The following is a 56,245-nucleotide window of genomic DNA, read 5'->3' as shown; positions in this document are numbered from 1 at the left end:
ATCAGCGCGCCGCCGTCGAACGCGCCGAGCACGATGCGCTCGCCGCTCGCGGCCGCGGCAAGCGAGTCCTGCCAGAACGCCCGCGCGTCATCGAGCGGCAGCGGGTGCATGAAGCTGACCGAGCCGCCGCTCGCGACGGTCTCCACCAGCAGCGTGGCGAGCGCGTCGCGAATCTCGGGCGTGTCGACGAGCGGCTCGATCACGAAGGACGACATGGATCAGCTCCGGGCCAGTGCAACGACGTAGCTGCATGCCGCGTTGCTTTCGTTGGCAAAGGTGGTGTCCGCTGGCGGCCCGAAGCCGAGGCAATCGCCGGCTCCGAGCGCGTGGCGCGTGCCGCCCTCGATGATGACGAGGCTGCCGCTCTGCACCCAGACCAGCTGGCGGATATGGGCGTAGGAGGAGGCGGGCAGGGTGACGGACTGCTTTGCAGGCAGCTCGATCCGCACCAGTTCGACCGGATGATCGGGACGGCTGTAGACCTGCCGGCGCAGATAGCCGCTCTCGGGATCGCGCCAGATCGGTTGCGCGGCAGCGCGCGACAGCCGCTCGCCGGTACCCTCGGCGCGCAGCATCAGGCCGGCCAGCGTGAGATCGAAGGCGCTGGCGAGGCGCACCAGCACGACCGCGGTCGGACTGACCTCGGCGCGCTCGATCTTGCTGATCGTGGCCTTTGAGACGCCGGAGCGTTCGGCGAGGTCGGCCAGCGACCAGCCGCGGCTGTCGCGTTCGAGCCTGATCCGCTGCGCCAGGCGCTGGCTCAGATCGTCTACCAAAGTATCCATTTGTCTATTATTATGGAAAATGGCCGCGCCAATCAAGCGCTGGATCGGCATGGTCGCAGTCGCTTGTGATCGAGGGCACTGCGACTATCTCGGGGGTGACAATGCCCGGTGCAATCGTGTAACAGGGCGCGACTTCACGAAAACCCGCAAAGCCGATAGCGCCGTTTGTCTGGCCGCTTGGCGGCTTGTGACGGAAGGCTTGCGATGCAGACTGTCGTTATCATCGTCCACCTCATGATCGTCGCCGTCCTGATCGGCGCAGTGCTGCTGCAGAAATCCGAAGGCGGCGGCCTCGGCATGGGAGGCGGCGCCGGCTTCATGTCAAGCCGCGGTACGGCCAATCTGCTGACGCGGACCACGGCGATCCTGGCAGTCGGCTTCTTCCTGACCAGTCTGTTCCTGTCCTGGTATGCGGGCTACGACCGCAAGCCGAGCTCGATCATCGGCGCCGGCGCGCCGGCCCAGCAGCAGCCGGCCGGTGGCGCCCCGGTATCAGCGCCGACCTCGGGCGGCATCCTCGATTCGCTGAAGAAGGCCGATCAGCAGCAGGGGCAGCAGGCTCCGGCGGCGCCGGCCGGCCCGCAGGCGCCACAGTCGCAATAAAGCAGGGTGGCCATGCAGGATGCTGTGCTGGTATCCTGCATCAGAAATACCCATCAATAGTCTGAAATCGCAGTCAATTTAACGGTCACCCACAGCCCGGCCGGTAGTTTGCCGGGGAGAGCCGATTCGTTTTGCGAATCGCAGGAAGCGGATTAAAGGTAAAGTCCCATGGCGCGGTACATATTCATCACCGGCGGCGTGGTCTCCTCGCTCGGCAAGGGTCTGGCTTCAGCGGCACTCGGTGCCCTGCTGCAGGCTCGCGGGTACAAGGTCCGTCTCCGCAAACTCGACCCCTATCTTAACCTCGATCCCGGAACGATGTCGCCGTATCAGCACGGCGAAGTGTTCGTGACCGACGACGGCGCCGAGACCGATCTCGATCTCGGCCACTACGAGCGCTTCACCGGACGGCCAGCCACCAAGGCCGACAACATCACGACCGGGCGCATCTATCAGGACATCATCTCCAAGGAACGCCGCGGCGACTATCTCGGCGCCACCATCCAGGTGGTCCCGCACGTGACCAACGCGATCAAGGAATTCGTGCTTGATGGCAACGACGGCTACGACTTCGTGCTGGTCGAGATCGGCGGCACCGTCGGCGACATCGAGGGCCTGCCGTTCTTCGAGGCGATCCGCCAGCTCAAGAACGAGCTGCCGCGCGACCACGCCGTCTATATTCACCTGACGCTTTTGCCGTACATTCCAAGTGCCGGCGAACTCAAGACAAAACCGACGCAGCATTCGGTGAAGGAGCTGCGCTCGATCGGCATCCAGCCGGACATCCTGCTGTGCCGCACCGACCGCGAGATTCCGAAGGAAGAGCGGCGCAAGCTCGGCCTGTTCTGCAACGTGCGCGAAAGCGCCGTGATCGAGGCGCGCGACGTCGACAACATCTACGCGGTGCCCGAGGCCTATCACGCCGCCGGCCTCGACGACGAGGTGCTGGCCGCGTTCGGCATCACTGCAAAGATCCCGCCGGCGCTGCAAAGCTGGAACGTGATCAACGAGCGCGTCCGCAATCCGGAAGGCGCGGTGACGATCGCGATCGTCGGCAAATATACCGGCATGAAGGACGCCTACAAATCGCTGATCGAGGCGCTCTCGCATGGCGGCATCGCCAACAAGGTGAAGGTCAATCTCGACTGGATCGAGAGCGAGGTGTTCGAGAACGAGGATCCGGCACCGTTCCTCGAGCACGTCAACGGCATCCTGGTGCCCGGCGGCTTCGGCCAGCGCGGCGCCGAGGGCAAGATCAAGGCGGCGCAGTTCGCGCGCGAGCGCGACGTGCCGTATTTCGGCATCTGCTTCGGCATGCAGATGGCCGTGATCGAGGCGGCGCGCAATCTGGTCGGCATCGAGGACGCCAACTCGACCGAGTTCGGCCCGACCAACGAGCCGCTGGTCGGCCTGATGACCGAATGGCTGCGCGGCAACGAGCTCGAGCGGCGTTCGCAGAGCGGCGACCTCGGCGGCACCATGCGGCTGGGGGCCTATCCCGCAGCGCTCAACCGCGGCAGCCGCGTCTCTCAGGTCTATGGCGGCGCGACCGAGATATCCGAGCGGCACCGCCATCGCTACGAGGTCAACACCGCCTACAAGGACCGGCTCGAGCAGCACGGTCTGCGCTTCTCCGGCATGTCGCCCGACGGCGTGCTGCCTGAAATCGTCGAGTACGAGGACCACCCCTGGTTCATCGGCGTCCAGTTCCATCCCGAGCTGAAGTCACGGCCGTTCGAGCCGCACCCGCTGTTTGCGTCCTTCATCGAGGCTGCGGCGAAGCAGAGCCGGCTGGTCTGAGCCGGCCGTCGACAAGGTCGGTCGGTTGGCGACGGTTTTCCTGATGCCGCTCACGCCGGCGTCGCGTACTCTTCCCTGGCGCGGCGCTCGCCGGTGATGCGCGCGACGGATGAATCGTCTGCCGGTGCCACCTCACGCGTGAGCAGCTTGTATTGCGGACGCCGCGTCAGCTTGTAAACGGCGGCCGGCGGCACATTGAGCAGCGCGCGATCGACCAGCGTGGCGCGCAGGCCCAAGCGGTCGAGGATCGGCCGCGGCACCGGGCAGCGCATGCCGTAGGTGAACTGATAGAATGCGCCGCCGGGACGCATGTAGCTGAACGCGCCGCTGACGATCGAGATCACCTTGCGCGGCGACATGTTGAGCAGCGGCAGGCCGCTGACGACAGCGCCGACCGGCGCGCCGACATAGAGCCGCTCTGAACCCAGCTGCGCCGCGTCCATCCACAGCACGCGCGCGCCCGGAAAGCGGAGCTGCAACAGCCGCATGAAGTCCGAGCCGTATTCGATCAGCGTGAGATCCTGCTGGCGCACGCCGCGCTTGAGCAACTGATACGTAAACGCGCCGGTGCCCGGGCCGAGTTCGAGGATCGGGCCGGTCGCCGCCGTGATGTCGCGCGTGATCAGCTCGGCGAGCGCTGTGCCCGAGGGCGCGATCGCGCCGACGCGGCCAGGCGCCGCCAGCCAGGCTGTGAAGAATGAGAGGAAGTCGTGTGCCATTTGCTTTCCCGGCAAGATGAGTTCGCGCCTCGATTCGATTTCAAGGCGTGAGACGTTCTGCAGGGTCAGCATTGCGACAGCATTGCGCAATGACACGTTCGCGCTATTCGGCGAACGGCGCCGTCGGCAGTGTTAGGCGGAAGCATGCACCGCCCTTCGGCCCGTCGAGCACGGAGACGTGACCGCCGTGCAGTCTTGCGATCTCGCGCACCATGTTGAGGCCGAGTCCGGCGCCGCGGTCGAGCGGCGCCAGCCGGTAGAACGGATCGAAGATCCGCGCGCGCTCATCCTGCGGAATGCCGTCGCCTTCATCCGTGACGTCGATCGTCGCCGTGCTGCCGACATGGATCGTGATGGTGCCGCGCCGGCCGCCATGTTGGATCGCGTTCTGCACGAGGTTGGTTAGCGCGCGCTCCAGCGCGGCACGGTCGCCCATCGTTTCGACCTGTTCGGCCGCGGTGTCGAGCGACAGCTCATAGCCGGCGGCGATCGCGAGCGGCGCGAGGTCGGCCGCGACGTTGCGCGCGACCGCGACGAGATCGACGCGGACCCGGGGATTGCGGCACTGATCGAAACGCTGGATGTCGAGCAACTGCTCGGCCAGCGTCGCAAGCCGGGCGGTATCCTCCAGCAGGCGCGTCTTCTCCGGGCTCGCCGGCAGCGCTTCCAGTCTGGTGTTGAGGATCGCGATCGGCGTGCGCAACTCGTGGGCGGCGTCGGCGACGAAGCGCTGGTGGCGCGCATAGCCGTGGTCGAGCCGCTTCAACGCGTCGTTGATGGCGGCAACCAGCGGCGCGACCTCGAGCGGCAGGTGGTCCGCCGACAATCGGCTGCCGCGCCGTCTGAAATCGATCCGGCGCGCTTCCTCCGCCGCGGTGTCCAGCCCGGCGAAGGCGCGCTTGACCACCATCGGCGTCGCCACGAAGGTTGCCGCAGCCATCAGGAGAAGGCCGGGCAGGGCGATGGCGAGAAAGGCCACTGAGGTGGCGAGCACGGTGCGGGCGCGCGACATAGGTCCCTGCGTCGCGGTCATGATCTGCACGAGGCCGACATCGGCGTGGACGCGCTTCATGCGCGCCGGCGCCTTGCGCGGATCGTCCTCGAACATCTGCCAGCCGAGCCGCGCCTGGCTGATCTCGCTGAGCGCATCGCCGAGCCGGGCGAATTCGCCGGGCACCGGACCTTCCGACAGCGAATGGCCCTGCGGATCGCGCACCACGAACCAGAGATCGGGCGTGTTGGCACGCAACTCGTTCAGCTCTGCCGTCGGGCGCAGTACGAGGCCGCCTTGCACATCACGCGCCAGCGAACGCTGCACGATGGCGATGACGTGGTCTTCATCGCGGGGCACCACCAGCACGCCGGAGGCGCAGAGGGCGCCGATCAGCAGAACGATGAGCGTCACCAGCAGCACCGCCTGCAGCGCGACCAGCCGCCAGCTCAAATACGAGCGCAGGCAATAATTGTCGGCGGCTTCGCTCATGAGGTCTGCTTCAGGAGATAGCCGACGCCGCGGATGCTGTGGATCTCGATCCCGGCGTCGCTGTCGGCGAGCTTGCGCCTGAGACGCGAGACATGGGTGTCGAGCGCGTTCGACTGGATCTCGTCGTCGAAATTGTAGACGGCTTCCTCCAGCGCGCCCCGCAGCACGGTGCGCCCGGTCCGCCGCAGCAGCGCCTCCAGAACGAGCAGCTCGCGCCGCGGCAGATCGAGCGGGCGGCCATCGATGCTGACCTCGCGATGGCTGCAGTCGAAGGCGACGCGTCCGGCGCGGATGACCTCGAACTGCACGCTGGCGGGGCGGCGCAGCACGGCACGCAGCCGTGCCAGCAATTCCTCCACCGCGAACGGCTTTGCCAGGTAGTCGTCGGCGCCGCTGTCGAGGCCGCAAATGCGGTCGGCGAGGTCGCCGCGTGCCGTCAGCACGATGATCGGCACGCCGTCTGCCCGTGCCCGCAGTTTCGGGATCAGCGTGAGGCCGTCGCCGTCAGGCAGCTGGCGGTCGAGCAGGACGGCGCTGTGCACGTCGGCGGAAATTGCTTCCTCGGCGTCGGCAAGGGTCGGCACATGGTCCACCACCATGTCGTAGGCCTTCAGCGCCTGCGACAGCGCCGCGGCCATTTCGGCTTCGTCTTCCACCAGCAATATCCGCATGTCTTCGCTATTCAGGTCTCGAACCGCCGGTTCTAGGGCCGCCAACATTGCAGCAACATTGCGGGACTGCTGCGGGCAGGACGGGCAGGGGTGCCATGCTGTCACCCCTCAAGACAGCCGGGAACCCGCTCGCTATAACCCCGGCGCCAACAATAGGGGAGAGCGCACCAATGATCTACGAGACCCGCGTCTATCGTTGCCTGCCGGGCCGGCTGCCGGCGCTGCTCAAGCGCTTCGAGACCATCACGCTGAAGCTGTGGGAGAAGCACGGTATCAAGCAGGCCGGCTTCTTCACGACGCTGGTCGGCGAATCCAACCAGGAGCTGACCTACCTTTTGGCCTGGGAATCGCTTGCCGAGCGCGAGAAGAAGTGGACCGCGTTCCAGACCGATCCGGAATGGATCGCGGCGCGCGCCAAGACCGAGGAGGACGGCCAGATCGTGCTCAACATCGTCAACCAGCTCCTGGTGCCGACGTCGTTCTCGTCGGTGAAGTGAGGCGCCGCGATCAGCCTTAGCTCTATCCCCGTCATTGCGAAGCGGAGCAATCCATGCTTCCGCGTATGCCGCGTCATGGATTGCTTCGCTTCGCAATGACGGGGGAGGCATTTGCGCCCACCCTCTTGGGAAGCGAAAATGCCGCAGCCGCGCTACTGCGCGCAGCCCGAGGTCTGGTCGCCCTGGCGCACCATCGGCTTGCCGTTGATGAAGACGCCGTTCGCGCCCGAAGCGGTCTTGCCGCCGCAATGGGTACGGTCGCCGACCACGACCGCCGGCTTGCCATTGATCAGGACGTTGGGCACGCCCTCGACCAGCGGGCCGCCATTGCTGGTGGTGTCGCCGCTGCGCGCAGCCGGCTTGCCGTTGATGGTGACGCCGGTGGCGCCGCTGGTGACGACGCCGGGCTGGCTGGCTGTCTGGGCGAGCGCCGGCCCCGCAAGTATGGACAGCGCGACGGCGGCAGCGATCACGAGCGATAGGCGCATTGTCCCTCACGGTATTGGTTCCCGGGCAGCTTATGGCGGCGGCTGGGGCAGGAATGTGATAGCACGGCGCACCCACGGCGTCAGCGCAACCCCCTCCATCGCGGGGGCGGCTTGATCCCTCAAGCTGCAGATTGCATGGTCGGGCCGCGAAAGGATGCAGCATTTTGACCAGTCACACTTCCGCGCAGGCCGCCGCGCCCGTCGTCGCCGTTGGATCGGTGCAGTTCGGCAACGCCCTGCCGCTCCAGATCATTGCCGGTCCCTGCCAGCTCGAGAGCCGCGCGCACGCGCTCGAAGTCGCCTCTGCGCTGAAGGAGATCGCCGCGCGGCTGAAGATCGGTCTGGTCTACAAGACCTCGTTCGACAAGGCCAACCGCACCAGCGCCACCGCCGCGCGCGGCATCGGCCTTGCGCAGGCGCTGCCGATCTTTGCCGAGATTGGCTCGTCGCTCGGGCTGCCTGTCTTGACCGACGTGCATGAACCTGCCCAGTGCGCCGAAGTGGCGCAGGCGGTCGACGTGCTGCAGATTCCGGCCTTCCTGTGCCGGCAGACAGACCTGCTGCTGGCTGCGGCAGCGACCGGCAAGGTCGTCAACGTCAAGAAGGGCCAGTTCCTGGCGCCGTGGGATATGGCCAATGTGGTCAGCAAGATCACCAGCGCCGGCAACGCCAATGTGCTGGTCACCGAGCGCGGCGCTTCGTTCGGCTACAACACGCTGGTCTCCGACATGCGCGCGCTGCCGATCCTGGCGCGCACCACCGGCGCGCCGGTGATCTTCGACGCCACCCATTCGGTGCAGCAGCCGGGCGGCAAGGGCGCCTCGTCCGGCGGCGAGCGCGAGTTCGTGCCGGTACTCGCACGCGCCGCCGTCGCGGTCGGGGTTGCCGGCGTGTTCATCGAGACCCATCCCGATCCCGATCACGCGCCTTCCGACGGCCCGAACATGGTGCCGCTCCGCGATTTCGAATCCCTGGTGAAGCGGCTGATGGACTTCGATTCGCTCACCAAGACCATGGTCTGACGCGGCGGATCGGGACGTGACCGCAACCAGCGGCATGCCGCCGGCCCTCAATGTGATCACGCTGGCGACCTTCGCGGCGAGCCTCTCGGTGCGCGCGCTCGATCCGGTGCTGCCGCATGTCGCCGAGGATTTTTCCGTCAGCATCGCGACCGCGGCGAGCTTTGCCGCGGTGTTCGCCTTCACCTTCGCCGCGGTGCAGCCGGCGATCGGCGCCGCCGCCGACCTGTTCGGCAAGGCGCGGCTGATGACGATCTGCCTCGCGTTGCTCGGCCTCGCCAACATCCTCGGCGCGTTTTCGACGTCGTTCCCGATGCTGTTCGTGACCCGCATCCTCGCCGGCATCGGCTCGGGTGGCGTCTTCCCGGTGGCGCTGTCGCTGACCTCCGATCTCGTGGGTCCCGAGAAGCGGCAGCTTGCGATCGGGCGGACGCTGGCGGGATCGATGACCGGTAACCTGCTCGGTGCGACGGCCTCCGGCCTGATCGGCGACCTGCTCGGCTGGCGCGGCGTGCTCGCGGTGCTCGGCGCTCTCGTCATCATCGTCGCGCTGGCAGTGGCCGCAGGCTTCCGCGGCGCCGAGTTGAACCGTCCGCCACGCTCCAGCCTGAAGGCGCTGCGTCACGGCTACCGCACCATCTTCACCAATCCCAATGCACGGATCTGCTACTCGGCTGTCTTCGTCGAAGGCTGCTGCGTGCTCGGGCTGTTTCCCTTCATCGCCGCGTTCCTGTTCGAGCTCGGCGAAACATCGCTGTCGATCGCCGGCATCGTCATCGCCGGCTTTGCGATCGGCGGACTTATCTACACGCTGACGGTGTCGCGCCTGCTGCCGCGGCTTGGCGTCAGGGGCATGATGGTGGTCGGCGCGACGTTGGTCGCAACCCAGCTCGTCGGCGTCGCCTTCGGGCCGCTCTGGAAGCTGCAGATGGCTGGCCTCTTGGTGATGGGCCTCGGCTTCTACATGATCCACGGCTGCCTGCAGGTGTTCGCCAGCGAGCTGTCGGTCGAAGCGCGCGCCACCGCGCTGTCGCTGCATTCGTTCTTCTTCTTCATGGGCCAGACCGTCGGCCCGATCGCCTATGGCTTCGGCCTGCAGCACGCCGGCAAGACGCCGACCTTGATCTCGGCCGCCGCCGTGATGGTCGTGCTCGGCTTCATCTGCGCACGATTTCTGCGGCAGGGTCCGCCGGCTGACGCCGCGGCGCGGCGGGACGTCATGCCGTGAGCGGACAGCCCGCCTTTCGGGTTAGCGCCGGATTCTCGCCGGCGCGCCAGGAAACCTGGCCGGACCGAGTAACCGCGGATTAACTCTACCTGTTTACTCTACGGTCAGTAGTCGGCTGGTCCGAAATCTTGTCGTGCCCGTCGGGTTGGAGTTTGGAATGGCGGGTCAGCACACAGACGGCAGCAAGGCGATCAGCGCCATCATGCGCGACGCCGGTGGTCAGGTTTCGGACAGTGTCGATTTCAAGGATGTGACGGGCATCCTGTTCAGGCGTAAGCACTGGATTCTCGGAGTGGCCGCGGCATTTTGCGCGATAGCGACAATGTATGTCGCGATCGCCCGGCCTACCTATACTGCAACCGCCGAGGTCTACGTCGATCCTCGCGACCGCCCGACTCCCAAGGAGGAGCCGTCGGTGCAGAACTCCGTGCCCGGCGACGGCCTGCTCCTCGTTGAAAGCCAGTTGAAGATCATCACATCCAGCGAAGTGTTGTCACGTGTCGTCGACGAGATGAAGTTGGCGAGCGATCCGGATTTTAACGGCCGCAGCGGCGTCACCGCGACCATCATGGGTCTGCTCGGGTTGTCGCAGAACAAGCCTGCCGAGCTCGTCGCCTTGCGCAATTTGCGTTTGAACACCGCGGTCAAGCGCAATGACCGTTCATTCGTCATCGACATCATGGTTTCGGCCCGCACGCCGGAGCAGGCGGCCAAGCTCGCCAATGCCGTGGCCAATGCCTTTCTGGAAGGCCAGGCCAGCGCGAACTCGAATTTCAACCGGCGCATCTCCGACGCGATCACATCGCAACTGGACCGGATGCGTGCCGCCGTCAACCAGTCGGAACAGGCCGTTGCAGCCTACAAGGCCGCCAACAATCTGGTGGGCGCGCGAAACCGATTGGTGACCGAGCAGGAGCTTGACGAGGCCAATACCCAACTGACCAACGCGAAGACCCGGCTGAACGAGATACTGGCGCGCGTCAAGGTGATCGAATCGATCGAAGCCGGCGGCGCGCAGCTGGACTCCCTGCCGGAAGCGGTCCAGTCCGCGACGATCGCGCAGCTTCGCGCCCGCGCAGCGGATGTATCCCGCGAAGAAGCGCAACTGGCGCTGATCAACGGACCCAATCATCCCGCGCTCCGCGCCGCGCGCGCCCAGCTCCAGGACGTTCAGGTCGCGATCAAGAACGAGGTCAAGCTGATCGCCGCTGCGGTCCGAAACGCGGCCGCTGGCGAACGGACAAATGTCCAGACCCTCCAGGCGCGCTTCGATTCCTTGAAGAAGCTCTCGGAGAACAACGAAAAGGTCATGGTGCCGCTGCGCGAGCTGGAGCGCAAGGCGGACTCCGATCGCGCCCTCTACGAGACGTTCCTGGCAAAGGCCAAGACCGCGGGCGTGCAGGAGGTGATCGACACCACCAATATCAGGTTGATCTCGCAAGCCTCGCCGCCGGATCGCAAGAGCTGGCCTCCGACCACGATCATCTTGGCCGCGGCCTTGTTCGGTGGGCTTAGTCTGGGCATCGTCCTGGCTTTGGCGCGTGAAAGTCTCGAAAATGGGGGCAGGGGCGCGCCGAAACCGAACACGCGGCGGGTCAGCGTCTCGCCGCCGGTGCAGCCGGAAGCCGTCCCTCCCGTGAGAGCGGAGCGCCCGGTACGATTGCGCGATTTTTCGGCGGAACTGCTCAGCGCGCCCACTGGGCATTCGGTGTTGCTGGTCCGTGCCTCGTCCGACGACGCCTCGCTTGACCTGACCGCACTGGAGCTGGCGCGTTCGCTCGAGGAGGCGGGGCAGAAAGTGCTTGTCATCGATGCCGATCTGGCGCGTTTTCCCGTGACGTCGCGATTGCGGTTCGGCCAGCGTCCTGGGCTTCGTGACGTGCTCGCCGGCAAATCGACCATTGGGGACGCGGCCTGCGCGTTGGGAAGAACGAACATTCGAATCGTTCCGGTCGGCCTGACGAAATTGGCTTCGGCGGACCATCAGATGCGCTATTTGCTTTCGACTGCTCTGAAGGAGGCACGCGAGTTCGAGCGCGTCATCATCGACGGCGGCGAACTGGGCGGCACACCGTCTGAATTCGGGCTCTACGCCATGGCTGATGAGGTGATCTTCCTGGAGTCGGCGAGAGGCGCCAAGACGGACGATGCGCGGGTTCTGGCCGAGTTGCTGAAGCACAACCGGATCAAGGCCAGATCCGTCGTTGTGGAGGCTGATCCCGAAACCGTGGCGGCATGATTGGCCAACCGCATCGCCGAGGACCGAGGCCTTGATGAAGCGCTCGCGCTCGGGTCCGAGGTTGCAAAGCGCCAGGTTGTTGACATCTTCATCATGGTCTCTGCGCTGTTCCGGTGGCGAGATGTCCCGGCGATTGCGTGACCTGACAAGGATCACTTCATGGCCGTCCTGGCATTGGACCCGCATATCGCTCCGCCCGCCATCGTGCTCCAGGTCGCCGATCGCGAGCGGCCCGCGGCGGGCGGCGGCCGGCTGCTGCCGTCGGGTTTTCTGAGCACGTCGGGCAGCCAGATCGTCGACGCCGGCGGCCGCAGCGTCCGTATCGCATCGATCGGCTGGAATGGTACGGACAGCCCGCCGGGCGCCGTGCTCGCGGGCCTCTGGCAGGTCAGCTACCGGACCGTGCTGGATGCGATCGTGGCCGGTGGATTCAACACGGTCAGAATCCCCTGGACCGACGCCGGCCTGGATGTGCCGCTCAACGGCTACAATGATCGGCTCGGCTGGATTCACACCAGCCTGAACTGGGATCTGGTTGCCGATCCGGCGCCGGACGCGAACGGGCGTTATCGATACGTCACCACATTGCAACTGTTCGAGAAGGTCGTCAGCTACGCCGGGCAGATCGGCCTGAAGGTGATTTTCGACCATCACACCAACGAAGGGACCGAGCAGAAGAACGGCCTGTGGTTTGATCTCGGACCGGGAAGCGCGGGGAGGGACGGCGGCGTCAAAGGTCGAGTCACCGCGGAAACGTTCAAGCAGAACTGGGTGCGGATCGCGCGGACGTTTGCCGGAAATCCCACGGTGATCGGTTTCGATCTCCACAACGAGCCGAACGGCGAGAAGGGGCTCATCACCTGGGGCGGCGGCGGACCGACCGACATCAAGGCGATGTGCGAAACCGTGGGCGCGGCGATCCAGTCGGTCAACAGGGACGCGCTGATCATCTGTCCCGGGCCGTTCTTTTACGCGCCGCCGCCGGCAGCCTCGGGCATGGATCCGGGATTCGCCACGCCGTCGGGAAATCTCACCGCCGCGGGCACCAATCCGGTGAAGCTGCCGATCGCAAACAAGCTGGTCTACACCGTTCATGAGTACCCGGACGAAGTGTCCGACATCGCGCGATTTGATCTCGCGCAAAGCGGAGCGGCCTATGTCGATCGGATGAACCGTGGCTGGGGCTATCTGGTCCGCGACAACATCGCGCCGGTCTGGATCGGCGAGATGGGCTCCTCGCTGCGGACGCAGGCCGATCGCGATTGGGCCGCGACACTGATCGGCTACATGTCGGGTGACTATGGCAACCAGGGCGGCCCGACGTTCGGCCCCGGTCAGCAACCGATCAGCGGCAGCTGGTGGTTGATCGGCCCGTCAAACGATCCGCCCTATGGCATCCAGACCGAGTGGGGGATCGGAAACTTTCGTTCCGAGCAGCGGGACATCACCGACCGTATGCTGATGCGATAGACAGCAGCACCGCAAACCCCGTCCGGACGATTCAAGCCGCAATTGTGGTCCTGCGTCATGTTCGCTCTAGCCCCGCCCGCGATAGGGCGCGACGCCCTGGTCGGGGACCCAGATGCTCTTCGGCAGGCGGCCGGTCTGGAAGAACACGTCGATGGGGATGCCGCCGCGCGGATACCAGTAGCCACCGATGCGCAGCCATTTCGGCTTGATCTCGCTTGCGATGCGCTTGCCGATCATCACGGTGCAGTCCTCGTGGAACGCGCCATGGTTGCGGAAGCTCGCGGCGAACAGTTTCAGCGACTTGGATTCGAGCAGGAAGCGGCCCGGCACATAGTCGATCACCAGATGGGCGAAATCCGGTTGTCCCGTCACCGGGCAGATCGAGGTGAACTCCGGCACCGTGAATCGCACCAGATAATCGGTACCAGCCTGCGGATTGGGCACGCGGTCGAGCTGCGCCTTTTCCGGCGTGTCGGGCCACTCCACCGCGCGGCCGAGTTGCAGGCCGGCTGACATCTTCGATTTGCTGGACTTTTTCGCCATTTATCGGTCTCCGTGCGCTGTCTTTACTCAATGACGACGGATCAGTCACCCGGCCTTTTCCACCCCGATGCGTTGCGGTAGAAGCAGCGCCATCCGACCCCTCACTGCCATAAGAGGTTCTCATGACTGCCATCATCGACATCATCGGCCGCGAAATCCTTGATAGCCGGGGCAATCCCACGGTCGAGGTCGATGTCGTGCTTGAGGATGGGTCGATCGGCCGCGCGGCGGTGCCGTCGGGCGCCTCGACCGGCGCGCATGAGGCGGTGGAACTGCGTGACGGCGACAAGGCCCGCTATCTCGGCAAGGGCGTGCAGAAGGCGGTTTCGGCCGTCAATGGCGAGATCTTCGAGGCGCTCAGCGATCACAGCGTCGAGGACCAGGTCGCGATCGACCAGATCATGATCGATCTCGACGGCACGCCGAACAAGAGCCGGCTCGGGGCCAACGCCATCCTCGGCGTCTCGTTGGCCTGCGCAAAGGCGGCGGCCGAATCCTTCGACATGCCGCTTTATCGTTATGTCGGCGGCACCTCGGCGCGGACGCTGCCGGTGCCGATGATGAACATCATCAATGGCGGCGTGCATGCCGACAATCCGATCGACTTCCAGGAGTTCATGATCCTGCCGGTCGGTGCGAACAGCTTCGCCGAGGCGCTGCGCTGCGGTTCGGAAATCTTCCACACGCTGCGCGGCGAACTGAAGAAGGCCGGCCACAACACCAATGTCGGCGACGAGGGCGGCTTCGCGCCGAACTTGCCGTCGGCCGATGCCGCGCTCGACTTCGTCATGAACGCGATCGGCAAGGCCGGTTACAAGGCGGGCGGCGACGTTCTGCTCGGCCTCGACTGCGCCTCGACCGAATTCTTCAAGGAAGGCTCCTACGTCTATGGCGGCGAGAACAAAACCCGCTCGCGCTCGGAGCAGGTGAAGTATCTCGCCGATCTGGTCGGCCGCTATCCGATCGTCACCATCGAGGACGGCATGTCCGAGGACGACATGGACGGCTGGAAGGAGCTGACGGACGCGATCGGCAAGAAGTGTCAACTGGTCGGCGACGATCTGTTCGTCACCAACGTGACGCGGCTCGCTGACGGCATCAAGAACGGCCGTGGCAACTCGATCCTGGTCAAGGTCAACCAGATCGGCACGCTGACCGAGACGCTGTCCGCGATCGAGATGGCCTACAAGGCCGGCTACACCGCCGTGATGTCGCACCGCTCGGGCGAGACCGAGGACTCCACGATCGCCGACCTCGCGGTCGCGACCAATTGCGGGCAGATCAAGACCGGCTCGCTGGCGCGCTCCGACCGTACCGCCAAGTACAACCAGCTGCTGCGCATCGAGCAGCAGCTCGGCACCCAGGCCAAGTATGCGGGCAGGGCGGCCTTGAAGGCGCTGGCCTAGCGCCCCAACTGATCGGAACCAAGACTATAAAACAACCAAGGCTATAAAACAGGGAGGTCGGGATGAGCGACGGCAAGAGCGGGCTGCAACTGCGTTCGCTGCTCAAGAAGAATGGCGAGCTGGAGATATCGCTGGTCAACGTCCCGACCCCCGAGCCCGGACCCGACGAGGTCGTGGTCCGGGTCGAGGCGACGCCGATCAACCCGTCCGACCTCGGTTTGCTGATCGGTCCCGCCGACATGTCGGCGGCCAAGGTCTCCGGCACCAGGGAGTTGCCCGTGGTGACCGCGCGCGTGCCGGAGGCAGCGCTCGGCGGGCTGGCCGCGCGGCTCGACGAGTCGATGCCGGTCGGCAATGAGGGCGCCGGCGTCGTGATCCGGACCGGTTCGTCCGACGCCGCCAAGGCGCTGATGGGCCGCACCGTGGCGATGATCGGCGGCGCGATGTATGCGCAGTATCGCACGCTGCGGGTCGGTGAATGCCTGCCGCTGCCCGATGGTACCACGCCGGCCGAGGGCGCATCCTGCTTTGTCAATCCGCTGACCGCGCTCGGCATGACCGAGACGATGCGGCGCGAGGGTCACAAGGCGCTGGTGCACACCGCGGCGGCCTCCAACCTCGGCCAGATGCTCAACAAGATCTGCCTCAAGGACGGCATCGGCCTCGTCAACATCGTGCGCAACAAGGAGCAGGCCGACATCCTGCACAAGATCGGCGCCAAGCACGTCGTCGATTCCACCGCACCGAGCTTCATGGACGACCTGACCAACGCGCTGGTCGAGACCGGCGCGACGATCGCGTTCGATGCGATCGGCGGCGGCAAGCTCGCCGGCCAGATCCTGGTTGCGATGGAGACTGCCATCAACAGAAGTGCAAAAGCCTACAGTCGCTACGGCTCGAACGTGCACAAGCAGGTCTATGTCTACGGCAGCCTCGATACCCGCGAGATCACGCTGCCGCGCGGCTTCGGCATGGCCTGGGGTGTGGGCGGCTGGCTGCTGTTCCCGTTCCTGATGAAGATCGGTCCGGAGGCCGGCAACAAGCTGCGCCAGCGCGTGGTGGCGGAATTGAAGACGACGTTCGCCAGCCACTACACCAAGGTGGTGTCGCTGCAAGAAGCGCTGCAGCTCAGCAACATCGCCGTCTACAACAAGCGCGCCACTGGCGAGAAATTCCTGATCAACCCGAACAAGCCAATGTAGCCGCGCGAGCGTGCTCAAATGTCCGTAGCAAGGGAGATTCCGTAGCCCGGATGAGCGCAGCGCAATCCGGGGCGTCCCAGCCGCGGACATAGCGGCCCCGGACTTCGCTGCGCTTCATCCGGGCTACGAAGCCTGGTCGCGGTCGAAGGCCAGCGCTCGCAAACGCCGCTGGCGCTCGAGGGCGTGGCCGATCAGCACGTCCATCAGCTCGGACTGCGGCAGGCCGCTGGCCTCCCACAGCCGCGGATACATACTGATATTGGTGAAGCCGGGCAGCGTGTTCGCCTCGTTCACATAGGCCTGCTCGCCGTGCAGGAAGAAGTCGATCCGCGCCATGCCTTCGCAACCGAGCACACCGAACGTCTCGATCGCGAGCGCCCTGATGCGATCGGCCAGCGCCTCCGGCACGTTGGCCGGCACCTGAAGCAGCGCGCCATCGGCATCGAGATATTTCGCGTCGTAGGAGTAGAAGCCGTGCTTGTCGGAGGGGACGATCTCGCCGAGCTGCGATGCGCGGATCTGGCCGGCGGCATCCTCGAGTACGGAGCACTCGACTTCGCGGATCGGCGCGAGCCCGCGCTCGACCAGGATCTTGCTGTCGAAACGAAATGCGAGCTTGCAGCAGGCCTCGAACTCAGCCGCATTGCGCGCCCGGGAAACGCCGACCGATGATCCCATGTTAGCCGGCTTGACGAACACCTCATGCGCGCCGACTGCAGCGGCTGCCTCGTCATAGGCAATGGGAGTTGCCGCCGACATCGCGACGTAGGGCACGATCGGCAGGCCCGCGTCGCGCATCAGCCGCTTGGCGACGTCCTTGTCCATCGCGGCGGCCGATCCCATCACGCGCGAGCCGACATAGGCGACATCAGACAGTTCGAGCGCGCCCTGAACTGTGCCGTCCTCGCCATTAGGGCCATGCAGCACCGGGAACACGACATCGAAGGCTGGCAATTCGCGCGGCGCGTCCGCCGCGCCGCCGAACGCCAGCGCGCGGCCGTGGCCGCCGGGCAGCAGAGCGAGTTGCGGACCATCGTCCGGGATAACAAGCGCGGTGCCACCGGCGCCGGCGTCGTTGCCCACATCGGCGACGATCCAGCGGCCGTCGCGGGCGATGCCGATCGGGGTTGCGTCATAGCGCTCGGGATCGAGCGAGCGCAGCACGTTGGCTGCCGATGCGCGCGAGACGTCATGCTCGGCCGAACGGCCGCCGAACAGAATAGCAATCCTCTTCTTGAGCTCTGCCATCGCCTTTATGCTCGGAGGGGCTGGATCACACGACGGCAACATATTCAAACGAACATGTCTAGAACCCTGGAGACGGTGCGGTCGGGGCTGGTCGATCGCCAACCAGCCAAATTCCATGAACGCTGCGTTTCCGGAATTGAATGATCCATGCACTTGCATCTTTTTTGCCGCGCCGGTAGGTCAAGGCTGCCGGTTCCGGTTCACACGCCAAACGCCCGAAGGAAATCGCTATGGCCTATAACATCGTCACGATCGTCGGCAGCATTCGCAAGCAGAGCTTCTCGCTCAGGGTTGCCAATGCGCTGGCCAAGCTCGCGCCTGCCTCGCTCAAGCTCGACGTCACCACGCTCGAGGGCATTTCCTTCTTCAACCAGGACCTCGAGGCGGCACCGCCGTCGGACTGGCTGGCCTTGCGTGACAAGATCCAGAAGTCGAATGGCGTGCTGTTCGTGACCCCCGAGTACAACCGTTCGATCCCGGGCGTGCTGAAGAACGCGATCGACGTCGCCTCGCGGCCCTACGGCAAGAGCTCGTTCCTCGGCAAGCCGGTCGGCATCGTCTCCAATTCGCCGGGCCCGCTCGGCGGTGTCAGCGCGGCCAAGCATCTGCAGAACATCCTGCCGGGCATCTGCGGTCCGATCCTCGGTCAGCCGGAGACCTATCTCAACGGCATCGGCGATGCCTTCGACCAGAGCGGCGAGCTGGCCAAGGAGTCGCTCAAGGGCGTGCTGCAGCAATATCTCGACGCATTCGCCGCGTTCATCGAGAAGCAGAACCGATAACCCAATCCTTAGCGGTCCATTAACCGCCATGGCCGCATGGTCGCGGCCATGGTCTCCCGCACGCGACTCAAATCGATCCTGACCGGTCTCGCCCTCTACACGATGGCGGCACTGATGGTTGGCTATTTCGGGGTCAATGCCTACACCGGCAAATACGGTCTCAACGCCCGGCAGGAGCTCGATCAGGAGATCATCGCGCTGACTTCCGAGCTGGCGCGGTTGAAAAAGGAGCGGGCCGAAAGCGAGCAGCGGGTATCGCTGCTGCGGACCGACCGCGTCGATCCCGACATGCTGGAGGAGCGTGCGCGCTACCAGCTCGACTACGCCAATCCGCGGGATTTGGTTCGGATCATCAAGCCGAATTGACGCGTTCTCAAATTTCAAAAACATCCACGTGCTATCACAAAAGTGTCGCGCCGCGTTGCAGTGCGGCATGGCAAAATTCCATCCAGCGAACGCACTCCTTCCAAGGCGATTTGAGTTGGGTTAGAGAGGGTTTTCCAACTTCTCTCACCCGGAATTGCCATGGCCGCACCCAAGAAAACCGTCGCGAAAGAATCTGGGCAGGAGAAGGCCGGATCTCCGCCCGAGCTCAGCAACGAGCAGGAACTCAAGGCCTTGCGCGACATGCTGCTGATCCGCCGCTTCGAGGAGAAGGCCGGCCAGCTCTACGGCATGGGTGCGATCGGCGGCTTCTGCCATCTCTATATCGGCCAGGAGGCGGTGGTCGTCGGCATGCAGATGGCCCTCAAGCTCGGCGATCAGGTCATAACCGGGTACCGGGACCATGGTCACATGCTGGCCTGCGGCATGGAAGCCAAGGGCGTGATGGCCGAACTGACCGGGCGCCGCGGCGGCTATTCCAAGGGCAAGGGTGGCTCCATGCACATGTTCAGCCTGGAGAAGCACTTCTATGGCGGTCACGGCATCGTCGGCGCGCAGGTCTCGCTCGGCACCGGGCTCGCCTTCGCCAACCGCTATCGCGGTAACGATTCCGTCAGCGTGACCTATTTCGGCGATGGCGCGGCGAACCAGGGCCAGGTCTACGAAAGCTTCAACATGGCCGAGCTGTGGAAGCTGCCGGTGATCTATGTCATCGAGAACAATCGCTATGCAATGGGCACCTCGGTCTCGCGCGCCTCGGCGCAGCAGGATTTTTCCAAGCGCGGCGCCTCCTTCAACATCCCGGGCAAGCAGGTCGACGGCATGGACGTGCGCGCCGTGAAGGCCGCGGCCGACGAAGCCGTGGCGTGGTGCCGCGGCGGCAACGGCCCGATCATCCTGGAGATGCAGACCTACCGCTATCGCGGCCACTCGATGTCCGATCCCGCCAAGTACCGCACGCGGGAGGAGGTCGAGAAGGTCCGCCACGACCAGGATCCGATCGAGCAGGTGCGCAACCGTCTGCTCGCCGCCGGCTCGAGCGAGCAGGACCTCAAGGCGATCGACGCCGAGGTACGCGAGATCGTCAACGAGTCCGCCGATTTCGCCCAGCACGATCCGGAGCCCGATCCGTCGGAGCTCTACACCGACGTCTACCGCTGACCCACCCGCGCAGAAGAACCTTCAAGACTGATTTCCGGGAGCTGTTATGCCCATTCAAGTGCTGATGCCTGCGCTGTCGCCCACCATGGAAAAGGGCAACCTCGCCAAGTGGCTGAAAAAAGAAGGCGAGACCATCAAGTCCGGTGACGTCATCGCCGAGATCGAGACCGACAAGGCGACGATGGAGGTCGAGGCCACCGACGAGGGCACGCTCGGCAAGATCCTGATCCCGGAAGGCACCGCCGACGTCGCGGTCAACACGCCGATCGCCACCATCCTCGCCGACGGCGAGAGCGCCGCCGATCTCGCCAAGGCGCCGGCCGCTCCGGCGCCGCCGAAGGCCGAAGCCGCGCCGGCTGAAGCCAAGGCAGAGGCGCCAGCGCCGAAACCCGCGGCGGCGCCGGCCGCGCCTGCCGCCGTTGCACCACTCGATCCGGAAGTGCCCGAAGGCACCGAGATGGTGACGCAGACCATCCGCGAAGCGCTGCGCGATGCGATGGCCGAGGAGATGCGGCGCGATCAGGACGTCTTCATCATGGGCGAGGAGGTCGCCGAATATCAGGGCGCCTACAAGGTGACCCAGGGCCTGTTGCAGGAGTTCGGCGCGCGCCGCGTGATCGACACGCCGATCACCGAGCACGGCTTTGCGGGCGTCGGCATCGGCGCGGCGATGGCCGGCCTGAAGCCGATCGTCGAGTTCATGACCTGGAATTTCGCCATGCAGGCGATGGACCAGATCATCAACTCCGCCGGCAAGACGCTGTACATGTCCGGCGGCCAGATGGGTTGCTCGATCGTGTTCCGCGGTCCGAACGGCGCCGCCGCGCGCGTTGCCGCGCAGCACAGCCAGGATTACGCCGCCTGGTACTCGCAGATCCCGGGCCTCAAGGTGATCGCGCCGTATTCGGCCGCCGACTACAAGGGCCTACTGAAGGCCGCGATCCGCGATCCCAATCCGGTGATCTTCCTCGAGAACGAGGTGCTGTACGGCCACACCGGTGAGGTGCCGAAGCTTGCCGACTTCATCGTCCCGATCGGCAAGGCCAAGATCGCGCGCCCCGGCAAGGACGTCACCATCGTCTCCTGGGCGATGGGCATGTCCTATGCGCTGAAGGCTGCCGAGGAGCTCGCGAAGGAGGGCATCGAAGCCGAGGTTGTCGATCTGCGCACCATCCGCCCGATGGACACCGAGACCATCATCAACTCCGTGAAGAAGACCGGCCGTGCGGTCACGGTCGAGGAGGGCTGGCAGCAGAGCGGCGTCGGCGCCGAGGTCGCGGCGCGGATCATGGAGCAGGCCTTCGACTATCTCGATGCGCCGGTCGCGCGCGTCTCCGGCAAGGACGTGCCGATGCCCTATGCCGCCAATCTGGAAAAGCTCGCTCTGCCCTCCGTCGCCGAGGTGGTCGCGGCCGCCAAGGCCGTGTCCTACCGGTAACGCCGATGACCGGTCCCAAGGAGCAGCCGCTGCCGCCTGACGTGATGGACCGCGAGGACGCCGTCGAGGTGCTGCGCGCCTTCGTCGTCGACGGCGGCCTGTCGATCGCATTCCAGCGCGCCTTCGAGGAGCCGGACATGTGGGGGCTGATGCTCGTCGACATCGCCCGTCACGCCGCGCGCGCCTATGCGCGCGAGAGCGAATATACCGAGGACGAGGCGCTGGCGCGCATCGTCGAGATGTTCGAAGCCGAAATCGCCCGGCCGACCGACACGGGCAAAACCATGCCGCGGTCGCAACAAGGTCACTGACATGCCGATCAACATTCTCATGCCCGCGCTGTCGCCCACGATGGAGAAGGGCAACCTTGCCAAGTGGCTCAAAAAGGAGGGCGACCAGGTCAAGTCCGGCGACGTGATCGCGGAGATCGAGACCGACAAGGCGACGATGGAGGTCGAGGCGGTCGACGAGGGTACGATCGCGAAGATTCTGGTGCCCGAGGGCACGCAGGACGTGCCGGTCAACGACGTCATCGCGGTGCTCGCCGGCGACGGCGAGGACGTCAAGGCGGCGGCCAGCGCTGGCGGCGGAGCCGCACCCAAGCCGGCCGAGGCGCCAAAGTCCGCCGAAGCGCCGAAGCCTGCCGCCGCAGCGGCGGCGCCTGCGCCGGAAGCGAAGGCAGCAGCGGCTCCTGCACCGGCGCCGCAGCCTGCTGCAGCGCCCGCCGCCGCACGGGCCAATGGCCACGGCCGCATCTTCTCTTCGCCGCTGGCGCGACGCTTGGCGAAGGAAGCCAACATCGATCTCGGCCGCATCACCGGCACTGGTCCGCACGGCCGCGTCATCGCGCGCGACGTCGAGGACGCCAAGTCCGGCAAGGGCCTGAAGGCGCCGGCGGCTGCGCCCGCTGCTGGGCCGAGCATTGCGCCGTCGATGTCCGACAAGCAGATCCTGGCATTGTTCGAGCCGGGCTCCTACGACGTCGTGCCGCATGACGGCATGCGGCGGACCATCGCGCAGCGCCTGACGGCGTCGGTGCAGAACGTGCCGCACTTCTATCTCACCATCGACTGCGACATCGGCAAGCTGCTCGCCGCGCGCGAGGAGATCAACGCCGCCGCGCCGAAGGACAAGGAGAAGAAGCCGCTCTACAAGATCTCGGTGAACGACTTCGTCATCAAGGCGATGGCGGTGGCGCTGCAGAAGATCCCGAACTGCAACGTGAGCTGGACCGAGAGCGGCATGCTCAAGCACAAGCATTCCGACGTCGGCGTCGCGGTGGCGATGCCGGGCGGCCTGATCACCCCGATCATCCGCAAGGCCGAAACTAAGACGCTGTCGACCATCTCCAACGAGATGAAGGATTTTGCGACCCGCGCCCGCAGCCGCAAGCTGAAGCCGGAGGAATACCAGGGTGGCACCACGGCGGTGTCCAACCTCGGCATGTACGGCATCAACCATTTCACGGCCGTGATCAATCCACCGCATGCGACGATCCTTGCGGTCGGCACCTCGGAGGAGCGCCCCGTCGTGCGCGGCGGCAAGATCGAGATCGCCCACATGATGAGCGTGACGCTGTCCTGCGATCATCGCGCCATCGACGGCGCGCTCGGCGCCGAGCTGATCGGGGCCTTCAAGCAACTGATCGAAAACCCCGTGATGATGATGGTCTGACGGGCGTCCGCCATGTACGCGATCTACGGTCCGTACGTCCTGCTCGCAGCCATCGCCATTGCGTCGATCATTGCGGTCAATCGTGACCTCGTCTCGACGATCCAGTTCAGGATCATGATCATCGGCGCGGCCGTGCTCGCACTGGTCTGGACGGTGATCCTGGGGATGGTCTGGCCGGAACATGGATAATGGCCGACAGACGGATCACGCGCTGGCCCTGGATCTCGCTGCTGCTGTCGGCCGCGGCCGTGCTCAATCCGGTTGGACTGGATATCCTGCGCTCCGCCTTCTTCTCCGGCGAGCAGCTGTCGCGGAGCATCGGCCAGGCCGTCGTGCTGATCGCCGCGATCATCATGGGCCTGGTCGTCGCCGTCGAATGGCTGGCCAGGTTGTTGATCACAAGAAGCCGCGCCCGCGGCGTCACAAGTTGAGTTGAATGGGAGCCGACATGGCCGACACATCCTTCGACGTCATCATCATCGGCTCCGGACCCGGCGGATACGTCACGGCGATCCGCGCCGCGCAACTCGGCTTCAAGACCGCGATCGTCGAGAAATCCTATCTCGGCGGCATTTGCCTGAACTGGGGCTGCATCCCAACCAAGGCGCTGCTGCGCTCGGCCGAGATTTATCACTACATGCAGCACGCCAAGGATTACGGACTGTCGGCCGACAACGTCTCGTTCGATCCGAAGGCCGTGGTGCAGCGCTCGCGCGGGGTCTCCAAGCGGCTCAACGACGGCGTCGGCTTTCTGATGAAGAAGAACAAGGTCACGGTAATCTGGGGCGACGCCACCATCGACGCGCCCGGCAAGATCACGGTGAAGAAGTCCGCGGTGGAGGCGCCAAAGGGCGCCAGCGGCGAGGGCACCTATCAGGCAAAATACATCATCGTCGCGACCGGCGCGCGGCCGCGTGTGCTGCCCGGGCTGGAGCCCGACAAGAAGCTGGTCTGGACCTATTTCGAGGCGATGGTGCCGGAGCGGATGCCGAAGTCGCTGCTGGTGGTCGGCTCCGGCGCGATCGGCATCGAGTTCGCCTCGTTCTTCCACACCATGGGCGCCGACGTCACCGTGGTCGAGGTGCTGCCGCAGATCCTCCCCGTCGAGGATGCCGAGATCGCGGGCCTGGCGCGCAAGCGGTTCGAGAAGATGGGCATCAAGATCATGACCTCGACCAAGGTCACGAAACTGGAGAAGAAGGCCGACAGCGTGGTCGCGACCATCGATGACGGCAAGTCGCCGCAGACCAAGGAGTTCGAGCGCGTCATCTCCGCGGTCGGCGTGGTCGGCAACATCGAGAATCTCGGGCTGGAGAAGTTAGGGGTGAAGACCGACCGCGGCTGCATCGTGATCGACGGCTACGGCAAGACCAACGTGCCCGGCATCTACGCGATCGGCGACGTCGCGGGTCCGCCGATGCTGGCGCACAAGGCCGAGCACGAGGGCGTGGTCTGTATCGAGGCGATCAAGGGCCTGCATCCGCATCCGATGGACAAGCTGATGATCCCGGGCTGCACCTATTGCCATCCGCAGGTCGCTTCGGTTGGCCTCACCGAAGCCAAGGCGAAGGAGGGCGGCCGCGAGATCCGCGTCGGCCGCTTCCCCTTCGTCGGCAATGGCAAGGCGATTGCGCTCGGCGAGGATCAGGGCCTGGTCAAGGTCGTGTTCGACAAGAAGACCGGGCAGCTGCTCGGCGCGCACATGATCGGCGCCGAGGTCACCGAGCTGATCCAGGGCTATGTCGTCGCGATGAATCTGGAGACCACGGAAGAGGAACTGATGCACACCGTGTTCCCGCATCCGACATTGTCCGAAATGATGAAGGAAGCGGTGCTCGACGCCTACGGCCGGGTGCTGAATATCTAAGTCCCGTCATCCTGAGGTGCGAGCCTTGCGGCGCACTTGCGCCGCTGGGCGAGCCTCGAAGGATGCACGGCCCAGATCTAGCAGCCGGGCTCGTCGCCCTTCGAGGGCCGCTGAAGGAGCGGCCACCTCAGGGTGACGGGTCTTGGAATGGTGAACCGAAAACAAGAAAGAGCGCACCTCGTGAAAGACAACGACAACCTCACCATCGAACGCCCGACCTTCGTCACCCATCTCGAATGCGCGATGGAGGGCGATCATTATCCGGCGGATCAGGTCCACAACCTTTCCAAGACCGGCAAGCCGCTGCTGGTGCGCTACGACCTCGCCGGCGTGAAGAAGGCGCTGACCAAGCAGGCGCTGGCCGAGCGGCCCGCCGACATGTGGCGCTACCGCGAGCTGCTGCCGGTGCGCAAATGCAAGGACATCGTCTCGCTCGGCGAGGTCACGACGCCGCTGATCCGGCTGTCGAAGCTCAGCACGAAACTCGGCGGTGGCGAAATCATTGTGAAGGACGAGGGGCGGCTGCCGACCGGCTCGTTCAAGGCGCGCGGCCTCGTCATGGCGGTGTCGATGGGCAAGGCGCTCGGCATCAAGCACATGGCGATGCCGACCAACGGCAATGCCGGGGCTGCGCTCGCCGCCTACGCGACGTCGTGCGGCATCAAGACCACGATCTTCTGCCCGGCCGACACGCCGGAGGTGAACGTCAGCGAGATCGAGCTGCAGGGCGCCACCGTCTATCGCGTCAACGGCTATATCGACGATTGCGGCAAGATCGTCGGCGAGGGCAAGACGAAGGTCGGCTGGTTCGACACCTCGACCCTGAAGGAGCCGTACCGGATCGAAGGCAAGAAGACGATGGGCATCGAGCTCGCCGAGCAGCTCGGCTGGGACGTGCCCGACGTGATCTTCTATCCGACCGGCGGCGGTACCGGCTTGATCGGCATGTGGAAGGCGTTCGACGAGCTGGAGAAGATCGGCTTCATCGGCTCGAAGCGCCCGCGCATGGTCGCGGTGCAGGCCTCAGGCTGCGCCCCGATGGTCCGCGCCTATGAGGCCGGCACCGAGCATGCGACACGCTGGGAGGATGCCCACACCATCGCCTCGGGCATCCGCGTGCCGCAGGCGATCGGTGATTTCCTCATCCTGCGCGCGGTGCGCGAGAGCAGGGGCTTTGCCATCGCCGTCGACGACGACAAGATCTCGGCCGCGCTCAACGAGGTGGCGCGCGAGGAGGGGCTACTACTGTGCCCGGAAGGCGCCGCGACCTACGCCGCCTACAAGGACAGCCTCGCCGACGGCCGCGTCGCGAAGACCGACCGCGTGATGCTGTTCAATTGCGCCAGCGGCCTGAAATACCCGCTGCCGCCGGTGACGCGTACGCTGGACCGGCATAAGCCAATCGATTTCTCGCAATTCTGAGGGCGATATTTGAAGTTCGTCATTGCGAGCGAAGCGAAGCAATCCATTTCACCGCGTATGCTGAAGCATGGATTGCTTTGTCGCTTTGCTCCTCGCAATGACGATTGAAGCTTGTTGAGGAGGTCATGATGCGGAAGCTGGTACTTGCCGTTTTGGCGATGTTGACGTTCACCGGGGCTGCTTTCGCACAAAACTATCCCACGCATCCAATCACCATCATCGTGCCGTTCTCCGCCGGTGGGCCGTCGGATGCGATGGCGCGTATCCTCGGCGAGCGCATGAAGCAATCGCTCGGCGAGGTGCTGCTGATCGAGAACGTCACGGGCGCAGGCGGCTCGATCGGCGTCGGCCGCGCGGTGCGCTCGGCGCCGGACGGGTACACGATTTCCTTCGGCCATCTCGGCACCCACGTCGCGAACGGCGCGATCTACAAGCTCGGCTACGATCTCGTCGAGGATCTCGAGCCGGTGGTGCTGCTGCCGAGCAATCCGATGATCATCGTCAGCAAGAACGCGGTGCCGGCGAAATCGCTGAAGGAGCTCTTGGAGTGGCTGAAGTCGCGGCCGTCGCCGCCGACTGCGGGCACCGCCGGCGCCGGCAGCGGCAGCCACATCGCCGGGCTCTACTTTGAAAATGTCTCGGGCATCAAGCTGCAGTACGTGCCGTATCGCGGCACAGGGCCGGCGCTGAACGATCTGGTCGCGGGGCAGATCGACATCATCGTCGACCAGACTTCGAACTCGATCAACCAGGTCCGCGCCGGCAACATCCGCGCCTATGCCGTCACCGACTCCAAGCGGGTCGAGAACGCCAAGGACGTGCCGACCGTGGACGAGGCGGGCCTGCCAGGCTTCCACATGACGCTGTGGTCCGGCCTCTGGGTGCCCAAGGGCACGCCGAAGGAGATCATCGCGAAGATCAACACGGCGGCGGTCGAGGCGCTGAACGATCCGGCCGTGCAGAAGCAGCTCGAAAATCTCGGCTTGCAGATGCCGCCCAAGGACCAGCTGACGCCGCAGGCGCTCGGCGCCTTGCAGAAGGCGGAAATTGCAAAATGGTGGCCGATGATCAAGGCAGCCAATGTGAAGGTGGATTGAAGGCGCGGTCTTTCCACTCGTCGTCCTGGCGAAAGCCAGGGCCCATAACCACAACCGTTGATTTGACGAAGGTTGGGCTCCGTCGGGCTCCAGTCTTTTCATTTGTGGTAATGGGTCCTGGCTTCCGCCAGGACGACACCGGTTAGTGAGACGGAGTGCTCGGCGCCGCGTTGGTCTCCTGCGTCACTGCGCGGTCGTTCTTCTTCTCAGCCATCGCCGTGCCCGCATCCTCGAAGCGCGCGCGGTACACCGCGAGATTCTCGATCACGCGCTGCACGTAGTTGCGCGTCTCCGAGATCGGAATCCGTTCCACCCAGTCGACCGCATCGACATTGGGATCGCGCGGGTCGCCATAGGCCTTGACCCAGTCGCGCACGCGGCCGCGGCCGGCATTGTAGCCGGCGAAGGTCATCGCATGGTTGCCGCGATATTCCGACAGCAGCGCGCTGAGCTCGGCGGCGCCCATCTGGGTGTTGTAGACGGGATCAGACACCATCCGGCTCCAGTCGTAGCTGATGCCGAAGCGCTTTGCGGTGTCGCGGCCGGCTTCCGGCGTGACCTGCATCAGGCCGACGGCGTTGGCGTGCGACTTGTCGCGCTGGTCAAAGGCGCTTTCGGTGCGCGCCACCGAATAGGTCATGCCGAGCCCGATATCGGGCGCGACCGGCGTGTGCTTGGGCAGTCCAATCGTCGGGAATGCGTAGTGGTCGAGCGCGAAGCCACGCCCCAGCGCGATCTTGCCGATCTGCAGCATCGCGCGGGCATCGTTGCGGCGGCGGGTAAGCTCGCCGAGCGCCTCGAGCATCCCGACCTCGGAGCTTTCCTCGGCGAGGTCGGCGGCGAAATACAGCACCACGTCGGGCTCGCCGATGGCATAGAGCATGTCGGCCGCACGCACCCGCTCGTCGGCCGCCATGCTGTCGGCGCTGGCGGCGGGGGAGGGTGCGCGCAGCACGAGGCCATTGCGGCCGAGTTTTGCCAGTGCGAGCTGGCCGTAATAGGCGGTCGGATAGCGCGCGGCGGCCTCATAGTCGGCGCGCATCGCGGCCCGGTTGCCGAGCGCCTCCGCGGCGCGGCCGCGCCAATAGGCGGCGCGTGCCAGCACGGTCGGGTTGGTCTGGCCCTCGTCGATCCGCGCAAAATGCGCCGCGGCGGTCTTGGCATCGTCGAGATAGCGCAGCGCGATCCAGCCGCTCATGAAGTGCAGGTCGGAGCGGTAATACGGATTGTCGGGCAGCGCCGCGGGGCGCACCACATCGTACGCGGTCTGGAACTTGCCCTGGTCGAGCAGCTTGCGGGCCAAGAGCCGCCGCTCGCGCCACCATTGGTCGGTGTCCTGCTGCGCCATGGTCTCCGGCGCCGCCGCGATCGTGACGCGAGCCGCGTCGTCGATCCGGTTCTGCGCCATCAGCCATTGCATCCGGCACAGCGTGTAGCCGAGATCGCCGCGGGCGTCGGTCGGCACGTCGTTGAGCGTGTCCTCCGCCTTGCTCGATTTCGCCCGCACGGCGGCGCAGGCCTTCACGATCGCAACGTCGTCGTCGCCGAGCCGCTGCGCGGCGCGCTTCGCGCCGGCGAGGTCCTTGGCGCCGATCCGCTTGTCCATGCGCGCGCGATGGTCGTCGCGTGTCAGCAGGTCCTTGAACGCGTCATAGGCGTCGCTTTCGGTGCGCTCGGACAGGTCTTCCGACCGCCAGGCCTCGCGCACCAGCCGCGTGGCGCCGTCACGGTCGCCCTCGGCGAGCAGCACGCGGGCAAGCGCGAACTTGCCCTTGGCGCTGATCGGCTGGTCCAAAGTGAAGCCGTGCACGGTGGCGGCGCTGCTGCGCTCCTGCCACATCCGCGCCTCGGCCCGGCGGCGCAGCAGCGTCATGCTCGGCCAGCCCGGATTGGCCGCGATGAAGGCGGCATAGCGGCTGAAGCCGGCCGCCGACTCGGAGTGGCGCAGCAGATACCATTCGACGAGCGTGCGCCCGACGGGATCGGTGATCTTGCTCTGGAGGTCGGTCGCCTCACTGGTCCTGCCCCGCCGCGCAGCGAGGATCGCGTCCCTGACCGCCGCGAGATCGCCCGACAGCTCGGAGCCGGCGGGCTTGGCCGGCGCAGCGTCAGCGGCTTTCGACGATGATGCTTTGGCCTCGGCGGATTTGCGCTCGGCGGCACCTCGCCTGGCATGGCGCCGCTTGCCTGACGTTGTCTCGCGCACCTTGGCTTTCCTGTCGGCGCTGTGCGCCTTCTTGTCCGCGGTCTGCGAGTTTTTGGTCTGATGTTGGCTATGCGGCTTGGCGGTCACCTTGACCGGCAGCAGCGCGAGCGCAGCGACGGTGGCGAAGCACGCCAGCGGACGGAGGCGATGGTTCATTCCCTGGTCCCCCCTGAGAAACCATGAGGCACAAACAGAGCACGCGCGGCAAAACCCAGCCGCCGATTATCAGACCCCTTGATTCACAACCCCTTAAGTCAAGCGCAACTCTACAGAGAAAGAGGGCAAAATATGGAGTATGACGTGTGGAACTCACCGAATCCGCGAGTTCCTTGTCTGGCGGCAACACATTGGCGTCGTTTCCCGTAGTTTCGCGGGTGTCCACCCAAGATATCGTCGTCGCCGGACGGGTCAGGTCCAGCCAAGCCATTCCCAACGCAAGAGAGAGACATGACCACTGAACCGAAGACCGTGCTCGACGGCGGCCGCTACTACGAGGGGCCGCGCTGGCACAACGGTCGGCTGTGGTTCGTCGACTGCATGGCGCGGACGCTGCTTAGCATCTCGCCGTCGGGTGAGCGCGAGGAACACGCGGCGGTCAGCGACGACACGCCGTGCGGCCTCGGCGTGCTGCCAAACGGCGACATCGTCGTGCTGACGATGTTCAGGAAGCGATTGCTGCGCTTCTCCGGCGGCAAGCTCTCGCTCTATGCAGATCTCTCGCACCTCGCCGCCGGCACGATCGACGACATGATCGTGGACGGGCAGGGACGCGCCTATATCGGCGATCTCGGCTTCGACCTGCCGCCGGAGGGCCGCGGCGCGGTCGGCCGGATCATCCTGGTGATGCCTGACGGCAACGCGCGCGTGGTCGCGGACGGCCTGCGCTTTCCCAATGGCATCGCCGTCTCCTCCGATCACCGCCGGCTCGTTGTCGCCGAGATGGACGGCGCATGTCTCGCCGATTACGACATCGCGGCGGATGGTGGCCTCAGCCTTGCGCGGGCGGCTCGGCCGCATCGATGACCCCGACGGCATCTGCCTCGATCGCGACGGCGCAGTCTGGGTCGCCTCCTTCACCGGCGACGCCTTCATCCGGATCGGCCGCGACGGCGCCGAGCTCGAGCGTATCAGCGTGTCCGGCCGCCGCGCGCTGGCCTGTGCGCTCGGCGGCGAGGACCGCAGCACGCTGTTCTGTCTGAGCGCCGAGACCTCCTATGAGGACCTGCGTAAGGGCAAGTCGGTCTCGCGGATCGACGTGGTCGAGGTGCAGACGCCGGGCGACGGGTATCCATGAACCTCCACAGGGCTGCATAAGGTCCTGTAATAGATGGTTGCACCCTTGCCACGATCGTTGCACCATCGCAACAGTTCCGGGACATTTAACCCTGTTGCAGGCGACTTGAACCTCGCGCCGCTTTTTGGCCACACCTCTCCATGAAATCATATTCATAAAGCTGAATGGCCAGCGCTTCGCGAGCGGCCGGGACATTTTTTCAGGGGTCCGGCGTTCAGGGAGGAGAGGGCTGGAGAACGGGATCGATGGACGTCAAGGTGAGTGCAAAGACGAACATCAAGGGCAGGCTGCCGAGCCGTCACGTGACGGAAGGGCCAGCGCGCGCGCCGCATCGCTCCTATCTCTACGCCATGGGGCTGACGACAGCCCAGATTCATCAACCCTTTGTTGGCGTTGCTTCATGTTGGAATGAAGCTGCTCCATGCAACATCTCGCTGATGCGCCAGGCACAGGCGGTGAAGAAGGGCGTGGCGTCCGCTGGCGGTACGCCGCGCGAGTTCTGCACCATCACCGTCACCGACGGCATCGCAATGGGCCATGACGGTATGCGCTCGTCGCTGCCATCGCGCGAATGCATCGCCGATTCGGTCGAGCTCACCGTCCGCGGCCATTCCTATGACGCGCTGGTCGGACTCGCCGGCTGCGACAAGTCGCTGCCGGGCATGATGATGGCGATGGTCCGTCTCAACGTGCCGTCGATCTTCATTTATGGCGGCTCGATCCTGCCGGGCAATTTCCGCGGCCAGCCGGTCACCGTGCAGGACATGTTCGAGGCGGTCGGCAAGCACTCGGTCGGCGCCATGTCCGACGAAGACCTCGACGAGATCGAGCGGGTGGCGTGTCCCTCGGCTGGCGCTTGCGGCGCCCAGTTCACCGCCAACACCATGGCAACCGTCTCCGAGGCGATCGGCCTCGCGCTCCCGTATTCTGCCGGGGCTCCGGCACCCTACGAGATCCGCGACTCTTTCTGTGCCGCCGCCGGCGAGAAGGTGATGGAGCTGATCGAGAAGAACATCCGGCCGCGTGACATCGTCACCCGGGAAGCCCTTGAAAATGCTGCGGCCGTGGTTGCAGCGTCAGGTGGTTCGACCAATGCTGCACTGCACCTGCCGGCGATCGCGCACGAGTGCGGCATCAAGTTCAATCTGTTCGACGTTGCGGAAATCTTCAAAAAGACTCCTTACGTCGCGGATTTGAAGCCGGGCGGCCGTTATGTTGCCAAAGACATGTTTGAAGTAGGTGGCATTCCGCTGCTGATGAAGACGCTGCTCGACAATGGCCACCTGCACGGGGATTGCTTAACCGTCACGGGCCGAACGATCGCTGAAAACCTCAAAGGCGTGAAATGGAATCCGCACCAGGATGTGGTGCGGCCCGCCGACAATCCAATCACCGTGACAGGTGGCGTGGTCGGTTTGAAGGGTAATCTCGCTCCGGAGGGTGCGATCGTGAAGGTCGCGGGAATGTCCAACCTGAAGTTTACCGGCCCCGCCCGGTGCTTCGACCGCGAGGAAGACGCCTTCGAGGCCGTTCAGAACCGCACTTACAAGGAAGGCGAAGTCATCGTAATCCGCTACGAGGGGCCGAAGGGCGGCCCCGGCATGCGGGAGATGCTGGCCACCACGGCGGCGCTGACCGGGCAGGGCATGGGCGGCAAGGTCGCCCTGATCACCGACGGCCGGTTCTCCGGGGCCACGCGCGGCTTTTGCATTGGACATATTGGACCCGAGGCGGCCATCGGCGGGCCGATCGGGCTGTTGCAGGACGGCGACATCATCGAGATCGATGCGGTCGCCGGCACTCTTGACGTAAAATTGAGCGACGCCGAACTCGCAAATCGTAAGACCAAATGGGCCCCTCGGGCGACTAACCACACATCTGGTGCGCTGTGGAAGTACGCCGAGCAAGTGGGGCCGGCGGTGGATGGCGCTGTCACCCATCCGGGTGGCGCGCACGAGAAACAGTGTTATGCGGACGTTTAGGCGTACGATATTGGCGTTTGCGTTAGGGGCCATTCCGGTGGCGGGCCCCGGATTCGGATTCGATGGAGCCCCGGTCAACCCGCAGGACACAGCCCTTCCGATCGTTTCGCCGCAGCCCGGCGCGGCGGCCCTGAAGCGCGCCGCGACCCCGATCGCACCGGCAGCGCTGCCGAATTCCAGCGTGATGTCGCTGGCCGAGGCCGGTCATCCCGTGGCGCAGTGGAAACTCGGCAAGATGTACGCCGAGGGCGACGGCGTCGCCCAGGACGACGTGCGCGCGTTCGAATATTTCAGCCGGATTGCCAATGCGCATGCCGAGGATTCGCCGTCGGCGCCGCAGGCCTCGATCGTGGCCAATGCCTTCGTGGCTCTCGGCCGCTATTATCTGAGCGGCATCCCCAATTCCAAGATCAAGGCGGACACCGAGCGTGCACGGGAGATGTTCTCCTATGCGGCCTCCTATTTCGGCAACGCCGACGCCCAGTACGACCTCGCCAAGCTGTACCTGAAGACGCCGGACGCATCGCGGGACGATTTCCGCTACGGCGCCCGCTGGCTCGGCCTTGCTGCCCAGAAGGGCCAGCACCAGGCGCAGGCGCTGCTCGGACAGATGCTGTTCAACGGCGACCGTCTGCCGCCGCAGCGGGCGCGCGGCCTGATGTGGCTGACGCTGGCGCGCGACAGCGCCACGCCCGACGAGACCTGGATCCGGGAAAGCTACAACCGGGCCGTCGCCAAAGCGTCCGAGGACGACAAGACAATGGCGCTGCAGATGCTCGAGCACTGGGTGCAAGGCCGCCGGGATTAAGGCCGCCGCGACCAGGCCGCCGAGGGGATTGACCCCGATGGCCGCCGTGCCGCCCGTCGCGTCCTGCTTCAGTCGTGCTCGTAACCGTAGACCTCCGGCAGGATGAAGATCGCGGCGAGCAATCCGATCAGCGGGAAGATCGCCACGAATAACGTCGCATTGGCCTGACCGATCGCCTCGAACAGCGACGGGAACAGGAAGATCGCCAGGAACGACGGCAGCTTCACGAACATGTAGGCGAAGCCCGACGCTGTGCCGCGGTACTGCGGCCGCGCCACCATGGTCGGGATCGTCATGCAGTTCGACGCGTCCCAATAGTGACCCCAGAGCATGCCGGCCGCGGCAAACGGCAGGATGTATTTGTGGCCGGTGTACAGCGCGCCCGCCGCGACCAAGAGCGAGACCAGCACGATGCCGAAGCCCGCGATGCTGATGCCGCGATGGCCGATCTTCGGCGTTAGCAGCGGCCCGACCCAGCCGGACAGCGCGGCAAACGAGAACAGCGCCATGGTGACGAGGTTGTTGCCGAGCACGGTCGAGACCCCGACCATCGCGAACAGCACCGGCAGATAGAACGCGAAGGTGGAGAATTCGCTCGCCTGGGCGAAGCATGCGATCCAGCCGTACAGCGTGGCCCGCCAGCGGATCGGATCCTTGCGCAGATCGGCGAGGAAGGCGGCAGGGCGCGGCTTCGGCAGCACCACGTCCTGCTCGGGCAGCATGGCGAGGTCGTCGTTGTACATCTGCCGCGCGACCTGCTTGGCCTCGCGGAAGCGGCCCTGCTGCACCAGCCAGACCGCGGTCTCCGGCACGTCGTGGCGCATCAACAGGATGATCAACGCGGGCAGGGCGCCGAGGCCGAGGGTGACGCGCCACAGCGTCTCGTGATTGATCTCGGCGAGCAGGAACAGGATGATGACGCCGATCGTCAGCACCTCGCCGACCGCGAACATGAACTGCCAGCGGTTGCCCATGACCTCGCGCTCGCCCTTGGCCATGGATTCCATGATATAGGTGTAGCCCGTCGAGATGTCGCTGCCGAGCGGAATGCCGAGCAGGAAGCGGATCACGATCAGCCAGGTCACGTTGGGCACGAAGGCCTGCGCCAGCGCCAGCACGATGAACATCACCATGGTCGCGAGGAACATGACGCGGCGGCCGATCTTGTCCGACAGCCAGCCGCCGATCAGCGCGCCGATCAAGGCGCCGCCCTGCGTGCCGGCGGCGGCGAGCCCGAGCATCAGCGGATCGGGATTGTACTGCTCCTTGATGAAGATCAGCACGAAGGCGATCGAGTAAAGGTCCCACGCCTCGACCAGGATCGAGGCCATCATCAGCCAGCCGACCTTGTTGCCCTTGGGGCTGTAATTGGTGATGAGGTGGCGGACCGCGCCGTCGATCGCCGCCTGCGGCGGAACTGCCATCGTGGACATTGCCGTACTCCCGTTTTCCGTTGAGTGCTGTGGTTGAGCGTCCTGCTTCCGGCGGACGACCGAGTCAGGTCCCGAGCAGGGGCTCGATGCTGCAGTCGAGCAGGCGCGGATCGATGCCGGATTCCATGCCTTCGAACATCGTGTCCATGTAGTCGATCAAGGCATCGCTTGCCGCCGTCGCGCGGTCGACGCGGCGGTTGGCGACCGCATTGAGAATGGCGAGATGGCTGTCGATGGTGCCGGACAGGTCGGACTGTCCGGGCATGTAGCTGTGATGAATGAAGCCGATGCGGCGAGAGAGCGTGTGCAGCGGCCGCAGCGTGTGGGCGAGGAAGGGCTCGCCGGCGGCGGCCAGGATCAGGCCGTCTATGCGGCGGTCGAGTTTGTTGAATTCGTCGAGCGTCAGCGTCGCGTGCTTGTCCTTCAGCACGCGCTCGATATGCAGCGCCTGATTGCGGTGAGAGAGGCTGGCGCGATCGGCGGCGAGCCGGATCACGAAGCGCTCGATGTCGCGCCGCAGCGCCAGCAGCATACGCTCACGTGCGAGGTCAATCGGCGCGATCTGCAGGCCCTGGCGCGGGCGGATGATGATCAGTGTATCGGCGGCCAGCGTGTTGACGGCATTGTGCACGGGGGTGCGGCCGAAGCCGGTGAGGTCCTGCAGGTCCTGCACGGTGAGGGACTGGCCTGGCCGGAGCTCGCAATTGACCAGCAGATCCTCGATCCGCTGATAGGCGAGCTCGAAAAAGTTGATGCGGTTGCGCCGGCCGGGCGCCTCGTCCGTGTCGTCGGAACGCACGATTTCAAGCGCGCGTTTGCGCCTTGCCATTTGCTTCCTCCCGCCGGCCCGCGTGCGTCGCGTGAGCCCGATTGCTGCGGTCTACTTAAAACATGTTGTGAAATATTACAAGCGGCCGTATCAATGGCGGCGCGGCCTGCCGCAAGGCGCGGACCAACAAGAAACACGGAACCCCGCGACGGCGGGTTCGGGAGGACATCGCGATGAAGATCACCTCGATCGAGACGTTGCGCACCGAAGAGTTCGCCAATGTGATCTGGGTTCGCGTTCACACCGACACCGGACTGATCGGGCTCGGGGAGACCTTCTACGGCGCCGGCGCCGTCGAAGCGCAAATCCACGATACGTTTGCCGGGCGGCTGCTCGGGCGCAATCCGCTGCATATCGAGGCGATCCACCGCGACATGCTCAATCTGCCGATGGCGCAGTCGTCGACCGGCGTCGAATATCGCGCGGCATCCGCCATTGACATCGCGCTGTGGGATCTGTTCGGCAAGGTCTGCGGCCAGCCGGTGCACCAGATGCTTGGCGGCCTGTGCCGCGACAAGCAGCGCATCTACAACACCTGCGCCGGCACACGATATGTCCGCTCCACCAATATCAGCCCGGTGTCGAACTGGAATCTCGGGGAGGCCCAGGGGCCTTACGAGGATCTGGATGGCTTCATGCACCGCGCCGACGCGCTCGCCGAAAGCCTGCTCGAGAGCGGTATCTCGGCGATGAAGATCTGGCCGTTCGATCCGGCCGCGCAGGAGAACAACGGTCTCTACATCACCGCCGCGCAGATGAAGCAGGCGATCGAGCCGTTCGAGAAGATCCGCAAGGCCGTCGGCGACAGAATGGAGATCATGGTCGAGCTGCACTCGCTGTGGAACCTGCCGACCGCCAAGCAGATCGCGCGGGCGCTCGAGCCCTACAAGCCGACCTGGTACGAAGACCCGATCCGCATGAACTCGCCGCAGGCGCTCGCCGAATATGCGCGCTCGACCGACGTATGGGTCTGCGCCAGCGAGACGCTCGGCTCGCGCTTCCCCTACAAGGACATGCTCGACCGCGACGCCATGCACGTGGTGATGGCCGATCTGTGCTGGACCGGCGGCCTGACCGAAGGCCGCAAGATCGCGGCGATGGCCGAGACCTATCACCGGCCGTTTGCGCCCCATGACTGCATCGGGCCGGTCGGCTTCATCGCGGCGATCCACATGTCGTTCAGCCAGCCCAACACGCTGATCCAGGAGTCGGTGCGCGCCTTCTACAAGGGCTGGTACAACGAGCTTGTCACCGCCATGCCCGTGATCAAGGACGGCTACGTCTATCCGATGGAAGGGCCGGGGCTCGGCGTCGACCTGCTTCCTCCGGTGTTCGAGCGCTCCGATCTCACCGTCCGCCGCTCCAATGTTTGAGGACCTCCGATGAGCACCGCTCTGTTCGATCTCTCCGGCCGCACGGCGCTCGTGACCGGCTCCTCCCGCGGCCTTGGCCGCGCCATCGCCGAGGGGATGGCGAAGGCCGGCGCACGGCTGATCATCAACGGCGTCGACCCCGCCAGAGTTGAGACCGCCGTCGCCGAGTTCCGTGCCGCCGGCCACAAGGCCGACGGCGCGGCGTTCGATGTCACCGACGAGGCGGCGATCGTTGCGACCTTCGAGCGTTTCGACCGCGAGGGCATCGCGGTCGACATCCTCGTCAACAATGCCGGCATTCAGCGACGCAAGCCCCTGGTGGAGTTCACCACCGAGGAATGGCGCAAGGTGATCGAGACCAACCTGACCAGCGCCTTCGTGACCGGGCGCGAGGCGGCAAAGCGGATGATCCTGCGCAAGCACGGCAAGATCATCAATATCGGCTCGCTCGGCAGCGAACTGGCGCGGCCGACGATCGCGCCTTACACCGCGGCGAAGGGCGGTATCCGCAACCTGACGCGCTCGATGGCGGTGGAGTGGGCGCAGAGCGGCATCCAGGCCAACGCGATCGGGCCCGGCTACATGCTGACCGACATGAACGAGGCGCTGATGTCGAATCCGGATTTCAACAACTGGCTGATGTCGCGGATACCATCGAAGCGCTGGGGCAAGCCGGACGAGCTGGTCGGCGCCGCGATCTTCCTGGCCTCCGACGCCTCCAACTACGTCAACGGCCAGATCATCTATGTCGACGGCGGCATGCTGGCCGCGATGTGATCGCGGCGATCCAGCCGGCACGAACAGAGGGACAGAACGCATGCGCGCCGTCGTCATCCACGCTCCCCATGATTTGCGGATCGAGAGCTTTGAGGATCCGGCGCCGGCGCCGCATCAGGTGCGGGTCAGGATCGCGGCCGGCGGCATCTGCGGCTCGGATCTGCACTACTATCATCACGGCGGCTTCGGCACCGTGCGGATCCAGCAGCCGATGGCGCTGGGGCACGAGATCTCCGGAACGATCGCCGATGTCGGATCGGGCATTTCGCACCTGCGTCCGGGATTGCGGGTTGCGGTCAATCCGAGCCTGCCGTGCGGGCAGTGCGCTTATTGCCGCGAGGGCATGCGGAACCAGTGCACCGACATGCGCTTTCTCGGCAGCGCGATGCGCTTTCCCCATGTGCAGGGCGGCTTTCGCGAGTTCATCACGGTGGATGCCTCGCAGGCGATCCCGATCGCCGAACGGCTGTCGTTCGCCGAGGCCGCGATGGCCGAGCCGTTCGCGGTCTGCCTCCACGCCGGAAACCAGGCCGGCAGCCTGCTCGGCAGGCGGGTGCTGGTCACCGGCTGCGGCCCGATCGGCGCGCTGATGGTGGTCGTGGCCCGCCTCGGCGGCGCGTCCGAGATCGTCGCCGCCGATATCGCGGAAGCGCCGCTCGCGATGGCGCGCAAGCTCGGCGCGACGCGGGCGATCAACAGCGCTACCGATGCAGCCGCGCTCGAGCCCTACATGGCCGGCAAGGGACAGCTCGACGTGCTGTTCGAGGCCTCCGGCAATCAGGCGGCGCTGCGCACAGCGCTCGATCTGTTGCGGCCAGGCGCCGTGATCGTGCAGGTCGGGCTCGGCGGCGAGATGACGCTGCCGATCAACACCGTCGTCGCCAAGGAACTGCGGCTGCGCGGCACCTTCCGGTTTGATCCGGAATTCGAGCTGGCACTGCGTCTGATGGGCGAGGGGTTGGTCGACCTGACGCCGCTGGTATCGGCGTCGATTCCGTTCGAATCCGCGGTCGATGCCTTCGAACTCGCCAGCGACCGCTCGCGCTCAATGAAGGTGCAACTGACATTCTAGATTGTTGTTGGTCACGCCGCCTCGAAATCGAGATCGGCCCACACCGGGACGTGGTCGGACGGCTTCTCCCAAGCGCGGACATAGCTGTCGATGCCGACGTCGATCAGCCGGTCGCTGGCTTGCGGCGACAGCAGCAAATGGTCGATGCGCAGGCCCCAGTTCTTCTGCCAGGCGCCTGCCTGATAGTCCCAGAATGTGTACTGGCCGGGCTCGTCATTGACCGCACGCAGGGCGTCGGTCAGGCCGAGGCCGAGCAGCGACTGAAACGCCCGTCGCGTCTCGGGGCGAAATAGGGCGTCCCCGGTCCAGGCGGCCGGGTTGTAGACATCACGCGCCGCCGGGATGACGTTGAAGTCGCCCGCAAGGATCAGCGGTTCCTCGGCCTTAAGCCGCTCCTTCGAGTATTCAAGAAGCCGGGACATCCATTTGAGTTTGTAGGGATATTTGTCGGTGTTGGCCGGGTTCCCGTTGGGCAGATAGAGGCACGCGACCCGGACCACGCCCTGCTTCAGCGTGACGACACCCTCGATGAATCGGGCGTGGGCGTCCTCGTCATCGCCGGCGAGGCCCGATTTGGTCTCGTCGAACGGCAACTTCGACAACAGGGCGACGCCGTTGAAGGTCTTCTGGCCGTGCGTGACGACGTTGTAGCCCAGCGATTCGATCTCGAGCCGGGGAAACGCCTCGTCGACGCATTTGATCTCCTGCAGGCAGACGATGTCGGGCGAGCATTCCTTCAGCCAGCTCATCAGCGGCTCGATCCGCTGCCGGACCGAATTCACGTTCCACGTTGCGATGCGAACTGGCATCAAAGGTCCTCGATTCTATCGGGTTTTCGCGTTAGCGCCCCGTCTTTCACAGCCCGTCAGACCAAGCATTTCCGCATCTCGATGTGCGGGATGCCGGCCTCCTCGAATTCCTCGCCGACCCGCTCGAACCCGACGCGGGCATAGAACGGCTCCGCATGCGTCTGCGCGTTGAGGATCAATCGGGGATAGCCGAGTTCGGCGGCCTTGGCCATCAGCGCATCGAGGACGCGGGCGCCGATTCCGGTGCCGCGCGCCGATTTGAGCACGGCCATGCGGCCGATATGGCCATCGGGCAGCAGCCGGCCGGTCGCCACTGCTGTGCCGTCTCCGGTAGACGCGAGCGCGTGCCAGCTCACGGCGTCCATGTCGTCGCACTCCAGTTCCACCGGCACGCGCTGTTCCTCGACAAAGACGCTGTAACGGATGGCTTTGGCACGGTCGCGGGCTTCTTCCCAGCGACAGACGAGGACGGAGGCGGGCATGAGGTGGCGATCGGAAAGATAGCTGAAGGTGACCTGGGCGCGGCGCATGTGCATTCTTGCGAACTTCCGGCAATGCACAAGCGAGGACGGCCGCACAATTTATCTTAGGTGGCATACCAAGTGCGGCCCGCCTGTGCTAACCCTCTCGGGAAACAAGGCGCAACAATTGCCGAGGGGGAGCTTCGAACCCGTCCTGGTTTGACGATGGGGGCGGCGCGCGTGCAAGACTTATGAAAAAACGCAATTTCCTACTGATTGTTGCCGTGCTCGGCATTGCGGCCGGGACGGCTTACGCGACCCGGTCCTCATGGATGAATGGCGGTGCGGCCACCGCGCAAGGCAGCCCGCGCGCGCGGGTGGTGTCGGTCGATGTTGCCAAAGCCGAACGCAAATCTGTGCCGGTCGATGTCGATGCGATCGGGACGGTGACCCCGATCTCCAGCGTCGCGCTGAAGTCGAGGCTGGAGACCACCATCGTCTCGGTGCATTTCGAGGACGGCGCCAGGGTCAAGGAGGGCGACTTGCTGTTCACGCTTGATGCGCGCCAGATCGACGCGCAGATCGAGCAGGCAGAGGGCGTGCTGGCCAGGGATCGCGCCCAGCTCGAAGGCGCACAGCGCGACCTGCGCCGCTACACCGAGCTGGTCGGCAAAGGCGCGACCACGCAGGTCAATCTCGACAACGCCCGGACCCAGTCCGACATCCTGATCGGCACCATCAAGGCCGACCAGTCGGCGCTCGACAATCTGCGCGTCCAGAAGAGCTATACGGTGATCCGTGCGCCGTTCGCCGGCCGCATCAGCGCAGCGAACGTCAAGGTCGGCAATTTCGTGCGCCCCGCCGACACCCAGCCGCTCGCCGTCATCAACCAGATGGCGCCGGTCTATGTCACCTTCGCCATCCCGCAGAAGGTGCTGGTCGATCTGCGCGACGCCATGGGGAAGGGTGATTCCCCTGTCTTCGCCACTATTCCGGGCCGCCAGCGCTCCGAGCAGGGCAAGGTTGCGATGGTCGAAAACTCCGTCGATGCGACCACCGGCATGGTCACCGTGCGCGGCATCATGAGCAATGAGAGCGAGACGCTGTGGCCCGGCACGATCGTGCAGACCAAGCTGATCATCCGCAATGAAGATGCGGTCGTGGTGCCCACGGTCGCGGTCCAGCGCAGCCAGAACGGTAATTTCGTCTTTGTGGTCAAGGACGGCGTCGCCAAGGTCCAGCCGGTCAAGGTCGACCGCACCTTCCAGGGCTTGTCGGTGATCGCGGATGGGTTGTCGGGCGATGAAAGCGTCGTTGTCGACGGCCAGCTGCTGCTCTCGGACGGTTCGCGGGTCGAGCTGCGCGCGCGCAAGGCTGGAGCCTAAGCGATGACGCTTTCCGAGCTCTGCATCCGCCGGCCGGTGATGACGACGCTGATCACCGCTTCGATCATTGCCTTCGGCGTGTTCGGCTTCCGCCTGCTGCCGGTCTCGGCGCTGCCCAAGGTGGATTTCCCGACCATCGCCGTGACCGCGACGCTGCCGGGCGCCAGTGCCGATACCATGGCCGCCTCGGTCGCCGGCATCATCGAGCGGCAGCTGTCGACGATATCGGGCATCTCCTCGATGTCGTCGAACTCCTCGCAGGGCACCAGCGTCATCACCATCCAGTTCGATCTCAACCGCAACATCGACGCGGCCGCGCTCGACGTGCAGACCGCGCTGACTATTGCCCAACGTCGGCTGCCGATCGAGATGACGATCCCGCCGAGCTTCCGCAAAGTGAACCCGGCGGATTTCCCGGTGCTGTTCGTCTCGCTCGGCTCGGCGACGCTGCCGCTGTCGTCGGTGAACGAATACGGCGACATCACGATCGGGCAGGCGCTGTCGCAACTGCCCGGCGTCGCCCAGGTGCTGATCTACGGCGCGCAGAAATTCGCGATCCGGGTCCAGGCCGATCCGGAAGCGGCCGCCGCACGCGGTGTCTCGATGGAGGACATCCGCGCCGCGGTCTCGCGCGCGAATTCCTCGACCCCGGTCGGAACGCTGAACGGCCCCAAGCAGGACGTCGCGCTGCAAGCTTCCGGCCAGATGGACAAGGCGGCCGACTACCGCCAGATTTATGTCGCCTGGCGCAACGGCTCGCCGGTGCGGCTGGACGAGATCGCCAAGGTCTACGACGCCGTCGAGAACGACAAGATCGCGACCTGGATGAACAACGAGCGCGCGATCGTGCTCGCGATCCAGAAGCAGCCCGACGCCAATACCGTGGCGGTCGTCGACGCCGTGCTGGCCAAGCTGCCGGCGCTGCGTGCCGCGATCCCGCCCTCGGTATCGATGCAGGTCATGATGGACCGCTCGGTCTCGATCCGCCAGGCGGTCAGCGACGTCGAGGAAACGCTGCTGATCGCAATCGGCCTCGTGATCCTCGTGATCTTCCTGTTCCTGCGCTCGGCGTCGGCGACATTCATCCCGGCGCTGGCGGTGCCGATCTCGCTGTTCGGCACCTGCGCGGCGATGTATGCGCTGGACTATTCCATCAACAATATGACGCTGCTGGCGCTGACGCTCTCGGTCGGCTTCGTGGTCGACGACGCCATCGTGATGCTGGAGAACATCGTCCGCCATATCGAGCACGGCATGAAGCCGTTCGAGGCGGCGCTGAAGGGCGCGCGGGAGATCGGCTTCACCATCATCTCGATCACCTTCTCGCTGATCGCCGTGTTCATCCCGGTGCTGCTGATGGGCGGCATCGTCGGCCGCGTGTTCCGCGAGTTCGCGGTCACGATCTCGGTCGCGATCATCGTGTCCGGCTTCGTGTCGTTGACCCTGACTCCGATGCTGTGCGCCCGCGTCCTGCGCTCACATGATGAGACCCGGCGGCCCAATATCGTGCTGCGGGCGTTCGAGGCGATGTTCGAGGCCTGGCTGAAGGCGTACGAATGGGCGCTGGACTGGGTGCTGGCCAAGAAGGCCCTGATGCTGGCGGTGACGCTCGCAACCCTCGGCGGCACCATCTATCTCTACATGATCGTGCCGAAAGGCTTCTTCCCGCAGGAGGACACCGGCTTTTTGATCGGCGTCACGGAGGCCGCGACCGATACGTCGTTCCAGGCCATGACGGTCCGCCAGCAGGCGCTGGTCGAGGTGCTCAGGGCGGATCCGGCCGTCGACTATGTCAATTCCACGGTCGGCTCCGGCGGTCCCAATCCGACCACCAATTACGGCCGGCTGTTCATCGCGCTGAAACCGCAGGCGACCCGCGACAACGCTGCCGTCGTGATCGGGCGCCTCAGGCAGAAGGCGCGCGAGATCCCGGGCATGCAGGCGTTCTTCCAGAGCGTCCAGAACCTCAACATCGGCGGCCGGGTCTCCAAGAGCCAGTATCAATATGTGATGCAGAGCGGCGATACTGAATCGCTCTACCGGCTGGCGCCGGAGATGCGGGACAAGATCGAGAAGATTCCCGGCCTGCTCGACGTCACCACCGACCTCTACATCAAGAACCCGCAGATGACGGTCGACATCGACCGCGAGAAGGCCGCGGTCTACGGCATCACCGTCGACCAGGTGCGCAACCAGCTCTACAACTCCTACGGCGCGCGGCAGGTCGGCACCATCTACATGCCCTCCAACGATTACCAGATCATTCTGGAGGTGCAGCCGCAGTTCCGCGTCGATCCGTCCGACCTCTCGAAGCTGTACATGAAGACCGCGAACGGCCAGACCATCCCGCTGGACGCCGTGGCAAAACTGGTCCCGACCGTCGGGCCGCTGCAGATCAACCACCAGGGCCAGCAGCCGGCGGTGACGATCTCCTTCAACCTCGCGCCGGGTACCTCGCTCGGCTACGCGGTCGACAAGATCACCGAGCTCGAGCAGAGCTCGAACCTGCCGCCGACCATCGTGACCGGCTTCTCGGGTACGGCGCAGGTGTTCCAGGATTCGCTGCGCGGGCAGGGCGTCCTGATCCTCGCCGCGGTGTTCGCGGCGTTCGTGATCCTCGGCATCCTCTACGAGAGCTTCATCCATCCGATCACGATCATCTCCGGCCTGCCATCGGCCGGCATCGGTGCCATCCTCACCCTGATGATGTTCGGCATGGAGCTGTCGGTCATCGCGATGATCGGCATCGTGATGCTGGTCGGGATCGTCAAGAAGAACGCCATCATGATGGTCGACTTCGCGCTGGAACGCCGCCGCGTCGGCCTCAGCGCCGAGCACGCGATCCGCGAGGCGGCGCTGCTGCGCTTCCGCCCGATCATGATGACGACGTTCGCGGCGATCTTCGGCACGCTGCCGATCGCGCTCGGCGCCGGCGCCGGTGCCGAGTTGCGCCAGCCGCTCGGAGTCGCGGTGGTCGGCGGCCTCTGCGTGTCGCAGCTGCTGACGCTGTTCATCACGCCGGTGATCTACATCTACCTCGACCGCATCGACCGCAGGCTGCGCCGCAAGCTCGATCCGCAGCTTGAGGCGGGCGGCGACGTCGACCGGCCGCAGGTGGTCGCGGCGGAGTGACATGCGCGGCGCGAACCGTCGCGTCGCCGGCTGTATCGCAGCGTTGGCATCCTGGCCGGCGCCCGCGGCCGAGCCGATCGAGAAAAATTGCGCACGGCAACGCGCGGGCGCTGTTCGCCGCGCGCTGAGGGCGATCAGATCGAGAAGCTGGTGCCGCAGCCGCAGGAAGCGGTGGCGTTCGGGTTGACGACGCGGAACGAGGCGCCGATCAGGTCATCGACGAAATCGACCTCCGAGCCCGCCAGGAACGGTACCGAGGCGGGGTCGACCAGCACGACAGCGCTGTCCCGCTCGATCACGAGGTCGTCATCGGCCTGGGTGTGCTCGACATCGAATTTGTACTGGAAACCGGAGCAGCCACCGCCTTCGACCGAAATGCGCAGCTTGGCGCCGTCGCCTTCCTTGCTGAGGATCTGCCCGATGCGGCGGGCGGCCCGCTCGCTCACAGTAATGGCAGCAGTCATGGTCATCAGTCTCCCGGGTCGAAGGCGCGTCATACCCAATTTATTTGGTATCCGGCGCTATCAATAGTTAAGTGCGTCGGGCCATGGAATCAAATGGATAAGGACTAAAATTCAGTGTCGGTCGGAATGGCTGCTCCCCGCGCGCCTTATGCCTGCGACCCCGATCGCAGCCGGGGCCGGCTCGTTGCCGAGCCGCCGAGCCGGACCCGCAGCCCGTTCCGGCGCGATTGCGACCGGGTCATCCATTCCACCGCGTTCCGCCGCCTCAAGCACAAGACCCAGGTCTTCGTCTTCCACGAGGGCGATCACTACCGCACCCGGCTGACCCACTCGCTGGAGGTGGCGCAGATCGCCCGGGCGCTGGCCCGCCAGCTCGGGCTCGACGAGGATCTGACCGAGACGCTGGCGCTGGCCCATGACCTCGGCCATCCGCCGTTCGGCCATGCCGGGGAACGGGCGCTCGACGAATGCCTAAAGCAGGACGGCGGCTTCGACCACAATGCCCAGGCGCTGCGGGTCGTCACCTCGCTGGAGCATCGCTATCCCGAATTCGGCGGGCTGAACCTGACCTGGGAATCGCTCGAGGGCATCGTCAAGCACAATGGCCCGCTGACCGACCGGAGCGGCGTCCCGACCGGGCGCTATCTGGAGAGCGGCGGCATCCCGATCGGGATCGCCGAGTACAGCAAGACCCACGACCTCGAGCTCTGGAGCTACGCCTCGCTCGAGGCCCAGGTCGCGGCTTTCGCCGACGACATCGCCTACGACGCCCACGACATCGACGACGGGCTGCGCGCCGGCCTGTTCGCCGTCGACGACCTCAAGCAGATGCCGCTGACCGCGACGATCATCGGCGAGATCGACCGGCATTATCCTGGGCTCGACGAGGTCAGGCGCGGCGCCGAGCTGGTGCGCGAGCTGATCTCGCACTTCATCAGCGCGGTGTTCAGCGAGGCGAGCGCCCGTCTGGCCGCTGCCAAGCCGCAATCCGCCCACGACGTGCGCCACTACCACGCGCCGCTGATCGGCTTCCCGCCCGACGTGGCCGAGGAGGAGGCCGCGATCAAGGCGTTCCTGTACCGGCGGATGTACCGGCATCACCGCGTGATGCAGGTGATGCGGGACGCCGAGCAGGTGGTCCGCGACCTCTACGAGCGCTACCGGCAGTCGCCGGGCGACCTGCCGGCGGAATGGATCGAGGGCACCGAGCAGGAGACGGACAGCGCGCGGAACAGGCGGATCGGCAATTTCATCGCCGGGATGACCGACCGTTTCGCCCTGATCGAACACCACAGGCTTTTTGACTCGACCCCGGATTTGCGTTAGCGCCCTGCCATGGCCGACACCACTGCTTCACCACACCTTTTTGCCGACGTGCTGGCGCGCGTGCACGCGATCTGTGCCGCGATCGGAGCCGAGGACAATTGGCCGGGGATCGATCTGTCCCGCGTCGTCGTGGAGCCGCCGCGCGACGCCAGCCATGGCGACATGGCGACCAATGCCGCGATGGTGCTCGCCAAGGACGCCAAGGCCAAGCCGCGCGAGCTTGCGGACAGGATCGCGGACCGCCTGCGCGCCGACGCGCTGGTGGCCTCGGTAAATGTCGCCGGACCCGGCTTCATCAACCTGACCCTGAAGCCGCAGGTCTGGGCCGACGCCTTGCGCGCCGTGCTGGCTGCCGGCTCGGCCTATGGCCGCAGCGAGATCGGCGGGCACGAGAAGGTCAATGTCGAATACGTCTCCGCCAACCCGACGGGACCGATGCATGTCGGCCATTGCCGCGGCGCGGTGTTCGGCGATGCGCTGTGCAGCCTGCTGCAATTCGCCGGCTTCGACGTCTGCCGCGAATATTACATCAACGACGCCGGCGCCCAGGTCGACGTGCTCGCGCGCTCGGCCTTCCTGCGCTACCACGAGGCGCTGGGCCAGGACATCGGCGCAATCCCGGAAGGGCTTTATCCCGGCGACTACCTCGTGCCGGTCGGCGAGGCGCTCGCCAGGGAACATGGCGATAAGCTGCTCGACATGAGCGAGGCCATCTGGCTGCCGATCGTGCGCGACAAGGCGATCGCCATGATGATGGAGATGATCAAGGGCGATCTCGCCGCGCTCAACATCCATCACGACGTGTTCTTCTCCGAGCGCTCGCTGATTGCATCAAGCAACAACAAGGTCGCGGAGACCATCGATTTCCTGCGCGCCAAGGGCGACATCTACGAGGGCCGGCTGCCGCCGCCGAAGGGCAAGCCGGTCGAGGATTACGAGGACCGCGAGCAGTCGCTGTTCCGAGCCACCGCGTATGGCGACGATGTCGACCGTCCCCTGATCAAGTCGGACGGCAGCTACACCTATTTCGCGTCGGATATCGCCAACCACCGCAACAAGTTCGAGCGCGGCTTCACCAATCTGATCGACGTGTTCGGCGCTGATCACGGCGGCTACATCAAGCGCATGCAGGCAGCCGTGAAGGCGGTGACCGCCGGCAAGGCCGTACTCGACGTCAAGATCGTCCAACTTGTAAAACTGCTGCGCGACGGCGAGCCGGTGAAGATGTCGAAGCGCTCGGGTGACTTTGTCACGCTGCGCGAGGTGGTCGACGAGGTCGGCTCCGACGCGGTGCGGTTCATGATGCTGTTCCGCAAGAACGACGCGGTGCTCGATTTCGACCTCGCCAAGGTGATCGAGCAGTCCAAGGACAACGCGGTGTTCTACGTCCAGTACGGCCACGCCCGCGGCCACTCGATCTTCCGCAACGCGCGGGAGGAGACGGTTCCCGATCTGCCCGAGAGCGATCAGGCCCGTCTGGCCTATCTCCGTAATGCTACGGTCGAGCGCCTGACCGATCCAGCCGAACTCGATCTGCTCAAGCGGCTTGCGCTCTATCCGCGAATGATTGAAGCTGCGGCCGTTGCTCACGAGCCGCACCGAATCGCTTTTTATCTGTATGATTTGGCCAGCGAATTTCACGCACTCTGGACCAAGGGGCGGGATTTGCCCTATTTACGCTTCATTATCAATAATGATGCAGAGATCACGAGGGCGCGACTGGCGATGGTCCAGGGCGTCGTCTCGGTTCTGGCATCGGGCTTAGCTGTTCTAGGCGTCCACGCTCCGACCGAGATGCGGTAGGCAGGGGCATGTGGCTCTCACAAGTGGGGATTTGTGAGAGCATCTGGCAGGGGCCAATTCGTTCGGACCGGCAGCGCCGGCGATCTTGGCGCTGTCCCGAAGGGGATGCATCATCACGATGGCTGATCGATATCAGAACCGACCTTTTCCCGCCGCAGACGATTACGACCGCGGCGCCTATCCCGATGCGGCCCCCAAGGCAGAGAGTGATCCGCTTGCGGAACTCGCCCGCCTGATCGGCCAGACCGATCCGTTCGGCACCGCCAGCAAGGCACAGCCTCCGCATCCGTTGCTCTCGCGCGCCAACGCGCGTCCGCCGGTGGACGACGACGATGCGCGGCCGGCGGGCCCGCCCCCTTGGATGCAGCGCGCACGGCAGGAGGCTGCTGCGCCACCGCCGCCAGTCGAAGACGACGAGCCCGAGCAGGATTACCAGCCGAGCCCGGTGCATCCGCTGCACCGCTACGCGGCTCCGCCGGCACAGCCGGCGCCCGAGCCGGTTGCGGCCCAGCAGTCGGCACACGCCTTTGAGCCGGTCTCGGCCTATGACGACGAGCCGCAGCACCACAGCGCCGGCCATCATGAGCACGATCCGTCGCGCTATGACGATGCGCTCTACGGGCAGCTGGAATCCGGCCAGCCGCAGGACCTGCAGCGCGAGCCCGCCTATCCCGATGATCCCTATGCCTATCAGGGCTACGAGGAAGAGCCCGAGCCGCGCCGTCGCAGCCGCGGTCTGCTCACGGTCGCCGCGGTGCTGGCGCTTGCGGTGTTCGGGGTCGGCGGCGCCTACGCCTACCGTACCTATGTCGGTTCGCCCCGCAGTGGCGAGCCGCCGATCATCAAGGCCGATAACACGCCGACCAAGGTGATCCCGGCGCAGGCCGATGCGTCCGCCAAGACACCCGATCGCATGGCAGCGGGGGACGGCTCCGAGAAGATCGTGTCGCGCGAGGAGACGCCTGTCGATCCCAGCACCAAGGCCACCGGACCGCGCGTCGTGCCGCTGGTCGCGAATCCGAATCCGCCACCGCTGTCCAGCGTGCAGACCACGCCGCCTCCGCCGCCGCCGGCCACAGCCAACGGGACGCTGCCGAACAACGAGCCGCGCAAGATCCGGACCCTGTCGGTCAAGGGCGACACGCCGGACGGAGCGCAGCAGGCCGCCGCGACCCCGTCGGCCCGGCCGCCGGCTGCCGCTAAGCAGCCACCGGCGTCCCGCAGCAACCCGGCCGCCGCTAACGCCAGTGTGAACGCACCGATGTCGCTGGCTCCTGAAGCCGCGCCTGCGCCGGCTGCACCTCCGACCCGGCTGGCGTCGACGACGACGGCCTCGGTCAGCAGCGGCTACATGGTTCAGGTGTCCTCGCAGAAGAACGAGGCCGACGCACAGGCGTCGTACCGGGCGCTGCAAGGCAAGTTCCCGGGCGTGCTCGGCTCGCATGCGCCGGTGATCAGGCGCGCCGACCTCGGCGAGAAGGGCGTCTATTACCGCGCCATGGTCGGGCCGTTCGGATCGCCCGAAGAAGCCTCGCAGTTCTGCGGCAATCTGAAATCTGCCGGCGGACAGTGCGTCGTCCAAAGGAATTAACGGCCGTTTCCTTGACCCACGGGCGGCATGCGGCCTAATCGGCCGCATGACGAACCGCGCATTCATCACCGGCGTATCTGCCACCGTCCTCACTGACGCCGAACGCGAGTTCATTCGCGCCGAGCGGCCGTGGGGCTTCATCCTGTTCAAGCGCAACATCGAGACCCCGGAACAAGTCTCTGCGCTTGTTGCAGAACTCAGGGTTGCGGCCGGCGATGAGGACGCACCGGTCCTGATCGATCAGGAAGGCGGGCGGGTGCAGCGCCTCGGCCCGCCGCATTGGCCGGTCTATCCGCCGGGCGCCAGCTTTGGCGCGCTATTCGACATCGACCCGCAGCTCGGCCTGGCTGCAGCCCGGCTCAGCTCACGCCTGATTGCGTCCGATCTGATCGATCTCGGGATTACCGTGGACTGCCTGCCTTTGGCCGACGTGCCGGTACCTGGCGCCGACGCCGTGATCGGCAATCGGGCTTATGGAACCGCGCCGGCCAAGGTCGCCGCCATCGCCTGCGCGGTCACGGAGGGCCTGGAACAGGGCGGAGTGCTGCCGGTTCTCAAACATATTCCCGGCCATGGAAGGGCCTCGGCGGACAGTCATTTTCGGCTTCCGACGGTCGATACGGCGGAATCCGAGCTGGAGCGGACGGATTTTGCGGCGTTTCAGCCGCTGGCGGACCTGCCGATGGCCATGACCGCACATGTTGTGTTTAGCGCGCTGGACCCCGTCCATCCCGCGACGACTTCTGCGACAATCATCGAACGGGTGATTCGCGGCCGGATCGGGTTCCAAGGTTTGTTGATGAGTGATGACGTGTCGATGAATGCGCTGGCCGGATCGATCGCGGAGCGGACCGCGGCCATCGTTGCCGCCGGGTGCGACATGGTCCTGCACTGCAACGGCGATCTCGACGAGATGCGTGAGGTCGCGCGGGAAACGCCGCAACTGACCGGCAAGGCGCTGGAGCGCGCCAGCGCGGCGCTGGCTGCGCGAAAGCAGCCTCAGCCATTTGACCGGCTGACGGCGCGCGCGGAACTGGATGCGTTACTGGATCGGGTAGGGACGGCATGACCGCAGAAATTCTATCGTTTGAGACCGGGCGGCCGGCTGATCTCGCCGAAAGCGAGCCGGCGCTGGTGGTCGATGTCGAGGGCTATGAGGGCCCGCTTGACCTTCTGCTGACGCTGGCGCGGCAGCAGAAGGTCGACCTCGCGAAGATCTCGATCCTGGCGCTCGCCGATCAGTACCTGTCGTTCATTGAGGCTGCGCGAAAAATTCGCCTCGAGCTCGCGGCCGATTATCTCGTGATGGCGGCCTGGCTCGCCTTTCTGAAGTCGCGGCTGCTGCTGCCCGAACCGCCGAGCGCGGAGGGGCCGAGCGCCGAGGAGATGGCGACGGCGCTGGCCAACCGGCTGCGCCGGCTGGAGGCGATCCGCGAGGCGGCCAACCGGCTGATGAACCGGCCCCAGTTCCAGCGCGATATCTTTCCGCGCGGCAATCCGGAATCGATCGCCGAGATCAAGCATCCGAAGTTCACGGCGACGCTGTACGACCTTTTGTCGGCCTATGCCACGCAACGCGCGTCACGCGTGCTGACCTCCGTGCATCTGGCGAAGCGGACGGTGTGGTCGTTGGCCGAGGCGCGCGCCTCGCTGGAACGGCTGGTCGGCCTCGCCGAGGAATGGAGCTGCCTCGACGAATACCTGATGAAATACGTCGCAGATCCCAAGCAGAAGGCGACGGTATTTGCCTCCAGCTTCGCCGCCGCCCTCGAACTGGTCCGCGAAGGCGAGATGGAGATCAACCAGAAGCAGGCGTTCGCGCCGATCTATTTCCGAAAGCGCCCAGCGCAGGCCGCGATGGCTGCGCCGGACCTCTCGGTTGAGTAAGTGGAAGAAGGAGAGCAAGCCCATGGCAAGCTTGGCGGAAGTGCGCATTGACGAACCCGAGGAGGAGGTTTCTCCGATGGATCCGATTGCGCGTCCTGAGGAATTGCGGCTCCTGGAAGCCCTGCTGTTCGCATCGAGCGAACCGATCGACCAGGCGACGCTGGCCAAGCGGATGCCCGACGGCGTCGACGTCAAGGCGGCGCTCGCACAGTTGCAGGCGGAATACGCCCCCCGCGGCGTCAATCTGGTGAAGGTCGCCAACAAGTGGACGTTCCGCACCGCGGGCGATCTGGCGTGGCTGATGACGCGCGAGAGCACGGAGACGCGAAAGCTGTCGCGTGCCGCGATCGAGGTGCTGGCGATCATCGCCTATCACCAGCCGGTGACGCGCGCGGAGATCGAGGAGATTCGCGGCGTTGTCACCTCGAAGGGCACCATCGACGTGCTGCTGGAAACCGGCTGGATCCGCCCGCGCGGCCGTCGCAAGACGCCGGGTCGCCCGCTCACCTTCGGAACCACCGACGGGTTCCTGTCGCAGTTCAGCCTCGAAGCGCTCAGCGACCTGCCAGGGCTCGAGGAACTGAAGGGAACGGGTCTGCTCGACTCGCGCCTGCCGACCGGCTTCTCCGTTCCATCGCCGTCGGACGACGCGACGCTGCGCGAGGACGAGGATCCGCTCGAGCCCGGCGACACGCTGGAACTGCTGCTCGCGCCGTCCTCCGAGCCGCAAGCTGTTGCGCCGGAGGGGGAAGCTATGGAAGCCGCAGCGCCTGATGCCACGAAGGCTGAAGCCGCGGAGCATGAGGCCTCTGAGTCGGAGGCCTCTGAAGCCGAAGCGCGCGACCGCGACGAAGACGGTGACGCCGGCACCGAGGAAAAGGGCGATTAGCCCCGAAATATTCCCGGTTAAGGCTAGCAATATTACGTAGCTGCGACAGCGATTTGCCGCGGCTGAAGTCCTTGTTTTTGACGCCTCGCGGGCCTACCTTCCGGGCAAAGTCCAGGCCGGTTCGCCCGGCCATTTCTGGAGGGTTGCAGGATGGGTTCGCTTAGCATTTGGCACTGGATCGTCGTGATCGCAGTGGTCCTGCTGCTGTTCGGACGCGGCAAGATTTCGGACCTGATGGGTGACGTCGCCCAGGGTATCAAGGCCTTCAAGAAGGGCATGCAGGACGACGACAAGGTCGCCGAGAAGACCGAGCCCACCAAGGCCATCGATCACAATGCGGCGCCGTCGGCCGCGCGTCAGGACGTCGGCAGCAAGGCCGTCTAAGGACCTTGTCCTGACGGAATATTCTGACGTTTTTGTTGCGCGAAACGGTGACGTCGTCGCTCGAAAGCGCTATGCCGGTTGAGAAACAGGTCGATGGTCCCAACTCCTCTAGAAGGTAGATGGGGCCGTTGCGGCGCGCTTAGGCGGAAGCATTCATGTTCGATATCGGGTGGAGTGAGCTGGTCGTCATCGCGGTCGTCGCGCTGATCGCCATCGGCCCGAAAGAACTGCCGGGCGTGCTGCGCATGGTCGGGCAATGGATGGGCAAGGCCCGCAAGATGGCCGCCGAATTCCAGGGCCAGTTCCAGGAGGCCATGCGCGAGGCCGAAATGGCCGATCTCAAGAAGAGCTTTGACGAAGTCAAGGAAGCCGCCACCGGGATCACCAGCGGCAACATCATGACCTCGTTGCAGAAGGACGTCGGCGACGCCCTGCAGATCGACAAGCCGGTCGACGCCCAGGTCGCGTCCGCGGTCGACGCACCGGTGACGTCAAGTGACGCACCGGTGACGTCAAGTGACGCACCGGTGACACCGACGACGCCGGCCCGGCCAACGCCGGAAACCTTCGTCGAGGCCGAGACCCATGCTGCGACGGGCGAGCCGCTCGCGATCACCAGTGAGGTCAAGCCCGAGCCGGTGGCGCAGGATGTGACGCCGGCCGAGCCCAGCGTGTTCAAGGACGCCAAAGCGTCATGAGCGCCGAAGATATCGAGGCCAGCAAGGCCCCCCTGATGGACCACCTGATCGAGCTGCGCTCGCGCCTGATCAAGGCGCTGCTCGGCTTCGGCGTGGCCTTCATCTTCTGCTTCTTCTTCGCCAAGCAGATCTACAACGTGCTGGTGTGGCCGTTCGTCTGGATCGCGGGGCCGGAAAACTCGAAGTTCATCTACACCGCGCTGCTGGAATATTTCATCACCCAGCTCAAGCTCGCGCTGTTCGGCGCCGGCTTCATCTCGTTCCCGATCGTCGCGACCCAGATCTACAAATTCGTCGCGCCCGGGCTCTACCGGCACGAGCGCAACGCCTTCCTACCGTATCTGGTCGCCACTCCCGTCTTCTTCGTTATGGGCGCCGCACTGGTCTATTTCGTGGTGCTGCCGATGCTGGTGCGGTTCTCGCTCGGCATGCAGCAGGCCGGCGGCGCGGAGACCGCGCAGATCCAGTTGCTGCCCAAGGTCGGCGAATATCTCTCGCTGATGATGTCGCTGATCTTCGCCTTCGGTATCGCCTTCCAGTTGCCTGTCATCCTGACGCTGCTCGGCCGCATCGGCATCGTCACCTCGAAGATGCTGCGCGAGAAGCGGCGCTATTTCATCGTCATCGCCTTCATCATCGCAGCGGTGCTGACGCCGCCCGACGTGCTGAGCCAGGCCTCGCTGGCGATCCCGCTGCTCGCGCTCTATGAGGGTGCCATCATCGCGGTGCGGATGGTGGAGAAGAAGGCCACCACGACCGCCTCGTCCGGGGCGCCGTCGGCGACCAATCCGGCCGAGTAGGGCCGTTTTCGTCACATAACCGGCGCCATAGTCCGCGAAGCGGGGTCTCCAGTACGCCGCGGCCTCTCGGCCGCACGCTGGCGTCTCCGGAATACTGGATCGCCCGCTTTCGCGGGCGATGACCAGTGTGGTAGGGGAACGTTGACCGTCGACCTATCGGTAGGTGGTCAACACGTAGCTGCCAGGACTGACCATGCACGACATCAAAGCGATCCGCGACAACCCGACAGCCTTCGACGCCGGCCTCAAGCGCCGGGGCATCGAGGCCCTGTCGCCGTCGCTGCTGGCGATCGACGAGAGGCGGCGCGCGGCGATCCTGGCCTCCGAGCAGGCCCAGGCCCGGCGCAACGCGGCTTCCAAGGAAATCGGCGACGCCAAGAAGGCCAAGGATGAGGCGCGTGCGGCCAAGCTGATGGCGGAGGTCGCCGAGCTGAAGACCACGATGCCGGAGCTCGAACTGGCGGCGAAGTCTGCCGACGAGGAGCTGGCCAAGCAGCTGTCGTCAATTCCGAACCTGCCGCTCGACGAGGTGCCCGACGGCGCCGACGAGCACGGCAACGTGCAGCACCACGTGTACGGCAAGAAGCGCGACTACGGCTTTGCGCCGAAGCTGCACGACGATCTCGGCACCGCGCTTGGCGACATGGATTTCGAGGCGGCCGCAAAGCTGTCCGGCGCGCGCTTTGTCGTGCTGAAGAAGGGGCTGGCGCGTCTCGAGCGTGCGATCGGGCAGTTCATGCTCGACCTGCACACGAACGAGCACGGCTATACCGAGATCAATCCGCCGCTGCTGGTGCGCGACGCCGTAATGTTCGGCACCGGGCAATTGCCGAAGTTCGAGGACGACCAGTTCTGGGCGATCAAGGGCGAACTGCTCGCGGCGCCGAATGCCGATCTGCGCAGCGAACGCCTCGGGCTGATTCCAACTGCCGAGGTTTCCCTGACCAACCTCGCGCGCGAATCCATCCTCGATGAAAAAGAGCTGCCGATGCGGCTCACCGCGCTGACGCCTTGCTTCCGCGCCGAGGCGGGCGCCGCGGGGCGCGACACCCGCGGCATGATCCGCCAGCACCAGTTCTCCAAGGTCGAGCTGGTCTCGATCACGACGCCCGAAAACAGCAAGGATGAGCTCGAGCGCATGCTGGCCTGCGCTGAGGAGGTGCTGCGCCGGCTCGACCTGCACTACCGCGTGATGACGCTGTGTGCCGGCGACATGGGCTTCTCCGCGCAGAAGACCTACGACATCGAGGTGTGGATGCCGGGGCAGGGCGAGGGCGGCGCCTATCGCGAGATCTCGAGCTGCTCGGTGTGCGGCGACTTCCAGGCCCGCCGCATGGACGCGCGCTATCGCGGTCCCGACGGCAAGCCGCGCTTCGTGCACACGCTGAACGGCTCCGGCACGGCGGTCGGCCGCGCGCTGATCGCCGTGATGGAGACCTATCAGCAGCAGGATGGTTCGATCGCGGTGCCCGATGTGCTGCAGTCCTATATGGGCGGGCGCAAGGTCATCGAGCACGGCATGTAAGGCGAGGCCAGTGCGATGCCGCTCCACCGTGACATCCACTGGCTTGGTCGACAATGGGCCGTCACCGGCCACGGCCTGCAGCTGATCAATC

At 65.4% G+C, this 56,245-nt stretch carries 52 protein-coding genes and 2 pseudogenes (2 of these 54 cut by a window edge); 40 read left to right on the top strand and 14 right to left on the bottom strand.

Annotated features, from left to right (window positions below):
• Nucleotides 1-215: the beginning of a GNAT family N-acetyltransferase gene (locus J6500_RS01290; RefSeq protein ID WP_225710854.1), read on the bottom strand. The gene continues 346 nt to the left of window position 1, outside the view; only the first 215 of its 561 coding nucleotides appear in the window; it begins with the start codon at nucleotides 213-215; its stop codon lies off the left edge, out of view.
• Nucleotides 216-218: 3 nt separating this feature from the next.
• The gene (locus J6500_RS01285) at nucleotides 219-785 is read right to left on the bottom strand and encodes a helix-turn-helix domain-containing protein (RefSeq protein WP_225710853.1); all 567 of its coding nucleotides are present in this window, start codon (nucleotides 783-785) and stop codon (nucleotides 219-221) included.
• Nucleotides 786-989: 204 nt separating this feature from the next.
• Here J6500_RS01285 and secG point away from each other — a divergent pair, with 204 nt between their 5' ends.
• A complete protein-coding gene (gene secG, locus J6500_RS01280) occupies nucleotides 990-1,388 on the top strand; it encodes a preprotein translocase subunit SecG (protein WP_225710852.1) in 399 nt (132 codons plus the stop codon).
• 168 nt (nucleotides 1,389-1,556) lie between these two features.
• Complete coding sequence (gene pyrG / locus J6500_RS01275) at nucleotides 1,557-3,188, top strand: CTP synthase (RefSeq protein ID WP_225710851.1); 1,632 nt, start codon at nucleotides 1,557-1,559, stop codon at nucleotides 3,186-3,188.
• A 50-nt stretch (nucleotides 3,189-3,238) separates the two neighbouring features.
• On the opposite strand, the gene J6500_RS01270 is transcribed toward pyrG, so the two are convergent.
• The 3 genes from J6500_RS01270 to J6500_RS01260 form a co-directional block, all read right to left on the bottom strand.
• Nucleotides 3,239-3,907: a class I SAM-dependent methyltransferase gene (locus J6500_RS01270; RefSeq protein WP_225710850.1), complete on the bottom strand. Its 669-nt coding sequence runs from the start codon at nucleotides 3,905-3,907 to the stop codon at nucleotides 3,239-3,241.
• 103 nt (nucleotides 3,908-4,010) lie between these two features.
• Nucleotides 4,011-5,390 carry a sensor histidine kinase gene (locus J6500_RS01265; protein WP_225710849.1) on the bottom strand — a complete coding sequence of 460 codons (1,380 nt, stop codon included), beginning with the start codon at nucleotides 5,388-5,390 and terminating at the stop codon, nucleotides 4,011-4,013.
• The gene (locus tag J6500_RS01260) at nucleotides 5,387-6,061 is read right to left on the bottom strand and encodes a response regulator transcription factor (protein ID WP_225710848.1); all 675 of its coding nucleotides are present in this window, start codon (nucleotides 6,059-6,061) and stop codon (nucleotides 5,387-5,389) included. The genes J6500_RS01265 and J6500_RS01260 overlap by 4 nt, the downstream gene beginning before the upstream one ends.
• 170 nt (nucleotides 6,062-6,231) lie before the next feature.
• Here J6500_RS01260 and J6500_RS01255 point away from each other — a divergent pair, with 170 nt between their 5' ends.
• Nucleotides 6,232-6,558 carry an NIPSNAP family protein gene (locus J6500_RS01255; protein ID WP_225710847.1) on the top strand — a complete coding sequence of 109 codons (327 nt, stop codon included), beginning with the start codon at nucleotides 6,232-6,234 and terminating at the stop codon, nucleotides 6,556-6,558.
• 152 nt (nucleotides 6,559-6,710) lie between these two features.
• Here the strand turns inward: J6500_RS01255 and J6500_RS01250 are convergent, their stop codons facing one another.
• Nucleotides 6,711-7,046: a PAAR domain-containing protein gene (locus J6500_RS01250; RefSeq protein ID WP_225710846.1), complete on the bottom strand. Its 336-nt coding sequence runs from the start codon at nucleotides 7,044-7,046 to the stop codon at nucleotides 6,711-6,713.
• A gap of 164 nt (nucleotides 7,047-7,210) precedes the next feature.
• On the opposite strand from J6500_RS01250, the gene kdsA reads away from it, so the two are divergent.
• From kdsA to J6500_RS01225, 5 genes are all read left to right on the top strand, one after another.
• Nucleotides 7,211-8,068: a 3-deoxy-8-phosphooctulonate synthase gene (gene kdsA, locus J6500_RS01245; RefSeq protein WP_225710845.1), complete on the top strand. Its 858-nt coding sequence runs from the start codon at nucleotides 7,211-7,213 to the stop codon at nucleotides 8,066-8,068.
• Between the two features lie 34 nt (nucleotides 8,069-8,102).
• The gene (locus J6500_RS01240) at nucleotides 8,103-9,293 is read left to right on the top strand and encodes an MFS transporter (protein ID WP_225711052.1); all 1,191 of its coding nucleotides are present in this window, start codon (nucleotides 8,103-8,105) and stop codon (nucleotides 9,291-9,293) included.
• 157 nt (nucleotides 9,294-9,450) lie between these two features.
• Entirely contained in the window at nucleotides 9,451-11,532 is a 2,082-nt protein-coding gene (locus tag J6500_RS01235) for a GumC family protein (protein WP_225710844.1), read from the top strand.
• Nucleotides 11,533-11,673 (top strand): hypothetical protein, encoded by a 141-nt coding sequence (locus tag J6500_RS01230; protein WP_225710843.1) that lies wholly within the window; start codon nucleotides 11,533-11,535, stop codon nucleotides 11,671-11,673. It abuts the gene before it with no gap.
• Nucleotides 11,674-11,691: 18 nt separating this feature from the next.
• A complete protein-coding gene (locus tag J6500_RS01225) occupies nucleotides 11,692-13,002 on the top strand; it encodes a glycoside hydrolase family 5 protein (protein ID WP_225710842.1) in 1,311 nt (436 codons plus the stop codon).
• 66 nt (nucleotides 13,003-13,068) lie between these two features.
• Here the strand turns inward: J6500_RS01225 and queF are convergent, their stop codons facing one another.
• Entirely contained in the window at nucleotides 13,069-13,545 is a 477-nt protein-coding gene (queF, locus tag J6500_RS01220; protein WP_225710841.1) for a preQ(1) synthase, read from the bottom strand.
• Between the two features lie 122 nt (nucleotides 13,546-13,667).
• Between queF and eno the strand changes: the two genes are divergently transcribed.
• Together eno and J6500_RS01210 are read left to right on the top strand one after the other, a co-directional pair.
• Entirely contained in the window at nucleotides 13,668-14,951 is a 1,284-nt protein-coding gene (eno, locus tag J6500_RS01215; protein WP_225710840.1) for a phosphopyruvate hydratase, read from the top strand.
• A gap of 62 nt (nucleotides 14,952-15,013) precedes the next feature.
• Nucleotides 15,014-16,153: a zinc-binding dehydrogenase gene (locus J6500_RS01210; protein WP_225710839.1), complete on the top strand. Its 1,140-nt coding sequence runs from the start codon at nucleotides 15,014-15,016 to the stop codon at nucleotides 16,151-16,153.
• A 123-nt stretch (nucleotides 16,154-16,276) separates the two neighbouring features.
• Here the strand turns inward: J6500_RS01210 and J6500_RS01205 are convergent, their stop codons facing one another.
• On the bottom strand, nucleotides 16,277-17,401 hold the full coding sequence (locus J6500_RS01205) for a D-alanine--D-alanine ligase family protein (protein WP_225710838.1): 1,125 nt from the start codon (nucleotides 17,399-17,401) through the stop codon (nucleotides 16,277-16,279).
• Between the two features lie 230 nt (nucleotides 17,402-17,631).
• Here J6500_RS01205 and J6500_RS01200 point away from each other — a divergent pair, with 230 nt between their 5' ends.
• The 11 genes from J6500_RS01200 (at nucleotide 17,632) to J6500_RS01150 (ending at nucleotide 27,226) form a co-directional block, all read left to right on the top strand.
• Nucleotides 17,632-18,183: an NADPH-dependent FMN reductase gene (locus tag J6500_RS01200; RefSeq protein ID WP_225710837.1), complete on the top strand. Its 552-nt coding sequence runs from the start codon at nucleotides 17,632-17,634 to the stop codon at nucleotides 18,181-18,183.
• 48 nt (nucleotides 18,184-18,231) lie between these two features.
• The gene (locus J6500_RS01195) at nucleotides 18,232-18,549 is read left to right on the top strand and encodes an FtsB family cell division protein (RefSeq protein ID WP_225710836.1); all 318 of its coding nucleotides are present in this window, start codon (nucleotides 18,232-18,234) and stop codon (nucleotides 18,547-18,549) included.
• A 159-nt stretch (nucleotides 18,550-18,708) separates the two neighbouring features.
• Nucleotides 18,709-19,728, top strand: a complete 1,020-nt coding sequence (gene pdhA, locus J6500_RS01190; RefSeq protein WP_225710835.1) for a pyruvate dehydrogenase (acetyl-transferring) E1 component subunit alpha — start codon at nucleotides 18,709-18,711, stop codon at nucleotides 19,726-19,728.
• 46 nt (nucleotides 19,729-19,774) lie between these two features.
• Nucleotides 19,775-21,166: a pyruvate dehydrogenase complex E1 component subunit beta gene (locus tag J6500_RS01185; RefSeq protein WP_225710834.1), complete on the top strand. Its 1,392-nt coding sequence runs from the start codon at nucleotides 19,775-19,777 to the stop codon at nucleotides 21,164-21,166.
• A 5-nt stretch (nucleotides 21,167-21,171) separates the two neighbouring features.
• Entirely contained in the window at nucleotides 21,172-21,477 is a 306-nt protein-coding gene (locus J6500_RS01180; RefSeq protein ID WP_211986686.1) for a DUF5076 domain-containing protein, read from the top strand.
• Nucleotide 21,478: 1 nt separating this feature from the next.
• Nucleotides 21,479-22,840 carry a pyruvate dehydrogenase complex dihydrolipoamide acetyltransferase gene (locus J6500_RS01175; protein ID WP_225710833.1) on the top strand — a complete coding sequence of 454 codons (1,362 nt, stop codon included), beginning with the start codon at nucleotides 21,479-21,481 and terminating at the stop codon, nucleotides 22,838-22,840.
• Nucleotides 22,841-22,852: 12 nt separating this feature from the next.
• Nucleotides 22,853-23,029 carry a hypothetical protein gene (locus J6500_RS01170; RefSeq protein ID WP_225710832.1) on the top strand — a complete coding sequence of 59 codons (177 nt, stop codon included), beginning with the start codon at nucleotides 22,853-22,855 and terminating at the stop codon, nucleotides 23,027-23,029.
• Nucleotides 23,029-23,271 carry a hypothetical protein gene (locus J6500_RS01165; protein ID WP_225710831.1) on the top strand — a complete coding sequence of 81 codons (243 nt, stop codon included), beginning with the start codon at nucleotides 23,029-23,031 and terminating at the stop codon, nucleotides 23,269-23,271. The genes J6500_RS01170 and J6500_RS01165 overlap by 1 nt, the downstream gene beginning before the upstream one ends.
• A gap of 17 nt (nucleotides 23,272-23,288) precedes the next feature.
• Complete coding sequence (gene lpdA, locus J6500_RS01160; protein ID WP_225710830.1) at nucleotides 23,289-24,707, top strand: dihydrolipoyl dehydrogenase; 1,419 nt, start codon at nucleotides 23,289-23,291, stop codon at nucleotides 24,705-24,707.
• Between the two features lie 180 nt (nucleotides 24,708-24,887).
• Complete coding sequence (locus J6500_RS01155; RefSeq protein WP_225710829.1) at nucleotides 24,888-26,129, top strand: threonine synthase; 1,242 nt, start codon at nucleotides 24,888-24,890, stop codon at nucleotides 26,127-26,129.
• Nucleotides 26,130-26,257: 128 nt separating this feature from the next.
• Nucleotides 26,258-27,226: a tripartite tricarboxylate transporter substrate binding protein BugD gene (locus tag J6500_RS01150; protein ID WP_225710828.1), complete on the top strand. Its 969-nt coding sequence runs from the start codon at nucleotides 26,258-26,260 to the stop codon at nucleotides 27,224-27,226.
• A 142-nt stretch (nucleotides 27,227-27,368) separates the two neighbouring features.
• Here J6500_RS01150 and J6500_RS01145 read toward each other — a convergent pair whose 3' ends face one another.
• Nucleotides 27,369-29,588, bottom strand: coding sequence for a lytic transglycosylase domain-containing protein (locus J6500_RS01145; protein WP_225710827.1), 2,220 nt, complete (start codon nucleotides 29,586-29,588; stop codon nucleotides 27,369-27,371).
• Between the two features lie 291 nt (nucleotides 29,589-29,879).
• Between J6500_RS01145 and J6500_RS32055 the strand changes: the two are divergent.
• From J6500_RS32055 to J6500_RS01130, 3 genes and pseudogenes are all read left to right on the top strand, one after another.
• Nucleotides 29,880-30,726 (top strand): annotated as a pseudogene (locus tag J6500_RS32055) (SMP-30/gluconolactonase/LRE family protein).
• 257 nt (nucleotides 30,727-30,983) lie between these two features.
• Nucleotides 30,984-32,708: a dihydroxy-acid dehydratase gene (gene ilvD, locus J6500_RS01135; RefSeq protein WP_225711051.1), complete on the top strand. Its 1,725-nt coding sequence runs from the start codon at nucleotides 30,984-30,986 to the stop codon at nucleotides 32,706-32,708.
• Nucleotides 32,695-33,516: a tetratricopeptide repeat protein gene (locus tag J6500_RS01130; RefSeq protein ID WP_225710826.1), complete on the top strand. Its 822-nt coding sequence runs from the start codon at nucleotides 32,695-32,697 to the stop codon at nucleotides 33,514-33,516. Before ilvD ends, J6500_RS01130 begins: the two co-directional genes overlap by 14 nt.
• Before the next feature lie 68 nt (nucleotides 33,517-33,584).
• Here the strand turns inward: J6500_RS01130 and J6500_RS01125 are convergent, their stop codons facing one another.
• Entirely contained in the window at nucleotides 33,585-34,949 is a 1,365-nt protein-coding gene (locus J6500_RS01125; protein ID WP_225710825.1) for an MFS transporter, read from the bottom strand.
• Nucleotides 34,950-35,013: 64 nt separating this feature from the next.
• Entirely contained in the window at nucleotides 35,014-35,778 is a 765-nt protein-coding gene (locus J6500_RS01120) for a GntR family transcriptional regulator (protein WP_225710824.1), read from the bottom strand.
• 173 nt (nucleotides 35,779-35,951) lie between these two features.
• Here J6500_RS01120 and J6500_RS01115 point away from each other — a divergent pair, with 173 nt between their 5' ends.
• The 3 genes from J6500_RS01115 to J6500_RS01105 are packed head-to-tail and all read left to right on the top strand — an operon-like array spanning nucleotide 35,952 to nucleotide 39,000.
• Entirely contained in the window at nucleotides 35,952-37,151 is a 1,200-nt protein-coding gene (locus J6500_RS01115) for a mandelate racemase/muconate lactonizing enzyme family protein (RefSeq protein WP_225710823.1), read from the top strand.
• Between the two features lie 9 nt (nucleotides 37,152-37,160).
• Complete coding sequence (locus tag J6500_RS01110; RefSeq protein ID WP_225710822.1) at nucleotides 37,161-37,928, top strand: SDR family oxidoreductase; 768 nt, start codon at nucleotides 37,161-37,163, stop codon at nucleotides 37,926-37,928.
• Between the two features lie 40 nt (nucleotides 37,929-37,968).
• Nucleotides 37,969-39,000, top strand: coding sequence for an L-idonate 5-dehydrogenase (locus tag J6500_RS01105; protein WP_225710821.1), 1,032 nt, complete (start codon nucleotides 37,969-37,971; stop codon nucleotides 38,998-39,000).
• 11 nt (nucleotides 39,001-39,011) lie between these two features.
• On the opposite strand, the gene xth is transcribed toward J6500_RS01105, so the two are convergent.
• On the bottom strand, nucleotides 39,012-39,809 hold the full coding sequence (xth, locus tag J6500_RS01100) for an exodeoxyribonuclease III (RefSeq protein WP_225710820.1): 798 nt from the start codon (nucleotides 39,807-39,809) through the stop codon (nucleotides 39,012-39,014).
• 56 nt (nucleotides 39,810-39,865) lie between these two features.
• Nucleotides 39,866-40,339 (bottom strand): GNAT family N-acetyltransferase, encoded by a 474-nt coding sequence (locus J6500_RS01095; protein ID WP_225710819.1) that lies wholly within the window; start codon nucleotides 40,337-40,339, stop codon nucleotides 39,866-39,868.
• A gap of 182 nt (nucleotides 40,340-40,521) precedes the next feature.
• Between J6500_RS01095 and J6500_RS01090 the strand changes: the two genes are divergently transcribed.
• Nucleotides 40,522-41,655 carry an efflux RND transporter periplasmic adaptor subunit gene (locus J6500_RS01090; protein ID WP_225710818.1) on the top strand — a complete coding sequence of 378 codons (1,134 nt, stop codon included), beginning with the start codon at nucleotides 40,522-40,524 and terminating at the stop codon, nucleotides 41,653-41,655.
• Nucleotides 41,656-41,658: 3 nt separating this feature from the next.
• A complete protein-coding gene (locus J6500_RS01085; protein WP_225710817.1) occupies nucleotides 41,659-44,787 on the top strand; it encodes an efflux RND transporter permease subunit in 3,129 nt (1,042 codons plus the stop codon).
• 134 nt (nucleotides 44,788-44,921) lie between these two features.
• Here the strand turns inward: J6500_RS01085 and erpA are convergent, their stop codons facing one another.
• Nucleotides 44,922-45,251 carry an iron-sulfur cluster insertion protein ErpA gene (gene erpA / locus J6500_RS01080; protein WP_139483341.1) on the bottom strand — a complete coding sequence of 110 codons (330 nt, stop codon included), beginning with the start codon at nucleotides 45,249-45,251 and terminating at the stop codon, nucleotides 44,922-44,924.
• A 114-nt stretch (nucleotides 45,252-45,365) separates the two neighbouring features.
• On the opposite strand from erpA, the gene J6500_RS01075 reads away from it, so the two are divergent.
• From J6500_RS01075 to J6500_RS01025, 11 genes and pseudogenes are all read left to right on the top strand, one after another.
• Nucleotides 45,366-46,577: a deoxyguanosinetriphosphate triphosphohydrolase gene (locus J6500_RS01075; protein WP_225710816.1), complete on the top strand. Its 1,212-nt coding sequence runs from the start codon at nucleotides 45,366-45,368 to the stop codon at nucleotides 46,575-46,577.
• A 9-nt stretch (nucleotides 46,578-46,586) separates the two neighbouring features.
• Nucleotides 46,587-48,380, top strand: a complete 1,794-nt coding sequence (argS, locus tag J6500_RS01070; RefSeq protein ID WP_225710815.1) for an arginine--tRNA ligase — start codon at nucleotides 46,587-46,589, stop codon at nucleotides 48,378-48,380.
• A 118-nt stretch (nucleotides 48,381-48,498) separates the two neighbouring features.
• Nucleotides 48,499-49,971 carry an SPOR domain-containing protein gene (locus tag J6500_RS01065; protein ID WP_225710814.1) on the top strand — a complete coding sequence of 491 codons (1,473 nt, stop codon included), beginning with the start codon at nucleotides 48,499-48,501 and terminating at the stop codon, nucleotides 49,969-49,971.
• A gap of 46 nt (nucleotides 49,972-50,017) precedes the next feature.
• Nucleotides 50,018-51,040, top strand: a complete 1,023-nt coding sequence (gene nagZ / locus J6500_RS01060) for a beta-N-acetylhexosaminidase (RefSeq protein WP_225710813.1) — start codon at nucleotides 50,018-50,020, stop codon at nucleotides 51,038-51,040.
• Nucleotides 51,037-51,858, top strand: a complete 822-nt coding sequence (locus J6500_RS01055) for a segregation and condensation protein A (RefSeq protein WP_225710812.1) — start codon at nucleotides 51,037-51,039, stop codon at nucleotides 51,856-51,858. The genes nagZ and J6500_RS01055 overlap by 4 nt, the downstream gene beginning before the upstream one ends.
• 22 nt (nucleotides 51,859-51,880) lie before the next feature.
• A pseudogene (gene scpB / locus J6500_RS01050) lies at nucleotides 51,881-52,714 on the top strand (SMC-Scp complex subunit ScpB); the annotation flags it as partial.
• A gap of 183 nt (nucleotides 52,715-52,897) precedes the next feature.
• A complete protein-coding gene (locus J6500_RS01045; RefSeq protein ID WP_225710810.1) occupies nucleotides 52,898-53,131 on the top strand; it encodes a twin-arginine translocase TatA/TatE family subunit in 234 nt (77 codons plus the stop codon).
• Between the two features lie 155 nt (nucleotides 53,132-53,286).
• Nucleotides 53,287-53,829, top strand: a complete 543-nt coding sequence (gene tatB, locus J6500_RS01040) for a Sec-independent protein translocase protein TatB (RefSeq protein WP_225710809.1) — start codon at nucleotides 53,287-53,289, stop codon at nucleotides 53,827-53,829.
• The gene (tatC, locus tag J6500_RS01035) at nucleotides 53,826-54,629 is read left to right on the top strand and encodes a twin-arginine translocase subunit TatC (RefSeq protein ID WP_225710808.1); all 804 of its coding nucleotides are present in this window, start codon (nucleotides 53,826-53,828) and stop codon (nucleotides 54,627-54,629) included. Before tatB ends, tatC begins: the two co-directional genes overlap by 4 nt.
• A gap of 193 nt (nucleotides 54,630-54,822) precedes the next feature.
• Nucleotides 54,823-56,154, top strand: coding sequence for a serine--tRNA ligase (gene serS / locus J6500_RS01030; RefSeq protein ID WP_225710807.1), 1,332 nt, complete (start codon nucleotides 54,823-54,825; stop codon nucleotides 56,152-56,154).
• Between the two features lie 15 nt (nucleotides 56,155-56,169).
• A protein-coding gene (locus J6500_RS01025) for a hypothetical protein (protein ID WP_225710806.1) crosses the window boundary here: on the top strand, nucleotides 56,170-56,245 show its beginning. Its footprint extends 821 nt past the window's final position; 76 of the gene's 897 nt are visible here — the first part of the coding sequence; its start codon is at nucleotides 56,170-56,172; the stop codon falls past the right edge of the window.

Origin of the sequence: Bradyrhizobium semiaridum, assembly GCF_020329505.1 — a bacterium.
Classification (GTDB): Bacteria; Pseudomonadota; Alphaproteobacteria; order Rhizobiales; family Xanthobacteraceae; genus Bradyrhizobium; species Bradyrhizobium semiaridum.
Note: the sequence above shows the minus strand (reverse complement) of the source record. Positions and strands in the feature narration are given on the sequence as shown.

What these genes read in the sequence shown, in the direction of transcription:
- J6500_RS01285 (WP_225710853.1), bottom strand. Translation starts at nt 785, where the DNA reads ATGGATACTTTGGTAGACGATCTGAGCCAGCGCCTGGCGCAGCGGATC.
- secG (WP_225710852.1), top strand. Translation starts at nt 990, where the DNA reads ATGCAGACTGTCGTTATCATCGTCCACCTCATGATCGTCGCCGTCCTG.
- pyrG (WP_225710851.1), top strand. Translation starts at nt 1,557, where the DNA reads ATGGCGCGGTACATATTCATCACCGGCGGCGTGGTCTCCTCGCTCGGC.
- J6500_RS01270 (WP_225710850.1), bottom strand. Translation starts at nt 3,907, where the DNA reads ATGGCACACGACTTCCTCTCATTCTTCACAGCCTGGCTGGCGGCGCCT.
- J6500_RS01265 (WP_225710849.1), bottom strand. Translation starts at nt 5,390, where the DNA reads ATGAGCGAAGCCGCCGACAATTATTGCCTGCGCTCGTATTTGAGCTGG.
- J6500_RS01260 (WP_225710848.1), bottom strand. Translation starts at nt 6,061, where the DNA reads ATGCGGATATTGCTGGTGGAAGACGAAGCCGAAATGGCCGCGGCGCTG.
- J6500_RS01255 (WP_225710847.1), top strand. Translation starts at nt 6,232, where the DNA reads ATGATCTACGAGACCCGCGTCTATCGTTGCCTGCCGGGCCGGCTGCCG.
- J6500_RS01250 (WP_225710846.1), bottom strand. Translation starts at nt 7,046, where the DNA reads ATGCGCCTATCGCTCGTGATCGCTGCCGCCGTCGCGCTGTCCATACTT.
- J6500_RS01240 (WP_225711052.1), top strand. Translation starts at nt 8,103, where the DNA reads ATGCCGCCGGCCCTCAATGTGATCACGCTGGCGACCTTCGCGGCGAGC.
- J6500_RS01235 (WP_225710844.1), top strand. Translation starts at nt 9,451, where the DNA reads ATGGCGGGTCAGCACACAGACGGCAGCAAGGCGATCAGCGCCATCATG.
- J6500_RS01225 (WP_225710842.1), top strand. Translation starts at nt 11,692, where the DNA reads ATGGCCGTCCTGGCATTGGACCCGCATATCGCTCCGCCCGCCATCGTG.
- queF (WP_225710841.1), bottom strand. Translation starts at nt 13,545, where the DNA reads ATGGCGAAAAAGTCCAGCAAATCGAAGATGTCAGCCGGCCTGCAACTC.
- eno (WP_225710840.1), top strand. Translation starts at nt 13,668, where the DNA reads ATGACTGCCATCATCGACATCATCGGCCGCGAAATCCTTGATAGCCGG.
- J6500_RS01210 (WP_225710839.1), top strand. Translation starts at nt 15,014, where the DNA reads ATGAGCGACGGCAAGAGCGGGCTGCAACTGCGTTCGCTGCTCAAGAAG.
- J6500_RS01205 (WP_225710838.1), bottom strand. Translation starts at nt 17,401, where the DNA reads ATGGCAGAGCTCAAGAAGAGGATTGCTATTCTGTTCGGCGGCCGTTCG.
- J6500_RS01200 (WP_225710837.1), top strand. Translation starts at nt 17,632, where the DNA reads ATGGCCTATAACATCGTCACGATCGTCGGCAGCATTCGCAAGCAGAGC.
- J6500_RS01195 (WP_225710836.1), top strand. Translation starts at nt 18,232, where the DNA reads ATGGTCTCCCGCACGCGACTCAAATCGATCCTGACCGGTCTCGCCCTC.
- pdhA (WP_225710835.1), top strand. Translation starts at nt 18,709, where the DNA reads ATGGCCGCACCCAAGAAAACCGTCGCGAAAGAATCTGGGCAGGAGAAG.
- J6500_RS01185 (WP_225710834.1), top strand. Translation starts at nt 19,775, where the DNA reads ATGCCCATTCAAGTGCTGATGCCTGCGCTGTCGCCCACCATGGAAAAG.
- J6500_RS01180 (WP_211986686.1), top strand. Translation starts at nt 21,172, where the DNA reads ATGACCGGTCCCAAGGAGCAGCCGCTGCCGCCTGACGTGATGGACCGC.
- J6500_RS01175 (WP_225710833.1), top strand. Translation starts at nt 21,479, where the DNA reads ATGCCGATCAACATTCTCATGCCCGCGCTGTCGCCCACGATGGAGAAG.
- J6500_RS01170 (WP_225710832.1), top strand. Translation starts at nt 22,853, where the DNA reads ATGTACGCGATCTACGGTCCGTACGTCCTGCTCGCAGCCATCGCCATT.
- J6500_RS01165 (WP_225710831.1), top strand. Translation starts at nt 23,029, where the DNA reads ATGGCCGACAGACGGATCACGCGCTGGCCCTGGATCTCGCTGCTGCTG.
- lpdA (WP_225710830.1), top strand. Translation starts at nt 23,289, where the DNA reads ATGGCCGACACATCCTTCGACGTCATCATCATCGGCTCCGGACCCGGC.
- J6500_RS01150 (WP_225710828.1), top strand. Translation starts at nt 26,258, where the DNA reads ATGCGGAAGCTGGTACTTGCCGTTTTGGCGATGTTGACGTTCACCGGG.
- J6500_RS01145 (WP_225710827.1), bottom strand. Translation starts at nt 29,588, where the DNA reads ATGAACCATCGCCTCCGTCCGCTGGCGTGCTTCGCCACCGTCGCTGCG.
- J6500_RS01130 (WP_225710826.1), top strand. Translation starts at nt 32,695, where the DNA reads ATGCGGACGTTTAGGCGTACGATATTGGCGTTTGCGTTAGGGGCCATT.
- J6500_RS01125 (WP_225710825.1), bottom strand. Translation starts at nt 34,949, where the DNA reads ATGTCCACGATGGCAGTTCCGCCGCAGGCGGCGATCGACGGCGCGGTC.
- J6500_RS01120 (WP_225710824.1), bottom strand. Translation starts at nt 35,778, where the DNA reads ATGGCAAGGCGCAAACGCGCGCTTGAAATCGTGCGTTCCGACGACACG.
- J6500_RS01115 (WP_225710823.1), top strand. Translation starts at nt 35,952, where the DNA reads ATGAAGATCACCTCGATCGAGACGTTGCGCACCGAAGAGTTCGCCAAT.
- J6500_RS01110 (WP_225710822.1), top strand. Translation starts at nt 37,161, where the DNA reads ATGAGCACCGCTCTGTTCGATCTCTCCGGCCGCACGGCGCTCGTGACC.
- J6500_RS01105 (WP_225710821.1), top strand. Translation starts at nt 37,969, where the DNA reads ATGCGCGCCGTCGTCATCCACGCTCCCCATGATTTGCGGATCGAGAGC.
- xth (WP_225710820.1), bottom strand. Translation starts at nt 39,809, where the DNA reads ATGCCAGTTCGCATCGCAACGTGGAACGTGAATTCGGTCCGGCAGCGG.
- J6500_RS01095 (WP_225710819.1), bottom strand. Translation starts at nt 40,339, where the DNA reads ATGCGCCGCGCCCAGGTCACCTTCAGCTATCTTTCCGATCGCCACCTC.
- J6500_RS01090 (WP_225710818.1), top strand. Translation starts at nt 40,522, where the DNA reads ATGAAAAAACGCAATTTCCTACTGATTGTTGCCGTGCTCGGCATTGCG.
- J6500_RS01085 (WP_225710817.1), top strand. Translation starts at nt 41,659, where the DNA reads ATGACGCTTTCCGAGCTCTGCATCCGCCGGCCGGTGATGACGACGCTG.
- erpA (WP_139483341.1), bottom strand. Translation starts at nt 45,251, where the DNA reads ATGACTGCTGCCATTACTGTGAGCGAGCGGGCCGCCCGCCGCATCGGG.
- argS (WP_225710815.1), top strand. Translation starts at nt 46,587, where the DNA reads ATGGCCGACACCACTGCTTCACCACACCTTTTTGCCGACGTGCTGGCG.
- J6500_RS01065 (WP_225710814.1), top strand. Translation starts at nt 48,499, where the DNA reads ATGGCTGATCGATATCAGAACCGACCTTTTCCCGCCGCAGACGATTAC.
- nagZ (WP_225710813.1), top strand. Translation starts at nt 50,018, where the DNA reads ATGACGAACCGCGCATTCATCACCGGCGTATCTGCCACCGTCCTCACT.
- J6500_RS01055 (WP_225710812.1), top strand. Translation starts at nt 51,037, where the DNA reads ATGACCGCAGAAATTCTATCGTTTGAGACCGGGCGGCCGGCTGATCTC.
- J6500_RS01045 (WP_225710810.1), top strand. Translation starts at nt 52,898, where the DNA reads ATGGGTTCGCTTAGCATTTGGCACTGGATCGTCGTGATCGCAGTGGTC.
- tatB (WP_225710809.1), top strand. Translation starts at nt 53,287, where the DNA reads ATGTTCGATATCGGGTGGAGTGAGCTGGTCGTCATCGCGGTCGTCGCG.
- tatC (WP_225710808.1), top strand. Translation starts at nt 53,826, where the DNA reads ATGAGCGCCGAAGATATCGAGGCCAGCAAGGCCCCCCTGATGGACCAC.
- serS (WP_225710807.1), top strand. Translation starts at nt 54,823, where the DNA reads ATGCACGACATCAAAGCGATCCGCGACAACCCGACAGCCTTCGACGCC.